Origin of the sequence: Streptomyces sp. NPDC001222, assembly GCF_042896945.1 — a bacterium.
GTDB lineage: Bacteria > Actinomycetota > Actinomycetes > Streptomycetales > Streptomycetaceae > Streptomyces > Streptomyces gibsoniae.
In genome coordinates this window covers 1-57,671 of sequence record NZ_JBIAXT010000031.1, presented here as the reverse complement: position 1 = coordinate 57,671, position 57,671 = coordinate 1, and the positions used below count along the sequence as shown (strand labels likewise).

Below are 57,671 nucleotides of genomic sequence, written 5' to 3'. Positions count from 1 at the left end.
AAGCTGCTGCGCATGGAGGAGGAGCTCGGCCGGCGGCTCATCGGCCAGGCCGAGGCCGTACAGGCCGTCTCCGACGCCGTACGCCGCAGCCGGGCCGGTATCGCCGACCCGGACCGCCCGACCGGCTCGTTCCTCTTCCTCGGCCCGACGGGTGTCGGCAAGACCGAGCTGGCCAAGGCGCTCGCCGACTTCCTCTTCGACGACGAGCGGGCGATGGTCCGCATCGACATGTCGGAGTACGGCGAGAAGCACAGCGTCGCCCGGCTGGTCGGCGCCCCGCCCGGATACGTCGGCTACGAGGAGGGCGGCCAGCTGACCGAGGCGGTGCGCCGCCGCCCGTACAGCGTGGTGCTTCTCGACGAGGTGGAGAAGGCGCACCCGGAGGTCTTCGACATCCTGCTCCAGGTGCTGGACGACGGCCGGCTGACGGACGGTCAGGGCCGTACGGTCGACTTCCGCAATGTGATCCTCGTGCTGACCTCGAACCTGGGCAGCCAGTTCCTGGTCGACCCGCTCCTGACCGAGGCGGAGAAGAAGGAGCAGGTCCTGGAGGTGGTCCGCACCTCCTTCAAGCCCGAGTTCCTGAACCGGCTCGACGACCTGGTGGTCTTCTCGGCGCTGTCGAAGGACGAGCTGAGCCGGATCGCCCGGCTTCAGATCGACCGCCTGGCCAAGCGGCTGGCCGAACGGCGGCTCACCCTGGAGGTCACGCCGCAGGCCCTGGCCTGGCTCGCCGACGAGGGCAACGATCCGGCGTACGGCGCCCGGCCGCTGCGCCGCCTCGTCCAGACCGCCATCGGTGACCGGCTCGCCAAGGAGATCCTGGCAGGCGAGGTCAAGGACGGCGACACGGTCCGGGTGGACACGTTCGGGGACGGGCTGCTGGTGGGCCCGGCGTCCGGCAAGTCTCTCTGACCGCCGCCGATCCGGCCGGGCCCGGTCAGCCCGCGTGGGTGCAGAGGTGTACGAGGGCGGTACGCCCGTCCTCGTGCACCACGGTCGGCTCGACGTCGTCGACGCCGGCCCGCGGCATCCGCCGGCTGCCCTCGTACGACTGGTCCGGCCGGCTGTACGAGGTGCAGTGCGCCTCGCACGTACGGTCGGGCGGCGCGACGCCCGCGAAGCCGACGGCCCGGTCCGCCCGGCGGCGGAGACCGGCCAGATCATGTCAGCCCCCGGCGGACACGACCCGTTCAGGGTTGCCAGCCCCCTCCCCGGATGAGGGAGGATGGCGGAATCCGTACGAAGGGAAGAACACGGTGAGCATCGACCCGTCCTCGATTCCGAACTTCGGGGGCCAGCCCGAGCCGCAGCCGCCGGCGGGCCCCGTGGTTCCGGATCAGGACCTCGTGAAGCAGCTCCTGGACCAGATGGAGCTCAAGCACCTCGTTGACGAAGAGGGAGACCTCGTCGCACCGTGGGAGCAGTTCCGTACGTACTTCATGTTCCGCGGCGAGGGCGACCAGGCCGTCTTCTCCGTGCGGACGTTCTACGACCGTCCCCACCAGATCGACGAGAAGCCGCAGCTGCTGGAGTCCATCGACGACTGGAACCGGCGCACCCTGTGGCCCAAGGTCTACACCCACACGCACGACGACGGCACCGTCCGCCTCATCGGTGAGGCGCAGATGCTGATCGGCACCGGCGTGAGTCTGGACCACTTCGTCTCGTCGACCGTGAGCTGGGTGCGCGCAGCCATCGAGTTCGACCGGTGGCTCGTCGAGCAGCTCGGCCTCGCGGAGGAAGTCGACGACGCGGAGAAGCCCGAGGACGACGGGGAGTAGATCCCCCTAGAGGGGCGATCGGGCGAGTACGACCAGATACGCCCCGTAGACAAAAGAGAGCCCGGCCAGGGCGCTCGCCACGATGATGGCGTGCCACGGTCGGGCTCTCGCCGTCCGTACCAGCGCCCGCGCCACCACCGTCAGCAGCGGGAACGCCGGGAGCAGAAAGCGCGGCTTGGACTCGAAGAACCCGGAGCCGCCGAGCGCGATCACCAGCAGTACGCCGCTGTAGACGACGAGCGGCAGCGGGGCGCGGTCCGCGATCAGCAGCCCGAAGAGCACGCTGCTCACCCCGACGATCACCAGGGCCATCGGGAACAGCAGTCGGGTGCCGTGCAGCGCCATGTGCTCGGTGAAGCGCAGCGCACCGTGCCCGAAGTCGAACCGCGAGCCCCACAGCCGCTGCACGGCGAAGTAGCCGCCGAGCGGATCGCCCCTGCGGTGGCCGACCCACAGCACATAGCTGCTCCAGCCGAGGGGCGCGAGCGCCGCGCCCGTCCACAGCCTGTGGGAAACTCCGCGACCGCGCGCCCGCCACACCTCGTGCGCCGCCGACACGAGCACCGCGACGGCCACCGAGCAGCCGTTGGGCCGGGACAGGCCGCCGAGGACCGCCAGTGTCCCCGCCCAGACCCAGCGCCGGGTCAGGACCGCGTACAGCGACCAGGCGGCGCACGCCGTCAGCACGGGCTCCGTGTAGCCCATCGTCAGCACCACGGAGTGCGGCAGCAGCCCCCAGAGCACGACGAGGACGGTGGCCACGGCGGGGCCGTGCAGCCGTACGCCGATCCGGTAGATCCCGTACGCGGCGACCACGGCGGCCGTCCAGGACACCAGCAGTCCCGCCTGGACGCCGCCGAGCGGGGTGAGGGTGGTGACCGTGCGGACCAGACCCGGGTAGAGCGGGAAGAACGCCAGGTCGTAGTGGACGCCGGTGCTGTTGCGCAGGATGTGTCCATAGCCGTGCGCGGCGATCCCCAGATACCAGACGGAGTCCCAGGAGTGACCGAGCAGCAGCAGGGGGTGCTTGCCCGTGGACCGGGCGACGAGGGCGAGCACGAGGCCGCCGCACAGCCGGGAGACGAAGAACAGCCCGAGGGCCGCGGCGGCCGTCGTCGGCAGCCGCCGGCCGTCCCCGGCCGGCCGGACACGGTCGCTGTTCCTCGGGCCCGGTGGGGCGGGGGCCGGGATGGTCCTGGTGTCGGTCACACCGGAACCATCCTCCGATCACGCCCGGTTTACGAAGCTTGCGCGGCCGTGCGGGGGCGAATTCCCGCGTACGGGGCGCCCGCCCCCGGCCGATGGGCCGGAGCGCGCCACATCGGCCCGGCGGTGTCAGTCCGCCAGGGCCTTCAGCCGCTGAACGCCTGGTGCCGCCGTCACCCGGCCGACCCCTCATCCGTGCACTCACGCAACAGAGCCACCATAGGCAACTTCAGCACCACCGCCGAGACCCCAGCCTGGCGGCTGGGAGGCGCCAGGGCTCCCGCCGAGTGCGGCGACCATGTCGGCGGCGACGGCCATGTGGACCGTCTCCTCCATCAGGACGCTGCGCGCCGTGATCGCGGCCGTCACCTCGTCGGCGGGCATCTCGGTCCTGCCGGCCTATCTGTGCGCCGCGGCACTGGCCTCGGGGGCGTGGGTCCCCCCTGGAACCGGAGATCCCCCATCAACACCCTCTACCTGGCCATACGCTCCGGTACCCTCTCCGAACCCCGGCTGGCGCGGCTCCACGAGCACCTGGTTCGCGACGCCCGGGGGTGGACGTGAGGGGGCAGTGGGAGAGCGGGAACAGATGAAAGGAGCGGCCGATCCCGACGGTGGTCAGCGCGTGAATGCCTTGCTGAGCCGTTCCGTCGCGTCCGCCAGCACCTCGGCGCGTTTGCAGAACGCGAACCGGACGTAGGGTGCCCCCGCCTCTTTGTGGTCGTAGAAGACCGCGTTCGGAATGGCGACGACCCCCGCACGCTCGGGCAGGGCACGGCAGAAGGCGAAGCCGTCGCTCTCGCCGAGGGGGCGGATGTCGGTGGTGACGAAGTAGGTCCCCGCCGGCCGGAACACCGCGAAGCCCGCCTCCGTGAGTCCGGCGGTGAGCAGGTCCCGCTTGGCGCGCAGATCCGCCCGGAACTCCTCGAAGTACGTCTCGGGCAGCGCGAGCGCCTCGGCGACGGCGTACTGGAACGGCCCGGAGGACACATAGGTCAGGAACTGCTTGGCCGACCGCACCGCGGTGACCAGGCCGGGTGCCGCCGTCACCCAGCCGACCTTCCATCCCGTGAAGGAGTACGTCTTCCCCGCCGACGAGATGGTGACGGTCCGCTCGCGCATGCCCGGGAAGGTCGCGAGCGGTACGTGCTCGGCGTCGTCGAACACCAGGTGCTCGTACACCTCGTCCGTGACGACGAGCAGATCCCGCTCGACGGCCAGCTCGGCGATCGCGGACAGCTCCTCGCGGGTCAGCACGGTGCCGGTCGGGTTGTGCGGGGTGTTGATCAGCAGCAGCCGGGTGCGGTCGGTGACCGCGTCGCGCAGCTCGTCCAGGTCGAGGCGGAAGCTCGCGTCCCCGTCGTGGTGCGGCCGCAGCGTGACCGGTACGCGCCGGCCGCCCGCCATGGCGATGCAGGCGGCGTACGAGTCGTAGTACGGCTCCAGCGCGATCACCTCGTCGCCGGGCTCCAGCAGCGCCAGCAGGGTCGCGGCGATCGCCTCGGTAGCGCCCGCGGTGACCAGCACCTCGGTGTCCGGGTCGTAGCCGAGGCCGTAGCGCCGGCGCTGGTGCTCGGCGACGGCCGTGCGCAGCTCGGGGACGCCGGGGCCCGGCGGGTACTGGTTGCCGCGCCCGTCGCGCAGCGCCCGCACGGCGGCCTCGCGGACCTGCTCCGGGCCGTCGGTGTCGGGGAAGCCCTGGCCGAGGTTGATGGCTCCGGTGCTCAGGGCGAGGGCCGACATCTCGGCGAAGATCGTCGTCCCGAACTCGGCGAGCCGACGGTTGAGGAAGGGGCGCGCGCTGGAGGTCATGGCCGCCATCCTGCGCCGAAGCCACGGAGTTCCTCAACTCACCTTGCTGACACGCGCAGGGGCGGCGTACGCCGACGGGGTGCCGGAGTACGCCGCCCTCGGGCGGGACGAGATGCGGGAGGCGGCCCCGCGTGGTCACGGCGGTTACTTCGGGTCGTCGTTGAACTTCGAGGTGGACCAGAAGTAGCCGAGCACCGCGAGGCCCAGGCACCAGGCGACGGCGAGCCATCCGTTGTCGCCGATCCCGGTGCCGAGCAGCAGGCCGCGCAGGGTCTCGATGGCAGGCGTGAACGGCTGGTACTCGGCGATCGGCCGGAACCAGCCCGGCATCGCGTGGAGGGGGACGAAGGCGCTGGAGAGGAGCGGCAGCAGGATCAGGGGCATCGCGTTGTTGCTGGCGGCCTCCGCGTTCGGGCTGACCAGGCCCATGCCGACCGCGATCCAGGTGAGCGCCGTGGCGAAGAGCACGAGCAGCCCGAACGCCGCGAGCCACTCCAGGACGGTGGCATCGGTGGAGCGGAAGCCGATCGCCACGGCGACGGCGCCGACGAGGACCACGCTGACGACCGACTGGAGCACGCTGCCGATGACGTGTCCGATGATCACGGAGCCGCGGTGGATCGCCATCGTGCGGAAGCGGGCGATGATGCCCTCGGTCATGTCGTTGGAGACGGAGACCGCGGTGCCGACCACCGTGCTGCCGACGGTCATCAGCAGGAGACCCGGAACGATGTAGGCGATGTACTTGGCGCGGTCCGGGGCGCCGCCGCCGATGCCCGCGCTCATGGTGTCGCCGAAGATGTAGACGAAGAGCAGCAACAGCATGATCGGCGTGAGCAGCAGGTTCAGGGTGAGGGACGGATAGCGCCGGGCGTGCAGGAGGTTGCGGCGCAGCATCGTGGCGGAGTCGCGCAGGGCGAGTGAGAGCCGGGTCGGGCGGGTGGGGGCCAGGGGTGCGCTCATCGGGCAGCCTCCTCGGGCTGGTGGGGGACGGCGACGCCGCCGGTCAGGGCGAAGAAGACGTCGTCGAGGTCCGGGGTGTGCACGGTCAGCTCGTCGGCCTCGATGCCGACCGAGTCAAGCCAGTCGAGGATGGAGCGCAGCTCGCGCTGGCTGCCGTCGCTCGGGAGCCGCAGGGTGAGGGGCTCGTCGACGGGGGTCCCCCCGCGCGAGTGAAGCCGAGCGTGAGGGAGTGTGGCCTCGCGCAGGGCGGCCGCGGCGCTCCGGTACGCGGCCGGGTGGGTGAAGCGGAGCCGGACGTGTCCGCCGGGGATGAGCCGCTTCAGCTCCTCGGCGGTCCCTTCGGCGGCGATCCTGCCGTCGTTCAGGACGGCGATGCGGTCGGCGAGTTCGTCGGCCTCCTCCAGGTACTGGGTGGTGAGGAAGACGGTGACGCCACCTGTGACGAGCTCGCGGATGATCTGCCACATGTTGTGCCGGGAGCGCGGGTCGAGGCCGGTGGTCGGCTCGTCGAGGAAGATGATCCGCGGGTCGCCGACCAGGGTCATGGCGATGTCGAGGCGGCGCTTCATGCCGCCGGAGTAGGTGGAGGCGGGCTTCTTCGCGGCCTCGGTGAGGTCGAGGCGCTCCAGCAGCTCGGCGGTGACCCGGCGTCCCTCGCGCCTGGAGAGGTGGTGCAGGTCCGCCATGAGGAGCATGTTCTCCTCGCCGGTGATCAGGCCGTCGACGGCGGAGAACTGTCCGGTGACGCCGATCGCGGCGCGTACGGCCTGCGGGGCGGCGGCGAGGTCGTGGCCGCCGACGTGGATCCGGCCGGAGGCGGGGTCGGGGGCGACGAGGGTGGAGAGGATCTTGACGGCGGTGGTCTTGCCGGCGCCGTTGGGGCCGAGCAGGGAGAAGATCGTCCCTTCCGGGACGGCCAGGTCGACGCCGTCGAGGACGGTCTTGTCGCCGTAGGACTTGCGCAGCCCGTTCGCCGCTATGGCCAGGTCGGTCATGAGAGGTGCTCTCCTTTACAGGCTGCGGGCGGTGATGTCGCCGTGGGCGGTGGTCGCGTGGATGCACAGGGCGGCGGTGCCGTCGGTGTTCCTGAGCGCGTCGTGGATCCGGCCGTGGGCGGTGCCGGCGTCCAGGGAGGCGGAGACTCCGCGGGCGGCGCCGACCGAGATGTCGCCGGCCTGGGTGCGCAGCGTGACCGTGCCGCGTACGGCCTCGGCGATGCGGAGGTTGCCCTTTTCGGTGCTGATCTCCGCGGGGCCGCCCAGGCGGCCGACGGAGATGTCGCCGGCCAGGGTGCTGAGCCGGGCGCCTTCGACCTCGTCAAGCTCGACCGTGGCCTGCTGGCCCTCGAAGACGACGTCGCCGAACCGTCCGGCGCCCCGGAGTTCGGCGCCGGCCGCCTTCGCCTCGATGCGGGAGCCGGCGGGCAGCTGCACGGTCACCTCGACGGATCCGGAGTTGCCGAGGATCCGGTTCTTCGCCGGGGCGGCCTCGATCCGCAGGACACCGTCGTCGTACGCGACCTCGATCTGCTCCGCCGCCTTCACGTCGCGGCTCTTGGAGGCGTCCGCGGGAAGGACCTCGACCATGCTGTCGGTCCGCTCGCCGGCGACGATCCGGATGCGTCCCGCGGGGATGTCGAGGACGGCCGAGACCGGGGCGGGAGTGTCGAACTTCTGCATCGTGCGCTCCTTGAGTCCGTAGTTTCTGAAGATGGAAACGCTACGTTGCATTCAGCTATCTGGCAACAAAGTTGTTGCGCGAAAAGATTATTAGCACAGCTCGGAGCCGGTAAATCGTTGCAACGACTAGAGATTTAACGCAACAATCCTCAACTCAATGTGTTGCAATGAGTGAGGGTGAACGCTATACGTGGCTCGCGCCAGGGGCCCGCTGCGAAAGCGAGCGGGGCGGATCCGTGTCCCGCGCGCGAGAGCTGGGCCCCGAACGACCCTTCCTCGCAGGTCAGGGGCCCTTTTCGCGGTGGGACCCTCAGAAGTTCCTCAACTCTGCTTTGGTCGGTCGGAGGTGGGGGCATCCCTCGTGCACCCGGGTACACGGAGGGGCCCGCCGGGGCCGCCCGGGGACGAGGAAGAGAAGGGGGACGAGGTCATGATCTTGGGAATCGCTGTGGTGGTCGTCTGCATCGGTCTCGTGGTGAGCCTCGTGGCGAACGCCCGCAGGCGGGGCCCGAAGGCGGCGCCGCGGCCGGTGGCCCGAGGGGCGCGGTCGCGTGGGTTCTCGCGGAGCGGCAACAGCAGCGACACCAGCTGGTGGGCCGGCGGGAGCGATGCCTCGTCGGGTGGTGGCCACCACTCGGGGGGCCACTCCGGAGGGCATCACTCCTGCGGCGGGGGGCACTCCTGCGGCGGTCACTCGTCCTGCGGGTCGTCGTGCGGTGGGGGCGGATGCGGTGGCGGGAGCTGACCAGGGGGATGGGGCCGACGGGGGTCGGCTGAGGGGGCGCGGCTCCCGGGGGCCTGTGGGGGAGTGACGGGGAGTACGGACCGGCGCGTCTTCGGGGCGTGCGTGCCCGCCGGGAGATTGCCCCGGCGGGCACGCGACAACGTGTCTGCCGGCAGCGGGGTGAGTGACGTGCGGGAGGGTCACTCCATCGGGGGAGCGCGTGGGTGTGTGGCCTCCGTAGCGCGTGCGGCTGCGCGCCCGGGCAGGGGCTGTAGTGGCGCATGTGTCAGCCGCGTCAATGCTCCTGGCGTACGCCGTAGTTGAACAGATGCGCTGTGGAGCCCTCGGGGGGATGGAAACCGGGCGGTCTTGGGTAAAAACGCTGTGGCGACGCCACAGTTCATGATTCCCTCTCAACCACCGAAGCAGCCCGCGGACGTCCTTCGGACACCTGTCCCGCAAGCGTCCTCCCCACCGGGCCGACCGGGCGTACCACCCGACTGGCCGGGCCGGCCTCGTCCGCCGGCGCCATGACCGGGGTGCGCCGGACCCCACTTCTCACTTTGCGTGCTAGCGGAGCCGATCCATGCTCACGACCCTGAACACCTCCTACACCGACACGCGTGCGGCCGATCTCGCTTGGACCCTGGGCCGCGAGCCGCTGCCCGCGCTCGCCACGCTCGACCTCGAACTGTCCGGAACACGGCTTCAGTTGAGACTTCTCGGCGCGTCCCACCAGGTACTTCTCGAGGATGAGCCGGGCATCTGCTCGGAGACGGTGGCGTGTATCGCGGGCTCCAGCTCCCCGCTGCCGCTGGGCGTGGCCAAACGGGTCGACGACTGGGAGTACGAGTTCGCGGCCCGGATCGAGGTCCTCTCCCCCCGTTCCTTCGCGGGCCGCGCGCAGGAGTTGCTGGCCCTGGTCTCCGACCATCCCCATGGTCTGGCCGGTGTCTTCCCCGGCAGCCCGCACGCGTTCACGGCGATGCTGGCCCAGCATCACGAGGGCCAGATCCACTGGCGTACCTGGCACGCCTACCCGCAGGACGGCCAGTTGGTGGCGACCCGGACCCGGGTCGGGGTGCGGACGCCGACGGCGCGGACCGACGACGACCGCTCCCCACTGAGCCCCTCCTGGGCGTGAGGAGGCGGCAGTTCCACACGTGTGGGTGACAAAGCCCGCCACGACCCTGACGTAGCGTTCCCACGTGATCGAACCGCACGCGCCCGCACCACCCGGCGTACCGCGCTCCTGGAGCGAGGGCGGCACGGCCCAGGCGCGGCTGCCCGTACGACCCGGCACCGGACGGTTCCTCGTCCTCGTCGGCGTGTTCGTGTGCGCGGCCTGCGGACTCGTGTACGAACTCGAACTCGTCGCGCTCGCCTCGTACTTGATCGGCGACTCCGTCACCCAGGCCTCCGTCGTGCTCTCCGTGATGGTCTTCGCGATGGGCGTCGGCTCGCTCGCCGCGAAGCGGCTCCGCTTCCGTGCCGCCGCCGGTTTCGGCGCGGTGGAGGCGGTGCTCGCGCTGGTCGGCGGTTCGAGCGCCATGGCCCTGTACGCGGTCTTCGCCTGGACCGGTGACTGGGGCGGCGTCTGGTCCGGCGGCCCGCGCTGTCTGCTGGTCGGCTTCTCGCTGGCGATCGGCCTGCTGATCGGTGCCGAGGTGCCCCTGCTGATGGAGCTGATCCAGCGCATCCGCCGCCAGGACGCGGGCGGCGCGGTCGCGGACCTCTTCGCCGCGGACTACGTGGGCGCGCTGGTCGGCGGCCTCGCCTTCCCCTTCCTGCTGCTCCCGCAGCTCGGGCAGCTCACCGGCGCCCTGCTCACCGGGGCGGTCAACGCGGTCGCGGGCGGCGCCCTGGTCCTCGGGCTGTTCCGGCGGGACCTGAGCCGCCGGGGGCGCTGGCTGCTGCTGGCCGCCAACGTCGTCGTGCTGGCGCTGCTCGGTACGGCGGCCGCCCTGGTGAGCGACTTCGAACGGGCCGCCCGCCACGCGGTCTACGGGGACCACGTCCGGGTCGCGGTGCGCAGCGGCGTCCAGGAGACGGTGCTCACCGGCGGCACCCGGGGCCGCCCCCTGAACCTCTTCCTCGACGGCCGGCTGCGGGTGGACGGCAGCGACGAGCGCCTCTACCACCAGGCACTCGTGCACCCCGCGATGGACGGCGGACCGCACGCGCACGTGCTGGTCCTCGGCGGCGGCGACGGTCTCGCGGTGCGCGAGGTGCTGCGCCGGCCGGGCGTGCTCCGGGTCGACGTGGTCGAACCGGACCCCGCGGTGGTCCTGCTGGCACGCCGCGACCGCGCCCTGTCCGCACTGAACGGCCACGCCTTCGCGGACCCCCGGGTGCGGGTGCGCACGGCGGACCCGTTCTGCTGGCTCAGAGGCACCCGGGGAACGTACGACGTGGTGATCGCGGACCTTCCGGACCCCGGTGTCGCGGCGAGCACGAAGCTGTACTCCCAGGAGTTCTACGGGCTGGCCCGCCGCGTTCTCGCGCCGGACGGCCGGCTGGTGGTGCACGCGGGCCCGGTGAGCTCCCGCCCACGCGTCTTCTGGACGGTCGAGGCGACGGTCCGGGCGGCGGGTCTGCGGACGGTCCCGTACCGCGTCGCCGCCGGGGCGTCCGCGGGCGGCACGGGCGGTACCGGACGCCCCACGGGACTGTCCCAGGCCCCGCGCGACTGGGGTTTCGTGCTCGCGGCCCCCACCCGCCCGGTGCTCACCCTGGACCCGCGCGAGCCGCTGCTGCCCGCGCTGAACCGGGCCTCCCTGCGGGCGTACGCCCGGGACGCGGCGCGCACGCGGCTGCCGTACCTGCCGCCCTCGACCCTGCTGCGCCCTCGGTACACGCGCTGAGCCCCGTCCTTCCTTGTGGTGTGAATCCCGAGATGTACGGGTGCGGTTCGGGTCCTGCTGGGTAGGCTCGGGGGACATGGAGCATGAGGTGTTCGTTCCGGTTCCTGCCGATCGGCTCCGCCGCGCGTTGGCGGACCCCGCGCGGGTGGCTCGCGCGATCCCAGGCCTGCAACAGGACGCCGGCACGGATCCCGTGGCCGGCCGGCTGAAGGTACGGATCGGCGGCCATACGATCACCTACCGCGGCACGCTGCGGATCGAGGGGCAGGACGACGGCTCGTACCTGGTGGAGGGCGAGGCCACGGAGGCCCGCGGCAGCGGCGCGATGAAGCTGTCCCTGTCCCTGCGGCTGCGCCCGGCCGAGGGCGGCACCACGGTCGTGCTCACGGGAGGGGCCGCGGGGGACGGCCGGATCGCGGAACTGCCCGCGGACGCGGTCACGTCGGCGGGGACCCGGCTGCTGGGCAGGAGCGCGGAGAACCTGGCCGAGGCGGCCTCCTCGGGGCCCGGCGCGGAGGAGTTCGAGGAGCCGGGCGAGGACGTGTCCCCGAAGACGGCGGACTCCACGGACACCACGGATCCGACGCCTCCCGCGTCCCCCGCGTCTCCTTCCTCCCCCTCCCCTCTCTCCCCTCCCTCCGCGTCCTCCCCCTCGGTCCACGACGCCGACATCCCCCCGTCGTCCCTCGACCCCTTCGCGGACGACGACGCCGGCTTCGAGGATGACGACGAGGCCGGTTTCGAGGGCGACGACGAGCCTCCGGCCGAGGCGGCGCACGCCCGGCGCACGATGATCGGCCGCAGCGCCGAGGAGGTCGACCACGCGCCCCCACGGGGCCGCTACGCGCCCGTTCCGGCCCCGGAGACCACGACGGCCACCGCCACCCTCCGCTGGGCGGCCCCGGCGGCGGCCCTGCTCGTGGCCTCGGCCGTCGTGGCGGGCCGCCTGCTGCGCCGCCGCCGCTGACCGGCGACGGCATGTCCCCTTGATCAGGGAAGTAGGGTCGGCCTCGTGAGTAACGACGAGATCACGTTGGCCGCGGGAGACGCGGAAGTCGTACTGGCGCCGGCGAACGGCGGGCGGGTGCGGAGCCTGCGCGTCGGCGGCGCGGAACTGCTGCGGCAGGGCGAGCGGTACGGGTGCTTCCCGATGGTCCCCTGGTGCGGACGCATCCGGGACGGCATGTTCCGCGACGGCGGCACGGTCCACCAGATGCCCCTCAACGCCCCGCCGCACGCCATCCACGGCACCGCACGCAACGGCGCCTGGCGGGTCGCCCGCGCCGAGCGGTCCGAGGCCGTCCTCACCTACGACCTGGTCACCCCCTGGCCCTACCCCGGCCGGGTCACCCAACTCGCCTCGCTCACCGACGACGCGCTCACGCTGACCATGTCGGTGGAGACGTACGACTCCTCGTTCCCGGCCCAGGTCGGCTGGCACCCGTGGTTCAACCGCAGCCTCGGCGGCGAGGACGCGCGGCTCGACTTCTCGCCCGCCTGGCAGGAGGAGCGCGGCGAGGACCACCTGCCCACCGGAAACCGCATCGACCCGAAGCCCGGCCCCTGGGACGACTGCTTCGGCATGCCCGGCGGCGTCGACGTCACCGTCACCTGGCCGGGGCAGCTGGAACTGCGGGTCACCAGCCGCGAGGAGTGGGTCGTCGTGTACGACGAGCAGCCGGAGGCGGTGTGCGTGGAACCGCAGACCGGCCCGCCGAACGGCCTCAACACCCTTCCGCGCCTGGTCACCCCCATCGAGCCGCTGGAGGCCACGACGACCTGGACGTGGCGCCGCCCTTAAGCTGGCGGCATGACTGACGTACGCGGTGAGCTGTTGCAGGAGATCAAGGACAAGGCCGTGGTGCACGGCAAGGTGACCCTGTCGTCGGGCAAGGAAGCCGACTACTACGTCGACCTGCGCCGCATCACCCTCGACGGGGTGGCCGCCCCGCTCGTCGGTCAGGTCATGCTCGACCTGACCGATGACCTGGACTTCGAGGCGGTCGGCGGCCTGACCCTGGGCGCCGACCCGGTGGCCACCGCGATGCTGCACGCCTCCGCCGCGCGCGGGAGGACGCTCGACGCGTTCGTCGTCCGCAAGGCGGGCAAGGCCCACGGCCTGCAGCGGCGTATCGAGGGCACCGAGGTCGCGGGCCGGCGGGTGCTGGCCGTCGAGGACACCTCCACCACCGGCGGCTCGGTGCTCACCGCCGTCGAGGCGCTGCGGGAGGCCGGTGCCGAGGTCGTCGCGGTCGCCACGATCGTGGACCGGGCGACGGGCGCGGCCGAGGCGATCGCCGAGAAGGCCGGCGTGCCGTACCTGTTCGCGTACTCGAAGGACGATCTGGGTCTGGACTGAGGCAGGGGTTTTCCACAGGCTGGACAGGGTGTCCGATGCATCCGGCTCCGTCTGCAAAGATGGGGCCGACGATGACGTCACCCCCTAGGTCAGGGTCCTCAGCACGTAGAACCCCACCCGCACAACAAGGAGCGGACAGATGCCCATCGCAACCCCCGAGGTCTACAACGAGATGCTCGACCGGGCGAAGGCAGGCAAGTTCGCCTACCCGGCCATCAACGTGACGTCCTCCCAGACCCTGCACGCGGCCCTGCGCGGTTTCGCGGAGGCGGAGAGCGACGGCATCGTCCAGATCTCGACGGGGGGCGCCGAGTTTCTGGGCGGCCAGTACAGCAAGGACATGGTCACCGGTGCCGTGGCCCTGGCCGAGTTCGCGCACATCGTCGCCGAGAAGTACCCGGTCAACATCGCGCTGCACACCGACCACTGCCCGAAGGACAAGCTCGACGGGTATGTACGCCCGCTGCTGGCGATCTCCGAGGAGCGGGTCAAGGCCGGCCGTAACCCGCTGTTCCAGTCGCACATGTGGGACGGCTCGGCGGAGACCCTCGCCGACAACCTGAAGATCGCCCAGGAACTGCTGGAGCGCGCCCGCGCCGCGAAGATCATCCTCGAGGTGGAGATCACCCCGACCGGCGGCGAGGAGGACGGCGTCTCCCACGAGATCAACGACTCCCTCTACACGACGGTCGACGACGCGATCCGCACGGCCGAGGCGCTGGGCCTCGGTGACAAGGGCCGCTACCTGCTGGCCGCGTCCTTCGGCAACGTGCACGGTGTGTACAAGCCGGGCAACGTCGTGCTGCGCCCCGAGCTGCTGAAGGAGCTCAACGAGGGCGTCGCCAACAAGTACGGCCGCCCGGCCGGCAGCCAGCCGTTCGACTTCGTCTTCCACGGCGGCTCCGGCTCCTCCGAGCAGGAGATCCTGACGGCGCTGGAGAACGGCGTGGTCAAGATGAACATCGACACCGACACGCAGTACGCCTTCACGCGTCCGGTCGCCGACCACATGTTCAAGAACTACGACGGCGTCCTGAAGGTCGACGGCGAGGTCGGCTCCAAGAAGACCTACGACCCGCGCACCTGGGGCAAGGTGGCCGAGGCGGGCATGGCCAAGCGGGTCGTGGAGGCCTGCGGCAACCTGCGCTCGACCGGCAACAAGATCAAGTAACCGGCGCTCTCCGCAGGTTCACGCGGATTCCCGACGGGCCCGCTCACCGGGCCCGTCGGCCGTCTGGTCCTGGCGCCGCCGACGCGGGATGATCGCTGCATGGCTGTCACCGCACGGGAGGCCCCCGCCATTCGGGTGGGATCCTCGCAGGGCACGTGGATCCTCGTGACGACGGTGCTCGGGTCCAGCATGGCGCTGCTGGACTCCACCGTCGTCAATGTCGCCCTCCCCCGTATCGGCCATGACTTCGGCGCGAGTCTGTCCACCCTGCAGTGGACCGTCAACGCGTACATGGTCACGCTGGCCGGTCTGATCCTTCTCGGCGGTGCCCTCGGCGACCACTTCGGCCGCCGCAAGATCTTCGTCATCGGGGTGGTGTGGTTCGCGACCGCCTCCCTGCTGTGCGGTCTCGCCCCCAACCCGGGCGTCCTCATCGGCGCCCGCGCGCTCCAGGGCATCGGCGGCGCCCTGCTGACCCCCGGCTCGCTCGCGCTGATCCAGGCCTCCTTCCACCCGGACGACCGGGCGCGGGCGGTCGGCCTGTGGTCCGGCTGCGGCGGAATCGGCGCCGCCATCGGCCCGTTCGTCGGCGGCTGGCTGGTGGACGGCCCGGGCTGGCGCTGGGTCTTTCTGCTCAACGTCCCGCTGGCGCTGCTCTGTGCGCCCATCGCCCTGCGGCACGTCCCCGAGTCCGCCGGCGGAGACGGCCACGGCCGCTTCGACGCCCTCGGCGCCGCGCTCGGCGCCCTGGCCCTCGCCCTGACGACGTACGCCCTCATCGAGGCCCGCTCCGGCTCCCCGGCCGTGCCCGTCCTGGGGGCCCTGGGCGTGGCCGCAGGTATCGCCTTCGTCTACGTCGAGAAGCACCGGGCCGACCCGATGATGCCGCCCGACATCTTCGCCTCCCGCCAGTTCACGGCGGTCAACCTGGTGACCCTCTGCGTCTACGCGGCCTTCGGCGGCTTCTTCTTCCTCACCGCCCTCCAGCTCCAGGTGGTGGCGGGCTACTCCCCGCTCAGGGCGGGCACGGCACTGCTGCCCACCACCGCGCTCATGCTGCTGTTCTCGGCCCGGTCCGGGGCGCTGGCCGAGCGCATCGGACCGCGTATCCCGCTGATGGTCGGCCCGTTGCTGTGCGCGGTGGGCATGCTGCTGATGACGCGCGTCGGCAAGGACGCCTCGTACGTGGTCGACGTGCTGCCCGCCCTGCTGGTGATGGGCGCGGGCATGGTCACCCTGGTCGCCCCGCTGACCGCGACCGTGCTCGCCTCGGTCGACACCGCACGGGCGGGCCTGGCCAGCGGCATCAACAACGCGGCCGCCCGCGCGGCCGGACTGTTCGCGGTGGCCGCGCTGCCGCTGCTGACCGGGATGGGCCCGGAGGCGTATCGCTCGGCGGACGCCTTCGACGCCGCCTTCCGCCGCGCGATGCCGCTGTGCGCCGCCGTCCTGGTGGTCGGCGCGGTGCTCGCCTTCGCGACCGTGCGCCGCCCGCGGGCGGGCTGCCCGCACCCCGAATGCCGCGCCCACGGCTGTGTGACGGCCCCGCCCCTGGAACCCCCGCGCGAGAGCGGCGCCTCCGGCGCCGGCGCGGCCACATGACGGTGCGCCCGTCGCGGCCCCTGGGGTGCGGGCAGCCGGTGCCGGTCAGGGGTGATGGCGCACACTGGGTCCCATGACCCTTCATGAGAACCTCCTCGGGGGCCCGCCCCCGACCCATCTGCCCGACGACCCGGAGCCGCGCGAACTCCTCGCGAACGGCGTGGCGCCCGCCGAGGTCGCGGCCCGCTACCCGGCCTCCTCGATCGCCTGGGCACAGCTGGCCGACGACGCGTTCCAGCGGGACTCGGTCGTCGAGTCGTACGCCTACGCCCGAACGGGCTACCACCGCGGCCTGGACGCCCTGCGCCGCAACGGCTGGAAGGGCCATGGACCCGTCCCCTGGGAGCACGAGCCGAACCGCGGCTTCCTGCGCGCCCTGCACGCCCTCGCGCGCGCCGCGCACGCCATCGGCGAGCAGGAGGAGTACGAGCGCTGCTCGCAGTTCCTGAAGGACTCCTCGCCGACCGCCGCCCAGACGCTCGGCTGACGGTTCGGGCGCCCGGCCGGCGGCGAGGACGACCCGGCTGGTGCCGTGCCCGGGGGCACCTCCCAGCCGCCAGGCTGGGGGAGCCGCGAGCCGGTGAACCTTTCCGGTCACAGCACCGGCGACGAAGACCACCTGGTCGGCGCGCGGACGACGCGGCCGGTGGCGAAAGGGTGGTCGAGGCCCGCCTGTGACCAGGCGGGCCTTGCGGGGCCCGAGTGCCTCACGCAGGATGCGGGTGGGGACCGGGGCCCCCGTGCCGGCATCGGCAGGGGCGGACCGCTACCCGGAGCACACACACAGGAGACAGCGATGTCCCACCAGGCTCATCGGTCCGAAGAGACTCAGGAGCCCGAGACTCCGCATCTCGACTTCCAGGGCACGACGCCGTACGAGGACTACGTCAAGGCGGACGTGCTCACCCACCTTCAGCAGCCCCTCTCCGACGACCCCGGCGAGATGGTCTTCCTGGTCACCACCCAGGTGATGGAACTGTGGTTCACGGTGATCGTCCACGAGTGGGAGACCGCGGCGCGCGCCCTGCGCGAGGACCGGGTACCGGCGGCGATCGACGCGCTGAAGAGGTCCGTACGGGAGCTGCAGGCCCTGAACGAGTCATGGCGGCCGCTCGCGCATCTGACGCCCGCGCAGTTCAACTCCTACCGCTCCGCCCTCGGCGAGGGCTCCGGCTTCCAGTCGGCGATGTACCGCCGTATGGAGTTCCTGCTCGGCGAGAAGTCCGCCTCCATGCTGGTCCCGCACCGGGGCGCGCCGCGCGTGCACGCCGAACTGGAGAAGGCGCTCCACGAGCCGAGCCTGTACGACGAGGTGCTGCGGCTTCTCGCGCGGCGCGGCCACCCGGTCCCGGCCTCGGTGCTGGACCGCGAGGTGTCCCTGCGCTACGAGCCCTCCGAGCAGGTGGAGGCGGTGTGGACCGCCCTGTACTCGGGGGACCCGACGGACGAACTCGCCCGCATGGGCGAGGTGCTGACCGATGTGGCGGAACTGGTGTGGCGCTGGCGCAACGACCATCTGGTGGCGACCCGGCGCGCGATGGGCGCCAAGGCCGGCACCGGTGGTTCCGCCGGGGTGGCCTGGCTGGAGAAGCGGGCGCAGAAGAACGTGTTCCCCGAGCTGTGGACGGCGAGGTCCCATGTCTGATCTGACCGAGAAGGCCAGGGACCTGGACGCGGCGGACGACCTGGCCGCACTGCGGGCCGAGTTCGTCCTCGACGAGGTCGTCTATCTGGACGGGAACTCGCTGGGCGCGCTCCCGGCGGCCGTGCCCGGCCGGATGGAGGACGTCGTCCGCAGGCAGTGGGGCCGGCTGCGGATCCGCTCCTGGGACGAGAGCGGCTGGTGGACCGCGCCCGAGCGGATCGGCGACCGGATCGCCCCGCTGGTCGGAGCGGCGCCCGGGCAGATCGTGGTGGGCGACTCGACCAGCGTCAACGTCTTCAAGGCGCTGGTGGCGGCCGTGCGCATGGCCGCGCGGGACGGGGACGGCCGGGACGAGATCCTGATCGACGCGACGACGTTCCCGACGGACGGTTACATCGCCGGGTCCGCGGCGAGGATGACCGGCTGCACCCTGCGCCCGGTGGCCCCGGCCGAGGTGCCGGGCGCCCTCACCGAGCGCACCGCCGCGGTGCTGCTGAACCACGTCGACTACCGCACGGGCAGGCTGCACGACCTGCCCGGTCTGACGGCCGCGGTGCACGCGGCGGGCGCGGTGTCGGTCTGGGACCTGTGCCACAGCGCGGGCGCCCTGCCCGTCGGCCTGGACGCGCACGGCGTCGACCTGGCGGTCGGCTGCACCTACAAATATCTGAACGGCGGCCCCGGCGCACCCGCCTATCTGTATGTGCGGCGGGAGCTGCAGGACCGCTTCGACTCCCCGCTGCCGGGCTGGAACTCGCATGTGGAGCCGTTCGGCATGCGCAGCGCGTACGAACCGGCGGCGGGCGCCCCGCGCGGCCGCGTCGGTACCCCGGACATCCTGTCCATGCTGGCCCTGGAGGCGGCGCTCGAGGTGTGGGACGGGGTGTCGATCGACGCGGTGCGCGCCAAGTCCCTCGCGCTCACCGACTTCTTCCTGGAGTGCGTGGCGGCGTACGTCCCCGAGGGCCGGGTGGAGTCGCTGACTCCGGCAACCCGTGCGGAGCGCGGCAGCCAGGTCGCGCTGCGATGCGAGGAGGCCGGTGACGTCATGAAGCGGCTGATCGAGAGCGGTGTGGTCGGCGACTTCCGCCCGCCGGACGTGCTGCGCTTCGGGTTCACCCCGCTGTACGTGGGCTTCGCGGACGTGGAGCGGGCGGCCCGGGTGCTGGCGGAGGTGGTGTCCTGAGCGCCGGGTGATCACAGCGGCCTGTCCGGGCGTGCGGCGGCCCCGGACAGGCGCTCCCTGCGTCCTCACGGAGCGTGACAACTCCGTGCGTACGCACGTCACCTGCCTGATACCGTCCCCGCCAACGGCCGATTTCCTCGCGGCCACCGCGTACGCATCCCGTTTCGCCGCAGAGAGGTTGGAGCATGCCGGACGACGCCGCCCCCCGCGATCCCGCAGAGCCGGACGAAGCGTCCGCTGCGGAGGAGGCGTCCGCCTTCTCGCACCCGCCGGTGGAACCGGATGCCACCGCCGCCTACGGCGGCCATCCCGACCAGGTGATCGACTTCTACGCCCCCCGGGAGGTGGACCCTGCGGGCTCGGTCCCCCTGGTGGTCGTCCTGCACGGCGGCGCGTGGCGGGCGCCGTACGACCGCCGGCACATCACCCCCTTCGCGGACTTCCTGGCCCGCCGGGGCTTCGCCGTGGCCAACGTCGAGTACCGCAGGGGCACGCTCATCCCGTCCCAGGCCGAGGGCTTCGACGGCCTGGGCGGCGGTACGGGACCGGTGGCGGGCCGCTGGCCGGACACCTTCGACGACATCGCGACGGCGTTCGACGCGCTTCCGGCGCTCGCACGCGAGGCGCTGCCGCAGGCCGACCAGCGCCGCACGGTGATCACCGGGCACTCCGCGGGCGGCCATCTCGCGCTGTGGGCGGCGGCCCGCCATGTGCTGCCGGCGGGCGCCCCCTGGCGCACGGACGGCCCGGCTTCGCTGCGGGGTGTCGTGGCGCTCGCGCCGATCGCGGACTTCCACGTCGCCGAGAAGCTCGATGTGTGCAGTGGGGCGGCGGCCCAACTCCTCGGCGGGGCAGCCCTGTTCGCCGAGCGCCGGCCGTACGCTGACCCGGCGCTCCTGCTGCCCACCGGTATCGCCACGACCCTTGTCCAGGGCCGCCGGGACATCGTGGTCCCCCTCGCGGTCGCCGAGTCGTACGCGGAGGCGGCGGCGCGGGCGGGCGAGGTCGTGGGCCTGACGCTGCTGGAGGACGTCGGCCACTTCCCGCTGATCGACCCGGCGGCGGACGCGTGCGCGGTGGTGGCGGAGGAGATCGCGCAACTGGCGTGGTAGCTCCCGGACGGCGTCCGGGTCATACCCGTCATACCTGAGAGCCAGTTCGCGGATGGGCTCTCCGGCGTGACGCCGACGACGTATCACGCTCCGTAACTTCCTTCTCGTGACAGCCCGATGAGCGGGCCGTCGGGAGGGGAAGGACGCGATGGGTCTGCGGGGGAGAGGGGCGTCCGCGGTCGCGTACGCCGACGGGGCGGCTCGCGACGACAGCGGCCGGGACCAGGCCGGGAACGGCCATGCGGGCGGGACCGCTCGTCCGGAGAGCCGCGGCCGACCGCGGCTCGCGCGGCTGCGCCGGGCCCTGCTCGCCGTGCTGATCGCCGGGGCCGTCGTGGTGCCTCTGTCGGCCGCCGCGCACCCCCGGATCCCGGCCCCGCCACCCGCCCGGCTCGGCCCCCTCTCGACGGTCACGCTCGACGGGACGTACGACGCCAACCGCGCCGACGCCGCCGAGGCGTCCCGGATGGCCGCGGCGCACGGCGACCGCGGGCGCGCCGCGGTGGACCGCGCCCTGGCCTCCCCCGCCCGTGACCTCCTGGCCTTCGACGGCCGGGGCGGCGGCCGGGTGATCGAGGTCCTCGGCGACCTGACGGCGGCGAAGCACATCGCGGTCCTGGTCCCGGGCTCCGACACGACTCTGGACACCTACGCCCGGTTCCGCGCGGGCGCGCTCGCCCTGCACCGTGCCACGGCTCCGCACACCGCGGTCATCGCCTGGCTCGGCTACGACCCGCCCCGCATGCTCAGCACGGCCGCGCTCACCACGGGCCGCGCCGGGCAGGGAGCGCGCGGGCTGGACCGGTTCGTGGCCGAACTCCGGGCGGCGCTGGGCTCGTCGCCGGACATCTCCCTCCTGTGCCACTCCTACGGCACCGTGGTCTGCGCCCGGGCGGCCGCCACCGCAAACGTCCAGGACATCGCCCTGGTGGGCAGTCCCGGCACGGGGGCGGACTCGGCCGCCGCCCTGCACACCCGTGCCCGCATCTGGGCGGCCCGCGGCGGCGGCGACTGGATCGCGGACGTGCCCCATGTGCGCACCGGCCTGCTCGGTACGGCCGTCGGCTTCGGCACCGACCCGGTGTCCCCGGCCTACGGCGCTCGTGTCTTCGCCGCGGGCGGCGGCGGCCACAGCGACTACTTCGTGCCCGGGTCGGTCTCCCTGGCCAACCTGGCCCGGATCGTGCTCGGCAGGACGTCGGAGGTGACCCATGCGTGAGCGGACGCGACTGAAGCCGACGGCGTCGGGCCGCGTGCGTGCCCTCGCGCACCAGGTGGCCGCCGTCACCCCCGCCGAGCGGGACCGCGCGGTCGACGCCCTGCGCGCCGTCGCGATCCTCGGTGTCGTACTCGGCCACTGGCTGGTGACGGCCCTGGTCGCGGACGGCGGTGCGCTGCACACCGCGAGCCCGCTGCACTTCATGCCCTGGCTGGCCCCGGTCTCCTGGGTCTTCCAGACGCTCGCCGTGTTCTTCCTGGTGGGCGGTCATGTGGCGACGAAGGGCCTGGCGTCGGCACGCGCGCGGGGTGACTCGTACGGGCAGTGGCTGCGCGCCCGGCTGGCCCGGCTGTTCAGGCCCGCCCTGGCCCTGCTGGCCCTGTGGACGGTGGCGGCCTGCGGCCTGCTCGCGGGCGGTGCCGACGCCGGGACCGTGCACACCCTGGTGAAGCTGGCCCTGTCCCCGCTGTGGTTCCTGCTGGTCTTCGCGGCCCTGACCGCGGCGACCCCGTTGGTCGGGCGCCTCAACCCGCTGTGGCCGCTGGCCGTCGTTCTCCATGTGGACCTCCTTCGGTTCGGACTCAGCGGCCCCGGCTGGCTGGGCTGGGTGAACCTGCCGGCGGGCTGGCTCGTGCCGTACACGCTGGGCGCGGCCTGGACACGCGGCGAGTTGGACGGCCGCCGCGCGGGCTGGGTGCTGCTGGCGGGCGGTGCGGCGGCGACGGCGGGGCTGGTGGCGTGGGGCGGGTACCCGGCGTCGATGGTCGGCGTGCCCGGCGCCGCGGTCTCCAACCTCGACCCGCCGACCCTGGCCGCGGTCACCTTCGGCATGGCCCAGTGCGGGCTGGCCCTGCTGCTGCGGACACGGCTGCGCCGGGCGATGCGCCGGCCCCTCGCCTGGGCGGCGGTGGCCCTGGTGAACCTCTCCGCGCTGACGATATTCCTGTGGCACCAGACGGCCCTGATGGCGACCAGCGCGACCGGTCTGCTCGCCGGCCGCCTGCCGGGGCTGCACACCGTCCCGGACGACCTGGCCTGGGCGGCGGCCCGCCTGGCCTGGCTCCCGGTCTTCGCTCTCGTCCTCATGGTGTGCTGGACGGCCTTCCGCGCCTGCGAACAGCGCGGCGCCCGGCGCCCTCCCCGGGTGGTCCGCTCCCACCGACCCGGCACGGCCCGCACCCCGGGGCCCAGGCCGACAGGCCCTAGGGTGGGCGGGTGATGCAAGGGGGGAACCGCGTCCGGCGAGGGCTGCGGGTGCTGCGCGACGACCTGTGGACCGTGCGGGCGGATCCGCTGCCCCCGTCCGTCTGGCTGCGCTGGGTGCCGCACGGAGTCGTGTGGCTGGCCGCGCTCGGGGTTCTGATCGGCGCCATGGCCCAACTCCAACGTCACGGCGATGTGTCCTCCGGAGACGCCTTCCTCATCGGGCTCGGCCAGAGCGGGGCCATGGTGCTGGCCCTGTGGCGGCCGATCCCGGCGTGGTGGCTGTCGACCACGGCGACGCTTCTCGGGGCGGTCGTGGTGCACGGCCCGTTGCTCGCCGGCCGGGCGGACGACTTCACCTGGCCGTGGACCGCGGCCGGGATCATCGCCCATCTGTTCGTGCTGCTGCTGCTCGCCCTGAGGGTCCGCACCCGTGTCACCGCGGAGGCGCTGGTCCTGACCGTGCTGGTCACCTACGTCCTCCAGGGCCTGTGGGGCGCGGGGAACTATCAGTCCACCGGCGTGGTCACGGTGGTGCTGTCGGCGGTCGTGGTGGTGCTCGGCACCGCCCTGCGCGGCCGCCGTGAGGCCCGCGCGGAGCTGGTGCAGCAGACGACGCTCACCGCGGAGGAGCGGTCCCGCCGCACGCTGCTGGAGGAGCGCAGCCGTATCGCCCGGGAACTGCACGACGTGGTCGCCCACCACATGTCGGTCATCTCCATCCAGGCGCAGGTGGCCGTGCATCTGACGGAGAACCCCTCCGACGAGCTGAAGGAGAACCTCGCGGGCATCCGGCAGAACGCCCTGGAGGCGCTCGCCGAACTGCGCCGGGTGCTCGGCGTGCTGCGCTCGGCGGACCCCGAGGCCCCCTACGGCCTCGGGGAGTCGGGCACCCGGGCCGCCCCGCAGGCCCCGCAGCCCACCCTCGACCGCCTCGACGCCCTGGTGGAGAACACGCGCGCCGCCGGGCTCGCGGTCACCATGGACGTCAGCGACACCCGGCGCACGGTGCAGCCGTATCCGCCCGGGGTGGAGCTGTCGGCGTACCGGATCGTCCAGGAGGCGCTGAGCAACGCCCTGCGGCACGCTCCGGGTTCGACGGTCCGCGTGGAGGTGACCCATGTCCCCGACGGGCTGCACCTGAACGTCGTCAACTCCCGCCCGAAGCGCCCCGCCCCGCCGTCCCCGGGCGCCGGGCACGGCCTGCTCGGGATGCGGGAGCGGGCGGCGATGCTGGGCGGCTACGTCACCGCGGCCAGGACGTCGCGCGGTGGCTTCTCGGTCTCCGCCTTCCTGCCCCGCGACGGCAGCGCCCCGCTCACCGACCCCGTGTCGCCCGCCCCGCGCGACGCCTCCGCCGACCCCGTGCCGCCCGCCCCGCGCGACGGCAGCGCCCCGCTCACCGACCCCGTGCCGCCCGCCCCGCGCGACGGCAGCGCCCCGCTCACCGAGCCCGTGTCGCCCGCCCCGCGCGACGCCTCCGCCGACCCCGCCGAAGCACCCGTCGTCCCCCTCGCACCACCGGCCGCGCCCACCGTCCGGCACGACGTCTCCGCTGCCGGTTCACCGCCCCCGACAGGAGAAGAGACCCCATGACGAGCGGCAGTATCCGGGTACTGATCGCCGACGACCAGACGGTGGTGCGGCAGGGCTTCACCGTGCTGCTCGACGCCCAGCCCGACATCGAGGTGGTCGGGCAGGCCGTGCACGGCAGGGACGCGATCACCAAGGCGGCCGAACTCGCCCCGGACGTCGTGCTGATGGACATCCGGATGCCGGAGATGAGCGGTATCGAGGCGACCCGCAGCATCACCGAGGACAGCCCCCATCCCAAGGTCCTGGTGCTCACCACCTTCGACCTCGACGAGTACGTGTACGACGCGCTGCGCGCCGGCGCCTCCGGCTTTCTGCTGAAGGACGCCTCCGCCGACCAACTCGCCGATGCGGTCCGGGTGGTGGCCGCAGGTGACGCGCTTCTCGCGCCCGGGATCACCCGGCGGCTGATCGCGGAGTTCTCCCGCCTCGGCCGCGCGCCGCGGACCCCGCTGAAGGACCGCGTCGGTGACCTCACCGAGCGGGAGACCGAGGTCCTCACCCTCATCGCCCAGGGCCTGTCGAACGCGGAGATCGCCGGGCACCTCGTGGTGGCCGAGCAGACCGTGAAGACCCATGTGGGCCGCATTCTGGTGAAACTGGGGCTGCGGGACCGGACCCAGGCGGCCGTGTTCGCCTACGAGTCGGGGCTGGTCCGCCCCTCGGGATACTGACTCCGGCCGTAGGGACACCGACTCCGCCCCCAGGACGGAAACGGGCCCGGCCCGTAGTACTTGAGACGGATCCCCGAGGACCCCCCTCACTGCTGACGACTCCGCCCGCGTACGGGCCTACCTTCTTCATGTGACCGAGACGACGCAGACGCAGACGGCGCCGGACGACGCGTTCCGCCCGTACATACCGCGCAGCCCGGAGTACCGGGCGGCCATGGAGGCCCTGAGCGGGCTGCGGCAGGATCTGTTCCACGACGCGTTCGCCTACCGTCCGCTGCCCCCGAAGAAGGTCGGCGGGCCGCTGGGCGGGCGGCTGTCCGGTCGTGTCCGCACGTACCGGGCCTGGAGTCGGCACATCGTGGTGGCGGCTGCCGGAGCGGCGGCGATGCTGGTCGCCATGGCGAACGGCAACGGGGGCGCGACCGGGCCGCTGTGCGGTCTGTTCGCCCTGGTGCCCGTGCTGCTGACGCTGGTCCGCCCGGTCGGGGCGCTCTGGCTGTCCTTCGCGGCGACCACGGCCTCGGCCGTCCTGAGCTCCTACTGGAGCGCCTGGCCCTGGTCGCCCGGCAGCTTCGTCTCCCATCTGACGGTGCTGACGGTGGTGGCCGCCCGCACCCGGCCGCGCACTGCGGGCTGGATGTGGCTGCTCACCGCTGCCTACGGGTTCGCCGCCCAGGCCGTGTCCGGCTGGAACCACTACGGCGGCGACACCTCGACCATGCTGGTGCTCTCCGCCCTCGCCCTGCTGGCCGTCACCGTCTGGCACATCCGCCGGGACGCGAAGCAGGAGGTGACCGCCCAGCAGACCGAGACCGCGCACGAGCGCTCCCGGCGCACCCTGCTGGAGGAGCGCACCACGATCGCCCGCGAGCTGCACGACGTGGTCGCCCACCATATGTCGGTGGTCGCCATCCAGGCGGAGGCCGCGCCCTACCGGGTGGAGAACCCGCCGCCGGAGCTGGAGAAGGCCTTCGTCACCATCCGGGAGAACGCGGTCGCGGCCCTCACCGAGCTGCGCCGGGTGCTGGGCGTCGTACGGGCCGAGGACTACGAGGCCCCGGACGCCCCGCAGCCCACCCTGGCCGACCTGGACGCCCTGCTGGCGAACGTGCGGGAGGCCGGGCTGACCGTGGACAAGGTGGTCACGGGCGCGGTGCGGGAGCTGCCGCAGGGCGTCGAGCTGTCGGCGTACCGCATCGTCCAGGAGGCCCTCAGCAACACCCTGCGGCATGCGCCTGGCGCGACGTCCAGGGTGGAGCTGGGCCATGTCCTCGGCGGGCTGGGCCTGCGCATCGTCAACGGCCCGGCGGCACATGTCCCGCTGACGAAGTCGACGCACGGCGCGGGGCACGGCATCACGGGCATGCGCGAGCGGGTCTCGATGCTGGGCGGGGAGATGACGGCGGGGAAGACGGACGACGGAGGGTACGAGGTGACGGTGTTCCTGCCGGTGGCCATGGCGGAGGACGCCGCGTGAGCAGTGGCACCGTCCGCGTACTGATCGCCGACGACCAGATGATGGTCCGCGAGGGATTCTCGGTGCTGCTCGGGGCGATGCCGGACATCGAGGTCGTGGGGGAGGCGGTCAACGGCCGGGAGGCCGTCGAACGGGTCCGTGAACTGGCCCCGGACGTCGTGCTGATGGACATCCGGATGCCGGAGCTGAACGGCATCGAGGCCACCCGGCGGATCGTCGCCGCGGACGGCACGGCGAAGGTGCTCGTGCTGACGACGTTCGACCTGGACGAGTACGTGTACCAGGCGCTGCGGGCGGGGGCCTCCGGCTTTCTGCTCAAGGACGCGTCGGCCCGCCAGCTCGCCGACGGGGTCCGTGTGGTGGCCTCCGGCGAGGCCCTGCTCGCGCCCTCGGTGACCAAGCGGCTGATCGCGGAGTTCGCGAAGCTGTCCGAGAAGCCGCGTCTGGTCCCCGCGCAGGGGGCGTACGGGGATCTGACCGACCGGGAGACGGAGGTGCTGGTGCTGATCGCGCAGGGCCTGTCGAACGCGGAGATCGCCGAGCGCCTGGTGGTCGCCGAGTCGACGATCAAGACCCATGTGAGCCGCGTCCTCGTGAAGCTGGGCCTGCGGGACCGCACCCAGGCGGCGGTGTTCGCGTACGAGGCGCGGCTGGTGACACCGGGCTGATCCCGCCGGCGCGGCACCCCTGGTCACGGAGGGGCCCGCCGGGCTAGCGTCCGTGCATGGCAGCCCCATCCGACCTCGCGTTCGACCCGTGGGACCCGGCGTTCCTCGCCGACCCGTACCCCGCCTACGCCGAGCTGCGTGCGCTCGGCCGGGTGCTCCACTACGAGCCCACCGACCAGTGGCTGGTCCCGCACCACGCGGATGTCTCGGCACTGCTGCGCGACCGGCGCCTGGGCCGGACGTACCAGCACCGTTTCACCCACGAGGACTTCGGCCGCACGGCGCCGCCGCCCGAGCACGAGCCGTTCCACACGCTCAACGACCACGGCATGCTCGACCTGGAGCCGCCGGACCACACCCGCATCCGGCGGCTGGTGTCGAAGGCGTTCACCCCGCGGACGGTGGAGCGCCTTGCACCGTACGTCCGGCAGCTGGCCGGCGACCTGGTGTCCCGGCTGGTGGAGGCGGGCGGCGGCGACCTGCTGAAGGACGTCGCCGAGCCGCTGCCGGTCGCGGTGATCGCCGAGATGCTGGGCGTCCCGGAGGCGGACCGCGCGCTGCTGCGGCCCTGGTCGGCGGACATCTGCGGGATGTACGAGCTGAATCCGCCGCAGGAGACCGCGCACCGGGCGGTACGGGCGTCGGTCGAGTTCTCCGACTATCTCCGCGAGCTGATCGCGACGCGCCGGAAGGAACCCGGCGAGGACCTGATCTCGGGTCTGATCGCGGCCTACGACGAGGGGGACCGGCTCACCGAGCAGGAGATGATCTCGACCTGTGTGCTGCTGCTGAACGCGGGGCACGAGGCGACGGTGAACGCGACGGTGAACGGCTGGTGGGCGCTGTTCCGGCACCCGGCCCAGCTGGCGGCCCTGCGCGCCGACCACTCGCTCGTCCCGTCGGCGGTGGAGGAGCTGATGCGGTACGACACCCCGCTCCAGCTCTTCGAGCGCTGGGTGCTGGACGAGATCGAGATCGACGGCACGACCGTCCCCCGGGGCGCGGAGATCGCGATGCTGTTCGGCTCGGCGAACCACGACCCGGCGGTGTTCGACGCCCCCGAGAAGCTGGACCTGACCCGCCGCGACAACCCGCACATCTCCTTCAGCGCGGGCATCCACTACTGCATCGGCGCACCGCTCGCCCGGATCGAACTGGCGGCGTCGATGACGGCCCTGCTGGAAAAGGCCCCGACGCTACGCCTGGTGGCGGACCCGCAACGAAAGCCGAACTTCGTGATCCGGGGCCTGGAGGGGCTGAGCGTGGAGATCGGCTGACCATCCGTTCGGCTGATCACGTGGCGATCCGGGTCGATGGGCGCCGTGGCTCGGAAAGCTGGTGCGTGCCTGCGAAGGGAGGCACCGTGACGGTCAGGGCAGAGCGCGCGTCGTCTCAGATGCCGGTGGACTTGTTCGAGCGCATCGCCGAATTCGCCGCCCGTGAGGACGAGACCGTCAGGTTCGAACTCATCGATGGACGGATCGGACTCAAGAAGGTGACGAATGGCAACCGCGGCGAGATCGTCATATGGCTGATCCGCCAGTGCATGCGGTCCCGGCCCGAGCTCAACCTCAACCCGACTCAGGGTTTGCAGGTGGAGGCCTGTCGCAAGGGCCAGGCGTTGCCCGGCGCGGTACTGACACCGGTGGGGCCACTTCACGGGTCAGGGCGACTGGGCGGCTCCCGAAGGCGTACTGATGGCGGTCGAGGTCACGTCGTACGACTCGGACACGCACAATCGTGACCGCGTGGAGAAGCCCCGCGCCTACGCCGAGGCGGGCATCCCCGTCTACTTGCTGATCGATCGGGACTACCTCTCGGTTGTCGTGCACAGCCACCCCGACCCGGAGGACGGGTACCGGGTCACTCATACGGTGAAGTTCGGCGAGAGTGTCACCCTTCCCGCCCCTGTCAGCATCGAACTCGACACCGAGGAGCTGAAGCACTGGGCCGACTGAGGCCCCCTCAGCCGCTCAAGTCCCGCCTCCGCAACCCCACCAGCCCCCCGGCCACCAGCACCGTCGCGAGCCCCGTCAGGACGAGCACCGGCGGCCAGTGCATCTCCCCGCCCGGCAGCTTCGGGAGATGACCGAAGGGGGAGAGGTCCAGGACCGTCTGCGGAAGGTTCAGTGCCGGGCCCACCCAGCCGATCAGCAGGGCCGCGCCCGCCACGCCCCACGCCCCCACCGCGCCCCGCGGCAGCACCCCGTAGAGCAGGACCGCGAGCCCCCCGATCACCCACACCGCCGGGAGCTGCACCAGACAGGCGCCCAGGATCGGGCCGGTCTCCTCGCCGTAGCCCGCCGCGAAGCCCAGGCCCGCCAGCAGCATGAGCAGTGCCGCGCCACCGAAGGCGATCACCAGATGGCCGGCGGCCCACCGCAGCCGCCCCACCGCGTTCGCCAGCACCGCCTCCGCGCGCCCCGAGGTCTCCTCGCCGTTCAGCCGCAGGACCGAGGCGACGATGTACAGGGCCGCGACCAGGCCCATGATGCCCACCATCGCGGCGAGGAACGTGTCCGTCAGCCCGGACCGGCCGCCCATCCGCTCGAAGATCTGGCGTGCCTTGTCGTTGTCGCCGACCAGCTTGGTCGCGCCGTCCGTCATTCCGCCGTAGACCACCCCGGCGAGGAAGAAGCCGATGCTCCAGCCCAGCACACCGCCGCGCTGCAGCCGCCAGGCCAGGGCGGCGGCCGAGCCGAGGCGGCCCCTCGCCGGTCCGGGGCGTACGGTCAGGAAGCCCATGCCGATGTCCCGGCGTCCGGCGAGGGCGTACGCCACCCCGCACTGGAGGAGGACCGCCGCGGCGAACAGCAGCAGCACCCACCAGCGTTCGCCGGCGTAGGGGCGCAGGTTCTCCAGCCAGCCGAGCGGGGAGAGCCAGGTGAGCACGGACGAGCCGCCGTTCGATCCGGCGTCGCCCGCGGCGCGCAGCACGAACGCCGCGCCCAGCACCGCCCCCGTCAGCCCGCGCGCGAGCCGTGCGCTCTCCGTCAGCTGCGCGACGATCGCCGCCGTCGTGGCGAACACCAGTCCGGCTCCGGCGACGCCCAGCCCCAGCGCCAGGGCTCCCGCGGCGCCCTGCCCCGCCAGACCGACGGTGATCACCAGGGCCAGGACGGCGTTCGCGACAGCCGCCGCGAGCAGCGCCGCCGTCAGCGGGGCGCGCCGCCCCACCATCGCCGACGAGATCAGCTCCTGGCGGCCGCTCTCCTCCTCGTCACGGGTGTGCCGTACGACGACGAGCAGGCTCATCACCGCGGCGAGCAGTCCGGCGTAGACGCCGATGCGCCAGGCGGTGAGCGCGCCGAGCGACTGGCCGAAGACCGGTCCGACCATCGCGCGCAGCGAGCTGTTGGCGGTCGTCTGATCCGCCAGATCGGCGCGTTCGGCCGCCGTGCCGTACAGGCCCTTCAGGGTGCCCGGCATCGACAGCACCATCAGGGCGTTGACCGCGATCCAGAGGGGGATCATCACCCGGTCGCGGCGCAGGGAGAACCTCAACAGGGTTCCGGTGCCGGCCAGTTGCCGTGATCCTCCGGTCCGCGCCGCGAAAGCCGTCGTCGCGGCGGTCATCGCTCCCCCAGGCTCTGCGCGGCGCTCGGCCGGGCGGACGCCCCCACCGTCTCTTCGCCGGCGGCCGGTTCGTCCTGGTAGTGGCGCAGGAACAGTTCCTCCAGCGTCGGCGGTGTCGACGTCAGCGACCGCACCCCCGACTCGCTCAGCGACCGCAGCACCGCGTCCAGCTTGTCCGTGTCGACCTGGAGTCTGACCCGGTGGCCCTGGACGTCCAGGTCGTGGACGCCGGGCAGCCGGGCCAGTCCGTTCGGCGGACCGGCGAGTTCGGCGGTGACGCTGGTCCGGGTCAGATGGCGCAGGTCGGCGAGCGAGCCGCTCTCGACCGTGCGGCCCTTGCGGATGATGCTCACCCGGTCGCAGAGCTGCTCGACCTCGCTGAGGATGTGCGAGGACAGCAGGATGGTCCGGCCGCGGTCCCGCTCCTCCTCGACGCAGCGCTGGAAGACCTCTTCCATCAGCGGATCGAGGCCCGACGTCGGCTCGTCCAGGATCAGCAGATCGACGTCCGAGGCGAAGGCGGCGACCAGGGCGACCTTCTGCCGGTTGCCCTTGGAGTACGTCCGCCCCTTCTTGGTCGGGTCCAGTTCGAACCGCTCGATCAGCTCCGCCCGGCGCGCCTGGTCCAAGCCCCCGCGCAGCCGGCCGAACAGGTCGATGACCTCGCCGCCGGAGAGGTTGCGCCACAGGGTGACGTCCCCGGGGACGTAGGCGATCCGTCGGTGCAGTTCGACGGTGTCCGCCCAGGGGTCGCGGCCGAGGACCCGTGCGGCGCCCGAGTCGGCGCGCAGCAGACCCAGCAGGACCCGGATGGTGGTGGACTTCCCGGCGCCGTTCGGGCCGAGGAAGCCGTGGACCTCACCGGACCGGACGGCCAGGTCGAGGCCGTCCAGCGCGTGGGTCCTGCCGAACGACTTGTGCAGTCCGGACACCTCGATGGCGAGGTCGGAGCTCTTGGTCATGCTTCGGAACGTACGCTACTTTCAGAAATTTGTGAAGTTAAGGAAGTGTATAAAGCATCGGTAGACTCGTTGGTGGTGCTGACCAGGGGAGATGATCCAGGGATGACGGAGCCGAAGACGGTGGAGCGGGACCCGGAGTCGGTCTCCCGGTTCGTGGAGCACTTCGCCGCGCAGCTCGTCGAGGCGGGCGTGCCGCGTATGCCGGCCCGGATCTTCGGCGCGCTGCTCGCCTCCGACACCGGCACCCTCACCTCCGCGGAGCTTGGCGAACAGCTGCAGATCAGCCCGGCCGCGGTGTCCGGGGCGGTGCGCTATCTGGCGCAGGTGCATCTGGTGTCACGGGAGCGGGAGCCGGGTTCGCGCCGGGAACGCTACCGGGTGCACAGCAACCAGTGGTACGAGGCCCTCACCAACCGCGAGGCCCTCATCAAACGCTGGGAGGAGGCCCTGCGCGAGGGGGTCACCAGCCTGGGCGCCGACACCCCGGCGGGCATGCGACTCGCGGAGACCCTCGCCTTCTTCGAGTTCGTCGAGGGAGAGGTCGAGGCGATGATGGAACGCTGGCGCATACACCGGGACCGGACCTTCGGGCGGGACTGAGCGAAACCGATCACGGCGCCGTGAGTGCCTCGCCGCTCCGAGTGGCGTCTGGTCTGCAATCAGGCGGAGGGCGCACCACGCCCCCGAGGCACCGGCTACGAGGTATCTGGTCCCCAATCAGGCGGAGGGCGCACCATGCCCCTGAGGCACCGGGCGGAGGGCGCACCATGCCCCCGAGGCACCGGCTACGAAGAAGCCGGCACCGTGAGCACCCAGGCTCCCTCCCACACCGTCCACGTCCTGCTCCGCACCGGCCCGCTCACCACCGCGTCCGAGCGGTAGCGGAAGTCCGCCCCCGACACCGTCACCGTCCGTCCCCGCGCCGCGAGCGGTGACGCCTCCGCGCCCACCGACACCGGGCGGACCTCCACCACGGCCGCCCCGGAGGAGTCCGGCGTCACCGACACTCCGGCCACCGGCTGGTCCAGGTCCACCAGCGTCACCCCGTCGACCTCGACCCGCAGCCGGGACGGCCCGTCCGGGGGCGGGGAGGCGAGCCGGGGCGGGCGGGCCAGGGTCCGTACCAGTGACTGGCGCACCCGCAGCCACGGCCGCGCGGACGCGGCCTCCTCGCCGAGGTGTGCCCCGTCGCGCTGGGGCGGCACCGACGGCACGGAGGGTATGCGCAGCTCCCCGAGCACCACCCCGTCGCTGTCGTCGGCCAGCAGATCCAGCCGCCGTTCCGCCCCGTCCAGGACGGCCCGGGCCGCCGCCACCGCTCCTGTCGGCACCCCGAGGGTCCGCGCCAGCGACAGCGCGGCCCCGACCGGGACCAGCGAAAGGGCCGTGGTGCCCAGTTCCCGCCGCCGGTGCAGCAGGGTCACCGCGCGCAGCAGCGCCCGGTCGTCGCCCACCACCACCGGCCGCCGCGAGCCCCGGCGATCCAGGGCCCGGGCGAATTCCTCCGGGCCGTCCGGGAGGCACACCTTCGTCGCCGCACGCGCGCTGAGCACGTCCTTCGCGATCCGTACGGACTCACCGTCGCTGTGACGGGCGACCGGGTCGATGACCACGAGGAGCTGGTCGGAAGTCGCCACCTCGGTCCTGCCTCGCTTCCTCGGGTAGCATCTTTGTGCAAGAGCCCCTTGCGCTATTGCGCCAGGGGCTTCGTCTATTCCGGGGCATCCGGTCCGACGGTTTGCGGCCAACGACGGCCGCGGTGCACGCGGCGGTGGACCCTCCGCGTACGCCCCTGACCTTGGACATGCCCCGCCCGGAAGGGGTGTACGCGCGTGCCCGCACTTGTGCTGCTCGGTGCTCAGTGGGGTGACGAGGGCAAGGGGAAGGCCACCGACCTGCTCGGTGGCTCGGTTGACTATGTAGTGCGCTACCAGGGCGGCAACAACGCCGGCCACACGGTCGTCGTGGGCGACCAGAAGTATGCACTCCACCTCCTCCCCTCCGGAATCCTGTCGCCCGGATGTACGCCCGTCATCGGCAACGGCGTCGTCGTCGACCCGTCGGTCCTGCTCTCCGAGCTGAGCGGTCTGAACGAGCGTGGCGTCGACACGTCCAAGCTCATGATCAGCGGAAACGCGCACATCATCACGCCGTACAACGTCACGGTCGACAAGGTGACGGAGCGCTTCCTCGGAAAGCGCAAGATCGGCACCACCGGCCGGGGCATCGGCCCGACCTACGCCGACAAGATCAACCGCATCGGCATCCGGGTCCAGGACCTCTACGACGAGTCGATCCTCACCCAGAAGGTGGAGGCGGCCCTCGAGGTCAAGAACCAGCTCCTCACCAAGCTGTACAACCGGCGCGCGATCGCCGTGGACCAGGTGGTCGAGGAGCTGCTCGGCTACGCCGACCAGATCAAGCCCTACGTCGCCGACACGGTCCTGATCCTCAACCAGGCGCTGGACGACGGCAAGGTGGTCCTGTTCGAGGGCGGCCAGGGCACCCTGCTGGACATCGACCACGGCACGTACCCCTTCGTCACCTCGTCGAACCCGACCGCGGGCGGCGCCTGCACGGGTGCCGGCGTCGGCCCGACGAAGATCAGCCGGGTTATCGGCATCCTGAAGGCGTACACGACCCGTGTCGGCTCGGGCCCCTTCCCGACCGAGCTGTTCGACGAGGACGGCGAGGCGCTGCGCCGCATCGGCGGCGAGCGCGGTGTCACCACCGGCCGTGACCGCCGCTGCGGCTGGTTCGACGCGGTGATCGCCCGCTACGCGACCCGGGTCAACGGCCTGACGGACTTCTTCCTCACCAAGCTCGACGTGCTGACCGGCTGGGAGCGCATCCCGGTCTGCGTGGCGTACGAGATCGACGGCAAGCGGGTCGAGGAACTGCCCTACTCCCAGACGGACTTCCACCACGCGAAGCCGGTCTACGAGTACCTCCCGGGCTGGCAGGAGGACATCACGAAGGCCAAGACCTTCGCCGACCTGCCCAAGAACGCCCAGGGGTACGTCAAGGCCCTGGAGGAGATGTCGGGCGCCCCGATCTCCGCGATCGGCGTGGGCCCGGGCCGGGACGAGACGATCGAGATCAACTCGTTCCTGTAGGCGCGGAGTCGTATCTCCGTCACGCCCCCGGTGAGGCTTCGGCCGCACCGGGGGCGTGGTCTTTCCATGGGGCATCCTTGACCTGCACATGGGGTCTTGGGGGTTTCGCGCGCAACCGGCGTGCCGCAACCATCTACGCGTGTAGTCCAGTAAATCCCCGCACAACACGCACAGTTGACCCCCTGACCCCAGTCCCAGGAGCCCCGAATGCCCGTCAGTCCCATGAACCGCCGGGAGTTCATGCAGAAGTCGGCCGTCACCGGTGCGGCCGTGGCCGCCACGGGTGCCGTCGGCACCGGTACGGCCCAGGCCGCCGAGGTCGGCCACAGGCCCGGAAAGGCGCCCCGCACCTGGTCGTTCTCCATCCTGGGCACCACCGACCTGCACAGCCACGTCTTCGACTGGGACTACTACAAGGACGCCGCCTACAGCGACAAGGCCGGCAACTCCGTCGGCGTCGGCCGGGTCGCCACCCTCATCAAGCAGCAGCGGGAGGCCAAGGGCGAGGACCGCGTCCTGCTCGTCGACGCCGGCGACATCATCCAGGGCACGTCACTGGCGTACTACTACGCGCGCGTCGACCCCATCACCGGCACCGACGGCAAGCACGGCCCCCGGCACCCCATGGCCGTCGCCATGAACCACATGCGCTACGACGCCGCCGCGCTCGGCAACCACGAGTTCAACTACGGCATCGACGTCCTGCGCAGGTTCGAGAGCCAGTGCCACTTCCCACTGCTCGGTGCCAACGCGCTGGACGCCAAGACCCTGCGCCCCGCCTTCCAGCCGTACACGGTGAAGCGGATCTGCGTCCCCGGCGCCCCCGACATCAAGGTCGGCATCCTCGGTCTCACCAACCCTGGCATCGCCCTGTGGGACAAGGACAACGTCAGCGGGAAGATGGTCTTCCCCGGGCTCGTCGAGCAGGCGAAGAAGTACGTGCCCCGGCTGCGCGCCCTCGGCTGCGACGTCGTCTTCCTGACCGACCACTCCGGCCTGGACGGCTCGTCCTCGTACGGCAGCGAGCTGCCCTACGTGGAGAACGCCTCCAACCTCGTCGCCGAGCAGGTCCCCGGCATCGACGCGATCCTCGTCGGCCACACCCATGTCGAGGTTCCCTCCTACACCGTCAAGAACGAGCAGACCGGCGAGGACGTCCTGCTGTCCGAGCCCTACTGCTGGGGCATGCGGCTGACCGTCTTCGACTTCGAGGTCGAACTGCACCACGGACAGTGGCGGGTCACCGACAAGAAGGCCCAGACCCTCAACCCCAACGGCGTCGAGGAGGACCCGGAGATCACCCGGCTCCTCAAGGCCGACCACGACCTCGTGGTGAAGTACGTCAACACCCCGGTCGGCACCTGCACCCAGGACCTCTCGGCGGCGGAGTCCTGCTGGAAGGACGTCCCGATCATGGACTTCATCCACCAGGTCCAGATGGCCACCGTCGCCACCGGGCTGTCCACCGCCGACGCCGCGCTCCCGCTCATCTCGGTCGCCGCGCCGTTCAGCCGGACCGCCGACATCCCCGCGGGCAACGTGACGATCAAGGACATCGCGGGGCTCTACATCTACGACAACACGCTCTACGGCAAGAAGCTCACGGGCGCCCAGCTCAAGGACTACCTGGAGTACGGGGCGAAGTACTACCACCAGGTCCCGGCCGGCACGAAGGTCGACACCGCGACCCTCACCAACGCCAACAGCTTCTGGGACTACATGTACGACACCGCCGCCGGGGTCGACTACGACATCGACATCGCCCAGCCCGAGGGGTCGAGGATCAAGAACCTCAGCTACAAGGGCGCCCCGGTCGCCGACGACCAGGTCTTCGTCGTCGCCGTCAACAACTACCGCGCCAACGGCGGCAGCGGCTACCCGCACATCGCCGCGGCCGACATCGCCTACAGCTCCACCAACGAGATCCGCCAGCTGATGATCGACTACGTGACGGCGAAGGGCTCCCTGAACCCGGCCGACTTCGCGGTCACCAACTGGAAGCTGACCCAGAACGGGACCCCCGTCTTCTAGGTCCTCTCGTGACCGCCGGGCGTGCACGCGTCCCGGCGGTCACCGTCCGCGGTTCCCGGGAGGGCGGTCGGGGCCCGTCCTCAGCTGAAGACGATCATCGAGCCCTGGGCGAGGCTGCGGGTCGCCGCCGCGTGCAGCCCCAGCCACACATGCCGTTCCCGGGCGAAGGGACTCGGGTCGTACGGGGCGGGCCGCGCCGGTTCCTCCAGCGCCGTGGGGGCGAGCGGCGCGTCCGGGGGCACGGGCGGGTTCGCCGGGTCGATGCCGATCGACGGAGCCACGAACTCCAGCTCCCGCAGCAGTGCCTGGGAGGACCCCAGCGGGCCGCCGCCCGTGAGAAGTTCCTCGTTCGCCAGGGGGTGCGGGAAGTCCACCGGGACATAGGCGCCCGCATGGTCGTAGTGCCACACCAGATGCGACTGCTGGGCCGTCGGCTCGAACATCTCCAGGAGCTGTTCGTAGTCGCCGCCGAGTTCGTCGACCGGCGTCACGGCGAGCCCGCACACCTGGAGCAGATAGGCGCGGCGCAGAAAGTGCAGCGCGTCGTAGTCGAAGCCCGCGACCGGCGCCACCTCACCGGTCAGCCCCGGCATGTACTGGTACACCGGCACCGGCGGCAGCCCTGCCTCGCCCAGCGCCTTGTCGTAGAGGGCGAGTTCCTCGGCGAACGGGTTGTCGGGCGTATGGCACAGCACGTCGACGAGCGGCACCAGCCACAGGTCACAGGCCAACAGTAAGCTCCTCGGGTCATCGGTGTGGTGCAGGAAGCGTAGTGCGCGCGGGGGCCGGGCGCCCGACGTCGTGCAGGTCCCATACCCACACCCCGCCGACCCACTTCCCGGGCCGCCCCACCAACTGGTCCACGGCCTGGCGCAACCGGTCCTGGTACTGCTGCGGGGCCAGCACCAGCACCCCCGCGTGCCAGTAGGCGAAGTCGGTCCGTGCCTGCGCCCGCCAGTTCTTGCCGATCACGGGCGCCACCCCGGTGAAGCTGATGTCGCGCAGCATGCTGGAGGTGTAGCGGGGGGCGGCGCCGTAGATGCCGACGCGCTCGTCGCCGTAGGGGCCGTTGAAGTACCCGCCGGGCAGCCTGAACTTCAGGCCCGTCGCGGTCTGCCAGTGCAGGGCCTCCGCGTTGCCCGAGTCGGGCAGCGGGATCGGCACCAGCGTCTCGTCCTTGCCGACGTACGCCTGCCAGGTCCCGTCCGCGATGAAGGCCGGCACCGGGGCCCGCTCCACCGACCGCAGCGGGGCCGGAAGGATCGGGATGAGGGCCGCGGCGACCGCCGTCAGGCCGATGAACTGGCGGCCTATGTGCGGTGTGTGCACCAGCCGCTCCACCGCCACGGCCAGCAGCATGCCGAGCGCGGGCGCGCACACCATCGCGACCCGGCCCTCGATGACCGACTCGAACAGGGGCTTGTCCGCGAGCAGTGCCCACGGCCCCGGGACCGTCATGTTCGTGAGGGGGATCTGGAACCGCGAGCCCAGGGAGAGCAGCGCGGCGGCCCCCGCCGTGAACGCCAGCGCCTTGACCAGCGCCCGCTCCCACAGCCGTACGACGATCGCGAACGTCAGCAGCGCCAGCGGCCAGCCGTAGAAGGCGTTCTGCTCGGTGGGGTTCGGGGAGAGCGCGTCCGCCGTCGTCCTGTCACCCGCGACCAGTGAACGCTCGGCGAAGGACAGCAGGGCCCGGGGGCTGTTGCCCATGTGGTCGGCGTGCAGCACCCGTGTGTAGCTCTGCGGGCCGAAGAACTGCCAGTACAGCGGCAGCGCGACCAGCGGCAGACACACCGCTGCGGCGATCGCCAGACCCTTCGCCAGCGGGCGCACGGCCGCCTTCGCCACCTGCGGGTGCAACGCCGCGTAGGCGCCCGCGAACAGCACCATGCCGACGGACGCCAGCAGCAGCGGCTCCTCGCCCAGGAAGATCTGGTACGCCGTCATCAGCCCGAGGACCACCCCGTCCCGCACCACCCACGTGCCCGTGCACAGCCGCAGCGCCCGCTCGATGATCAGCGGGATCATGAACAGCACGACGAAGTTCGGATGCGCGTTGGCGTGGCTGACCATCGGCGGAGCGAAGGCGGCGAGCGCCGCGCCGGTGAAGGCCGCGCCCCGGTGCCGTGCGACCCGCCGGACGATCAGCCGGTACCAGGCGGTGGCGGTGGCGGCGAGCCCGAGCGTCATCACCAGGGCGAGGGAGATCGCGGGGCCGAGGGCGAGGGTGACGGGCGCGAAGGGGACGGTCAGCCCCAGCATCACCGTGTTGGCCATGAGGTTCACCCCGTCGGGGAACCCCTGGAGGGTGGTGAAGAAGGGGTTGCGGAGATGGGCCAGGTTGTCGGCCGTCACCGCGAAGAACCACTCCCACTGGTTCTGGTCCTGCAGCGAGTCCGGGAGATAGTGGTGGTTCGGATCCGCCCAGCGGCCCGCGTACAGGGCCCCCGCCATCAGCAGGAACGCGGCGGCGGCGAGGAGGCCGGCGGGGCGGACCGAGCGCAGTTTGAGCGAGGTCAGCTCGGCGAGGACCCGGAGGTAGTCCAGCGGGCGGACCTTGGAGCCGGGCTGGTGCGCCCAGCGCACCGGCACTTCGGTGACGGGCCAGCCCGAGCGCCGGAAGTGCTGGAGTATCTCCACGTCGATGCCCCAGCCGGTGAGCCGGGACGCGGCGAACGCCTCACGGGCCCGGTCGCCGTCGAAGAGCTTGAAGCCGCACTGGGTGTCGCGGACGCCGGGCACGGCGACCCGCCGTATCAGCAGGTTCCCGGCCCGTCCGAGCAGCTCGCGGGCGAGGCTCTGATGCCGCTCGATGGTGGCGCCCGGCGCGGAGCGGGAACCGACCGCCGCCGAGTGCCCCTCGGCCAGCGCCTTGTCGAGCAGTTCCAGCTGCTCGATCGGGGCGGCCAGATCGGCGTCCGTGACCAGCACCCGGCGGCCCGACGAGGCGAGCACCCCGAGACGCAGGGCATGGCCCTTGCCGCGGTTGCGGGGGCTGGTGACGAGCCGGACGCGGCGGTCGCGGACCGAGGCGGCGGTGACGACGTCCCCGGTGCCGTCGGTGGACCCGTCGTCGACGACGAGGACCTCCCACGCGCCGAAGCGGTTCTCGTTGTCGCGCAGATACCCGGCGATCGCGTCGAGGGTGGTGCCGAGCCGCCCCTCCTCGTTGTAGGCGGGGACGACGACGGACAGGTCGATGGAGATGGCCGGCATGTTCTCTATGACGTCCGCGGCCCCGGGTCGGCTCATCCTTCGGCCAGCCGCTCGACCAGAGCGAGGGAGTGCGCGTTGTACGCGGTGATCACGGCGTTCGCCGCAGCGGGGTCGCGGCGGGCGAGCGCGTCGACGACCTCGGTGTACCCGGACCACAGGTGGCCGCGGAGCCGGGTGACCCGGCGCAGATGCTGGGCCGCGCACGCCCAGGACTGCACCCGCAGCCGGTGCAGGAAGTCGGCGAGGTAGGGGTTGCTGTACAGGGCGGCCAGCTCCCGCCAGAAGCGCAGGTCGTAGCCGATGAGGACGTTCAGCTCCCCGGCGACGGCGGCGCGCTGGGCCTCCTCGCCGCGGCGGCGCACCGCGGCCAGGGCCGCGGTGAGTCCGGGACCCTCCAGCGAGGCCCTGCCGTCGTTGTCGACCAGGCGCCGGAAGAGGCCGTCGGTGACGAGGCCGCGGGCCTCGATCATGCCGCGGTAGTCGTCGAGGGAGTAGGCGTGCACCTCGAAGCCGCGGTGCTGCACGGCGTCCAGCAGGCCCTGGGCGGACAGATCCACCAGGGCCTCGCGGACCGGGGTCGCGGAGACGCCGTACTGCTCGGCGATCTCCTTGACCGTGAACTCCTGCCCCGGCTGCAACCGCCCGCCCAGCACCTCGTCGCGGAGCGCGTCCGCGATCTGCTGTCGCAGGGTGCTGCGGGTCACGGCGCCGTTTCCGGTGCTGCCGGGCATGGTCCGGTCTCTCCCTCGTCACGTACGGGTGGCGTGCTCGTACAGGTCTACGAGCTCGCCACCTTACGCGTTCGGAGTCCCGGGAATCCCTTCTACTCCGTGTACTCGTCCGCCACCGACAGTGCCGCGTCCAGGGCCGCCAGCCCCTCCTTGAGCTCGGCCTCCGTCACGTTGCACGGCGGGACCACATGCGTACGGTTCATGTTCACGAACGGCCACACACCGTTCGCCTTCGCGGCGGCGGCGAACGCGGCCATCGGCGCTGCCGCCTCCCCGGCCGCGTTGTAGGGCACGAGCGGCTCCCGGGTCTCCTTGTTCCGCACCAGGTCCAGGGCCCAGAACATGCCGACCCCGCGCACCTCGCCGACGCTCGGGTGGCGCTCGGCCAGCCGGCGCAGGGCAGGCTCCACGACGGACGCGCCCAGCTCCGCCGCGTTCTCGACGACGCCCTCCTCGGCCATCACGTTGATCGTCGCGACGGCCGCCGCGCACGCCAGCGGATGCCCCGAGTACGTCAGCCCGCCCGGGTAGGCCCGCTTCCCGAAGGTCTGCGCGATCCGCCCGGAGACGGCGACACCGCCGAGCGGCACATACCCGGAGTTCACGCCCTTGGCGAAGGTCATCAAATCCGGGACGACGTCGAACAGGTCCGCCGCGAACCACCGGCCGGTGCGCCCGAATCCGGCCATCACCTCGTCGAGGACGAAGACGATTCCGTACTTGTCGCACAGCTCACGGACACCCGCGAGATAGCCGGGCGGCGGGACCATGATCCCGGCGGTGCCGGGGACGGTCTCCAGGATGATCGCGGCGATCGTCCCCGGCCCCTCGAAGGCGATGGTCGTCTCCAGGTGCTCCAGCGCCCGCTCGCACTCCTGCTGCTCGGTCTCCGCGTAGAAGCGGGAGCGGTACAGGAACGGCGCCCAGAAGTGCACCACGCCCGCGGCACCGCTGTCCGAGGCCCAGCGACGCGGGTCACCGGTGAGGTTGATCGCCTGCTGGGTGCCGCCGTGGTACGAGCGGTAGGCGGACAGCACCTTGGGGCGGCCGGTGTGGATGCGCGCCATGCGCAGGGCGTGCTCGACCGCGTCGGCGCCGCCGTTGGTGAAGAAGATCTTGTCGAGGTCGCCGGGGGTGCGCTCGGCGATCAGCCGGGCGGCCTCCGAGCGCGCCGCCACGGCGAAGGCGGGCGCGAACGTGGTCATCGAGGCCGCCTGCTCCTGGATCGCGGCGACGACCTTCGGGTGCTGGTAGCCGATGTTGGTGAAGACGAGTCCGCTCGTGAAGTCGAGATAGCGGTTGCCGTCGAAGTCCCAGAAGTACGACCCCTCCGCACCGGCGACGGCGAGCGGGTCGATGAGCTCCTGCGCTGACCAGGAGTGGAAGACATGCGCACGGTCCGCGGCCTTGACGGCGGCGCCGGCCTGGGGGTCGGTCTGAGGCGTCATGCGCCCGAGCCTAGGAGTCCGGTTCCCCGACGCGACACCGGCGTCCTGTCTGCGGACGGGCCCGGAACGCGACAGTCTGTCGACAGGCGGGCCCGGCGGCGGCGTTCCGCGGCCCGTCGTGCCTGCCGGCGGGGCGGCCCCGGGGGCGCGCTGACCCGTGGGGCGCTCGTCCCGTGACGCCCCGTTGCGTCCCGTGACCGAACCGGGGCACCGCCGTGGCCGGCTCCTCGCGGGGCGGTGATGTTCTGCGGTTATTCTCTGGCTGTCTGTCGCACACGCAGGGGGTAGGTGAGGCGGCGATGGAGATGCCGGGGGGCGGGGATCCGCTGGGGATCCCCCCGGGCGTGCGGCTCAAGGGGAGCGCCGGTGCGTACCGGCTGCTCGCCCGGCTCGGGGCCGGCGGCATGGGGAACGTGTATCTGGCCCGGTCCGACCGGGGCCGTACCGTCGCCGTGAAACTCGTCCGGCGGGAGCTGGCCGAGCAGGAGGAGTTCCGGGCGCGCTTCCGGCAGGAGGTGCAGGCCGCGCGCCGGGTCGGCGGGTACTGGACCGCGCCCGTCCTCGACGCGGACACCGAGGCGGATATCCCCTGGGTCGCCACCGGCTATGTCGCGGGTCCCACCCTGCAGAGCATCGTCTCCCGTGACCACGGCGCCCTGCCGGAGCGGTCCGTGCGGGTCCTGGCCGCCGGGCTCGCCCACGCACTGCAGGACATCCACGCGGCCGGGCTGATCCACCGCGACCTCAAGCCCTCCAACGTGCTGGTGACCATCGACGGCCCCCGGGTCATCGACTTCGGCATCGCCCGCGCCCTGGAGACCCTCGGCGGCGCGGGGCTCACCCGCACCGGCGCGCTGGTCGGCTCGCCCGGGTTCATGGCGCCCGAGCAGGTGCGCGGCGACCGCGTCACGCCCGCGTGCGACGTCTTCTGCCTGGGGTCCGTCCTCGCGTACGCCGCCACGGGCGCCCTTCCCTTCGGCAGCGAGGGCAGCGGGGTGCACGCCCTGATGTTCCGTATCGCCCAGGAGGAACCGGATCTGGCGGGCGTGCCCGAGAGCCTCGGTGATCTCGTCCGCGACTGTCTGCGCAAGGACCCGGCGGCCCGGCCGACCCCGGCGGAGATCCTGGAGCGGGCCGGCGCCGAGGACACCGTCTCCGGCGGCCGCAGCCGGGACCCCTGGCTGCCCGGCGTCCTGGTCGCCCAACTGGGCCGCCAGGCAGTGCGGTTGCTGGATACGGAGGACCCGGAGGAGACCGCGACGCAGACCGCGACGAGGGTGGCCTCGGCGGGTGGCGCGGGAAGCGCGGCGGGGCCGGCGGACCTTGCGGACTCGGGGACCTCGGCGGAAACGGGGGCCTCGGGGGACGGTACGGGCCCTTCGGGCGCCGACGGAGGCGGGCGTGCCACGGGTTCCGCCGCAGTCACCGCCGGCCCCGCGGGGCCGGTCACGGTTCCCGTCCGGTCCGCCGCCGGCCCGGGCGCCGGGATCGCCCGGGTGCCCGGCGCGATCGACCCCCGCGTCCCGGTGGACCTGGCCGAACAGGCCCCGGCGGCTCCCGAGCTGCCCGAGCACGCGCCCGCCTCCGACGTGCCGTACGGCGCCGCCCCGCCCGTCTCCCCCGGCGGCCCGCCCGCCCAGGCCGCCCCCGCCGGACCGCCCCCGCCGCCCGCCACGTACGGCTACCCCCAGCAGCACCCCCAGCCCGGGTACGGCCACGGCGGCTTCGGCCCCACCCTCGGACCGACCCGGCAGCACGGCCCGTACCCCTTCGGCGACCCGGACCCGGCGGAGCCGCGGCGCAGAAGCGGCCGCTCCACCGTCGCGCTGCTGGTCGCCGCCGTGGTGGTCGCGCTCGGCGCCGGCGGCTCGGTGTACGCGCTGATGCGCGGCGACGGAACCGCCACCGGCGGCGGCCACGGCCATGCGCACCGCTCCGCCGCGCCCCCCACCTCCGCCCCGGACACCCCCTCGGGCTCCGCCCCGGCCACCGCGAGCCCCTCCGGAGGGTCGCCCGCGGCCGGCGCCGTGCCGAACGCCTTCCTCGGCACATGGACCGCCGCCATCGACAGCGCGAGCGGCCACAGCACCCGCCAACTGGTCATCGAGCAGGGCGCGGTGGGCGACCCGGTGCTCTCGCTGACCGCGGACGGCCCGCTGGGCGGCGGCACGTACCACTGCGTCTTCCGGGCCGCGCTGTCCGGATCGCCGGGCGCGGACGGCCCGTTGGACATCGGCCCCTCCACGGTCGCGGCGGGCCGTCCCGCGTCCGCCTGCACCCCGGGCGGCGCCACGGAGCTGACGATCCTGCCGGACGGCCGTCTGCGCCGTGTGAACACAAGCGGTGGCGAATCCCTCACGTACACCAAGCAGGGCTGAACTCCCGTCATCCGACGGCAAGTTGAACATCATACGAAGTTAGCCACCCGTACCCTGTGTGCGGCCGCCGACGGCCGTACGGTGACCCCACATTCGGCTCCGGGGAGTTGTGGGGGACCCACGGTGCAATGGTTCAGTCCAGAGAACGTCGTGGCCGTGGGGACCGCGGTCCTCGGCATCGTCGCGTCCGTCGCCATGGTCTGGTACGAACGCCGGGTGCCGCGGCGCAAACGCATCGGCTACCGCGTCCAGATGGACAACCCGATCGGCGACCGCTCCGGCCGCGCCAACAGACGTCTCGGCCTCTTCGACGAGACCCCGGACATGGTGGACGCGACTCTCGTCCTGCTGCGCATCGAGAACGACGGCTCGCAGGGCATCGGCGGCGGCGACTACAGCGGCCCCGAGAGCCACGGTCTGACCGCGGTGTTCACCGATCGCATCATCCGCGGTGTGTCGGTCACCCAGCCGACCAACACCGACCACCTCATGGACCACTTCACCGCGGAGAGCGGCTTCGGCTACGAGGGCAACCGGCTGCGCATCCCGCGTGTCCCGCTCAACCGGGGCGAGCACTTCAAGCTGCTCGTGCTGCTGTCCGGCGGCGACGTGGGCCGCGAGATACGGCTCATAGGCGGCATCCACGACGGTGAGGTGCACCCCAACCGCAGCGCCACCCCGGACGACCAGCCGCCCCTGTTCAGCCGGGCCGCCCGGCTGATCAGCATCACCCTCACGCTCAGCGTCCTCACGCTCGCCGGCATCGTCATCGCCCGCGACGACCACCCGCTCCCCATCGGCTGCGCCCGCGGCGCGCTGACGGTCACCGGCTCGACGGCCTTCGCCCCCGTGGTGCGGGATCTGGCGAAGCAGTACGAGGACAGGTGCGAGGGCTCCGACATCAAGGTGGACGCCCGCGGCAGCGAGGCGGGGGTCGGGGACCTCGTCTCCCTGGGCGCCCGGTCGAAGCGCACCCCCGCCATGATCGCGTTCTCCGACGGTCCCACCCCGAGGGCGGGCGCGGTCTCCGATCTCGACGGGACTCGGGTCGCCGTGTCCGCTTTCACCCTGGTCGTCAACGAGGGCGTCGACCTGCCGCACGGGCTCTCCCTGGCGGACGTACGCCGTATCTACCGCGGGCAGGTCACCCGCTGGAAGCAGATCGACCCGCACCTGCCCGATCTGCCCGTGGTGCTCGTCAGCCGCAACGCCGACTCCGGCACCCGGCAGATCTTCCAGCGGCGGGTGCTCGGCACCTGGGAGCGGGCCCCCAGCACCTCACTGGACTGCGTCCACCAGGACGACCGGTCCGCGCCCGTCATGCGCTGCGAACTCGACTCCACGCAGAAGGTGCTGGACACGGTGGCCAGGATCCCCGGCGCCATCGGCTACAGCGAACTCAACCTCACCCGGCACAAGGGCCTGCGCCGGGTGCCCCTGGACGGCGCCGCGGCCTCCATAGAGGACATCGAGTACCGCCGGAGCGACTACCCCTACCGCGGCGTCGAGTACGCCTACACCTACCGGCGCTCGCCCGCCGGCTCCCTCACCGCGCAGTTCCTCGCCTACGTCAGCCAGAGCACCGGCGAGAGCGAGATCCGGACGCACGGCCATCTGCCGTGCTCCGCGCCGGCGGTGCTGCCGCTCTGCGCGGACGACGACGGCTGAACGCCCACGACGGCCGCCGACCGCCTCACCTGGGGTCCGGCGGCCGTTGCCTCGGCATGTTGGGCCGGGCCCCCGCGGGCGGGGTGAACCGGCCCGGCGGCACCCCTTCGGCCCGGGACGCGGCCGCCCCGACCGACTGGAGCACCAGCGGCGCGGACCCCCGGCGGAACTCCACCATCCAGTCCGTGGTCTCCGCCCGCATCAGATCCGTCACGTCCTCGCTGAACCGCCGCAGCACCGCGAGGCACCGCTCCGCCGCCTCGCCCGCGGTCCCCTCCGTCGGCCCGAGCACCTCCCGCACGCTCTCGGTCGCCCAGTCGAACTGGAGCGTCTGCAACCGCCGTTGCAGAGCCTGGGCGGTCGCCACGTCCCGCATCCACCCGGAGGTCACCCCGAAGAACCGGTCCCCGGCGACGCACGCCATCCCCAGCAGCAGCGACAGATACGCCCACGGCACGGCGCGGTCCGTGATCCCGGTCAGATCGAGCAGCGGCAGCGCGGCCCCGCAGACCACCCCCGCCGCCGCGCCCCCGCGCAGCGCCCGCGCGACCCGGCGCTTCCACAGCCGGTTCGCGAGATACCAGGCCGCCGTCTCCAGCGCCCGGCGCTCCACCCACCGGTACAACTCGTCCAGCCGCTCGGCGGGCTCCCCCCAGTCGCCGTGCGGGAACGGCCGTCCCGCGAGGTCGCCCGGCCGAAGTCCCGCCGCGCCGTCGTCCCGCCCGTCCTGGAGCGGACCCTCGGGCTGCATCTCCGGCTGACTCACCCGGCACTCCCTACGTACGGCTCTGACGGTCCGCGATGGTCACTTCGCGGTGTGCGCCCGCCCACGCGTGGCACACGCTCCGTGATGAGCTCGTGACGCATGGTGCCGAAGCGCTGGATCCTTCCTACCGTTCCCCGGACGGCGAGGACCCGGGTTTCCCGGCTTTTCCGCCCGGAAGTGGGCCGTTACCGGGGGAGGCCGCTCCGCAATGCCACTCGAAAGAGTGCCGCCGCTTGCCCGGGCCCGGGTCCGGACGGACTACCGGAGCGGTCGCCCCGGTGACCACGTAGGCTCGTGCCAGGCGGCACATCCCGCCCAGACAGCGGTACGCGACCTGCCGTCCGTACCCGAACGAGACCAGGAGCTGATCGTGATTCCCGGTGGTGGCCAGCCCAACATGCAGCAGCTGCTCCAGCAGGCCCAGAAGATGCAGCAGGATCTCGCGCGGGCTCAGGAGGAACTGGCCCGTACGGAGGTCGACGGGCAGTCGGGCGGCGGCCTGGTGAAGGCCACCGTCACCGGCGCCGGCGAGCTGCGCGCCCTGGTGATCGACCCGAAGGCGGTGGACCCCGAGGACACCGAGACGCTCGCCGACCTGGTCGTCGCGGCCGTCCAGGCGGCCAACGAGAACGCGCAGGCGCTCCAGCAGCAGAAGCTCGGCCCGCTGGCCCAGGGGCTCGGCGGCGGCGGGATCCCCGGCCTGCCGTTCTGAGTCCACCGGCCCGTCCCTTCTGCGGAAGGCGAGGGCCAACTACCGTACGTACCAAGAAACCGAGCCCGGCTACGGTACGTACCGAAGCTCTTCAGGAAGGCAGTCCGTTGTACGAAGGCGTGGTCCAGGACCTGATCGACGAGCTGGGACGGCTGCCCGGCGTCGGTCCCAAGAGCGCCCAGCGGATCGCCTTCCACATCCTGCAGGCAGAGCCGGCGGACGTCCGCCGGCTCGCCCAGGCGCTGCTCGAGGTGAAGGCGAAGGTCCGCTTCTGCGCGACCTGTGGCAACGTGGCGCAGGAGGAGCTGTGCGGCATCTGCCGTGACGCGCGCCGCGACCCGTCGGTCATCTGTGTGGTGGAGGAGCCGAAGGACGTCGTCGCGATCGAGCGCACCCGCGAGTTCCGCGGCCGCTACCACGTCCTGGGCGGCGCGATCAGCCCCATCGAGGGCGTCGGCCCGGACGATCTGCGCATCAGGGAGCTGCTCGCCAGGCTGGCCGACGGTACGGTCACCGAGCTGATCCTGGCCACGGACCCCAACCTGGAGGGCGAGGCCACGGCCACGTATCTCGCCCGCATGATCAAGCCCATGGGCCTCAAGGTCACCCGCCTGGCCAGCGGCCTCCCGGTGGGTGGCGACCTGGAATACGCGGACGAGGTCACCCTCGGCCGCGCCTTCGAGGGGAGACGACTCCTAGATGTCTGACGCCACGTTGCACTCCACGACGCAGGACCCGGACGACTTCGCCGTCCAGATCGCGGATCAGGTCGAGAGCTTCCTGGTCGCCGTCACGGAGGTCGCGAAGGGCGACGAGCCGGACTCGGCCGTCCCCTTCCTTCTGCTGGAGGTCTCCCAGCTGCTGCTCGCGGGCGGCCGTCTGGGCGCGCACGAGGACATCGTGCCCGAGGAGCGCTACGAGCCGGACGCGGGCCCGGACACGGACGTGGACGAGCTGCGCGAGCGCTTCGCCGTCATGCTGGACCCGATCGACGTCTACTCGGAGGTCTTCGACCCGTACGAGCCGCGCACGGCCCCGGTCCCGGCCCGTATCTCCGACGATCTGGCGGACATCATCACGGATCTGCGCCACGGCATGGCCCACTACCGTGCGGGCCGCACCACGGAGGCGCTGTGGTGGTGGCAGTTCTCGTACTTCTCCAACTGGGGTGCGACCGCCTCCGCGACCCTGCGGGCGCTGCAGTCGGTGGTCGCGCATGTGCGGCTGAACCAGCCCCTGGCGGAGCTCGACGGCCTCGACACCGACCAGGACCTCGGCGACGAGATCCTCGCGGAGGAGGCGGGCCGGGTCATGGACCGGGAGATCGCGCGACCGCTCGGACTGCGACAGGTCAGGTAACCGCGGACGGCCGCTGTGACACGCGGCACGTTTCCGAGTAGGCGGTGCGCGGCGGGGGCAGGTGCCGTGCGGAGCGGCCCGGATTCCCTGCGGAGGACGGCGGTGAAAACCGTCGGACGTCCGTCCTGGACCCGGAGAAAACCGGGATGGTCCCGATGCGAGCGGGACATCTCACCATGCGGTATCCCGGAAGGGAAATTCGGTCGCTCGATAGACTGAGCCGACCGCACCGGCACTGCGCGGGTGCGGAAAGAGACGGATTGAGCGAGGAGCGCACGTGGGCCTTGTCGTGCAGAAGTACGGAGGCTCCTCCGTAGCCGATGCCGAGGGCATCAAGCGCGTCGCCAAGCGGATCGTGGAAGCGAAGAAGAACGGCAACCAGGTGGTTGTCGTCGTTTCCGCGATGGGCGACACGACGGACGAGCTGATCGATCTCGCCGAGCAGGTTTCCCCGATGCCTGCCGGGCGTGAGTTCGACATGCTGCTGACCGCCGGAGAGCGGATCTCCATGGCCCTGCTGGCCATGGCGATCAAGAACCTGGGCCACGAGGCCCAGAGCTTCACCGGCAGCCAGGCAGGCGTCATCACCGACTCCGTCCACAACAAAGCCCGGATCATCGACGTCACGCCCGGCCGCATCCGCACCGCGCTGGACGAGGGCAACATCGCCATCGTCGCCGGTTTCCAGGGTGTGAGCCAGGACAAGAAGGACATCACGACCCTGGGCCGGGGTGGCTCCGACACCACCGCCGTGGCGCTGGCCGCCGCCCTCGACGCCGAGGTGTGCGAGATCTACACCGACGTCGACGGCGTGTTCACCGCCGACCCGCGGGTGGTGAAGAAGGCCCGGAAGATCGACTGGATCTCCTTCGAGGACATGCTGGAGCTGGCCGCGTCCGGGTCCAAGGTGCTGCTCCACCGCTGTGTGGAGTACGCACGCCGCTACAACATCCCGATCCATGTCCGCTCCTCCTTCAGCGGACTGCAGGGCACGTGGGTCAGCAGCGACCCGATCGAGCAAGGGGAAAAGCAGGTGGAGCAGGCCATCATCTCCGGTGTCGCGCACGACACCTCCGAGGCCAAGATTACGGTCGTCGGCGTGCCGGACAAGCCGGGCGAGGCCGCCTCGATCTTCCGCGCCATCGCCGACGCCGAGATCAACATCGACATGGTCGTGCAGAACGTGTCGGCCGCGGCGACCGGCCTCACGGACATCTCCTTCACGCTCCCGAAGACCGAGGGACGCAAGGCGATCGACGCCCTGGAGAAGGGCAAGACCGCGATCGGCTACGACTCGCTGCGCTACGACGACCAGATCGGCAAGATCTCCCTCGTCGGCGCGGGCATGAAGACGAACCCGGGCGTCACGGCCTCCTTCTTCGAGGCGCTGAGCGACGCGGGCGTGAACATCGAGCTGATCTCGACCTCCGAGATCCGTATCTCGGTGGTGACGCGCGCGGACGACGTCCCGGAGGCGGTGCGCGCGGTACACAGCGCCTTCGGCCTGGACTCGGAGAGCGACGAGGCCGTCGTCTACGGAGGCACCGGGCGATGACCGGCCTCCCCCGCGGGGGCGAGGACCGTACGGGGTCCGTGTGCGTGGGCCGTGCAGGCTCCGCGCGCGCGGACCGTGCGGGATCCGGTCGTGCGTACCGTACGGGCTCCGGGCCTGCCTCGGATCCCGTACGGCGGGCCGGTCTGCCGGGCCCGGGTGGAGAGCTCCGGTGACGGCCCGGACCGGACGGCCGACGCTCGCGGTCGTGGGAGCGACCGGGGCCGTCGGCTCCGTCATGCTCCAGATCCTGTCCCAGCACGCGGACATCTGGGGCGAGATCCGTCTGATCGCCTCGCCCCGCTCGGCCGGCCGCAAGCTGACCGTGCGCGGCGAGGAGGTCGAGGTCGCCGCGCTCGACGAGGAGGCGCTCTCCGGCGTCGACGTGGCGATGTTCGACGTACCGGACGAGGTCGCGCGGCAGTGGGCCCCGGTCGCCGCCGCGCACGGCGCGGTCGTGGTGGACAACTCGGGCGCGTTCCGGATGGACCCGGACGTCCCGCTGGTCGTGCCGGAGGTCAACCCGCACGCCGCCCGGGTGCGCCCGCGCGGCATCATCGCCAACCCCCACTGCACGACGCTCTCGATGATCGTGCCGCTCGGCGCGCTGCACGCCGAGTTCGGGCTCAGCGAGCTGGTCGTCTCCTCGTACCAGGCCGTCAGCGGTGCGGGACGCGCGGGCATCGACACCCTCCGGCAGCAGCTGTCGCTGGTGGCGGGCACGGAACTCGGGACGAGTCCCGGTGACGTACGGCGCGCTGTGGGCGACAACACGGGACCCTTCCCGGAGCCGGTGGCCCTGAACGTCGTCCCCTGGACCGGGACGCCCGACGAGGACGGCTGGTCCTCGGAGGAGATGAAGATCCGTCACGAGTCCCGCAAGGTCCTGGGGCTGCCCCGGCTGAGGGTGGCGGTCACCTGCGTCCGCGTGCCCGTGGTCACCGCGCACTCCCTCACCGTCCACGCCCGGTTCGAGGACGAGGTCACGGTCGACCGCGCGCGGGACATCCTCGCCACCGCGCCCGGCGTCGTCCTCTTCGACGACCCGGCCGCCGGCGAGTTCCCCACGCCCGCCGACGTGGTCGGCACGGACCCCACCTGGGTGGGCCGGGTGCGCCGCTCCCTCGACGACCCGACCGCGCTGGAACTGTTCGTGTGCGGGGACAACCTGCGCAAGGGCTCGGCACTGAACACGGCGCAGATCGCGGAACTGGTCGCGTCCGAGTGGGAGGCTCCGTAGGGCTGCGGATTCTCCGGCCTCCGTCCCGCCTGGCAGAAAATCCGCTGGTCGTCGGCCGGATCGTTTGTAGGATCCCTGTCGGTTTCAACGGCCCGTCATGTGGTCCGGACCACTTGAATCGAAGCCTTCGGGTGTTCGAAGATTTCTCTCCCCGCCCCGCAACCGCTTGCGGAGCGGGGAGCGTCTTTGCGGTCGCCCTCCGGGGGGCGGGCACCATCACACATGGGGCATAGGGGAAGAGCTGGTACGCATGAGGGCACTAGACGCACGGTCCGCTGCGCTGGGGGGCGCACGGGGGCATGTGCAGACGGACGTGCTGCCTGACACGAAGGTGTTGCCCGCCGCGTACAACCCTCACGGGGGGAGACGTGTCCAACTGGCGTGGCAGAGGTACTCGAATTCACCGCGGTACGGGCAAGGGGCACAGCCCTGCGTCCGCCCCGCCGCCCTCGCATGTCCGGCGTGCCCGGCGGCATGCCGGTGATCGCCCCCATGCCCGCAGCGCGGCCCGCCCGCATACCCAGCCAGCGTGAGAACGCCGAGGAGACGACGGCCGCCGGCACCACGGTGGACCATCTCACCGAGACCTACCGCGCCCACTACCGCTCCCTCCTCGGGCTCGCGGCGCTCCTCCTCGACGACACCGCCTCCTGCGAGGACGTCGTCCAGGAGGCGTTCATCCGCGTCCACTCGGCGCGCAAACGCGTCCGCGACCCGGAGAAGACACTCGCCTATCTGCGCCAGACGGTGGTCAACCTCTCGCGTTCGGCGCTGCGCCGCCGCATCCTCGGCCTCAAGCTGCTCTCCAAGCCGATGCCGGACATGGCGAGCGCGGAGGAGGGCGCCTACGACCAGCTGGAGCGCGACTCGCTGATCCGGGCCATGAAGGGCCTGCAGCGCCGGCAGCGCGAGGTGCTGGTGCTGCGCTACTTCGCGGACATGACCGAGGCCCAGGTCGCCGAGACGCTGGGGATATCGCTCGGGTCGGTGAAGGCGTACGGATCGCGCGGCATCGCCGCGCTGCGCACCGCCATGGGAGCGCCGGCATGAGCGAGTACAGCGCCGGCATGAGCGAGTACGAGGAGCGGCACCCTGCCGTCCCGGGACACGACTCCCACGAACGACACGAGCCCGATGTGTGGCACGAGCCGACGGACCGGTCCACGCCGCACGAGGACGACCACGAGCAGCATGCTGGGAACGGAACTGTGAACCACCGCCCCGACGACCAGGGCCGCCAGGAAGCCCCGCCGGAGCACACCACTCCCGACGCGCCCGCCACCGACCGCTACGCACGGGGGCCCGGCGGCTTCGAGGGCCGCACGGACGGTCCCGGCGCCGGCCCGGAGACCGGGTTCGGCCCGGACGAACTGGCGCTGCGGCGGATGCTTCACCGCGCGGTGGACGACATCGAGCCGCGCGACGGCACCCTGGACCATCTGCGGCGCGCGGTGCCCGCCCGGCGGGCGCGCAAGCGGCAGGCCCTGGTCGGCATGGCGGCCGCCGCCCTGTTCATCGGCACGGCGATCCCGGCCCTCGTGCACGTCTCCAACGCCACCGGCTCCGACGCCGATCCCTCCATCGCCGGCCAGGCCTCACAGGCCCAGCAGGGCACCGGGCAGGGGAAGGGCCCGGACGGCGGCTCCAGCGGCTCGGTCGGCTCCGGCGGCACCACCAAGGGCACGGACCAGGGTGGCCAGAAGGGCAAGGGCGACAAGAGCAAGGACGCGCCCGGCGGAGCCACCGGCGGGGTCAATCCGACGGCCTCCGCGGCGAACGCCCCCGAGTGCACGGGGGCGCAGCTCGGCGGTGCGACCGCCACCGCGGGCGCACCGGACTCCACCGGCACGGTCTACGGCGCGTTCCGCGTCACCAACGTCTCCACCACCCCCTGTACGGTCTCGGCCGGCGGCAGCGTCTCCACGACCCCGCAGGGCGCGGCGGACGCCTCCAAGATCAGCGTGGCGAACCATGTCACGGGCGACGCGGCCACCGGGCTGCCCGACCCGTCCCAGCAGGCCACCTCGCTGGTGCTCAAGCCCGGCGCGGCCTACGAGGTCAAGTTCGCCTGGGTCCCGTCGGAGACCTGCCCCACCACGGGCGGCGGCACCGGAGGCCCCTCACCGGACCCGAGCCCCTCGGACAGCACCGGTACGAGCGGCGGTACGACCCCGGAGGGCGGCGGCACCGGAGTGGCACCGCAGTTGATGACGGAGGACGGCGGCGTGGCCGACGGCAGCGTGGTCGTCTCCCACACCCCGGAGACCGGTTCCGGCACCGCCATGACGACGGTCCCCAACGCCTGCGCCGGCACGGTCTACCGCACGGGGATACTTCCGGCGTCCTGAGCCGGCCCGGGTCGCCCGGGGCCGACTGGTCCGGCGGGGATCCGGGTCGCCCGGGGCCGACTGGTCCGGCGGGGATCCGGCCCGCCGGGGGAGCTGATCGGCTCGGCTGGTCCGGTCGCCCGGGGCTGATCGGCTCGGCTGGTCCGGTCGCCCGGGGCTGATCGGCTCGGCTGGTCCGGTCGCCCGGAGTCGGCTGGTCCCGGCCGACTCGGGCCTCAGGTCGCGGCGGTCCGGGGCTCGCTCTCGGCGGCGGCCTGCTCGTCCTCGGCCGTTTCCGGCTCCGCCGGGGGCGTCGGGCCTCCGGCCTCCGGCCCCTCCGTGACGAGGCCCAGTTCCGCGTCCCGGGCGTACTCCACCTCGCGGCGCAGCAGACGGAACCACATGAAGACAGTGAAGCCCGCGAAGACGAACCACTCGCCCGTGTAGCCCAGGTTCTGGAACGCCTTCAGATCCAGTCCGCTGTTCTGGGGCGCCGTCGCCGGTACCGCCCGCATCCCGCTGTCGGCCTTGTCGAGGGTGATCCAGGCGTCGTAGACGCTGTACGGCACAAGGTTGACCAGCGACGCGGCGCTGATCGCGGCGGTCTCGTCCGGGGGGAGCCCCCCGCCCCCTCCCACCCCGTTCGACCCCGGGCTCTCCGACGCCTGCAGCGCACCCGTCACGGTGACCTCGCCGGTCGGCGCGGCCGGCGCCTTCGCGGAGCTCGCGTCACCCGGCAGCCAGCCCCGCACGACCGGCAGGGCGCGGCCCCCGTCGGTGCGCAGCAAGGTCAGCACATAGAAGCCCTGCTTGCCGTCCAGCACGCGGTCCGGCACCAGCAACTGCTTGCCGTACCGCCCGGTGGCCGTGGTCCGCTTCCCGGACGTGCTCTGGTCGACGGGCAGCAGCTCCTGCAACGGCCGGGCGGCTTCCTTGCGGTCCGCCGAGACCCGCTCGCTCGCCCTCTGCTGCTCGTGCACCCGGGCCTCGAACCGGCTCAGCTGCCATGACCCCATGAAGATGCAGAAGGGGATGGCCAGCAGCACGAAGACGTTGATCCCCCACCAGCGGGGCGTCAGCAGAAACCGGTACACGCCCCCCACGGTACGGTGCCGCGTTCGGGCGCCCGCCCGTGGGGCCCGGCGTACGAGGCTCGCGCGCCCTCCTCGTACGCCGGACCGGGCACGTACGCCCGCCTGTCAGCCCTCCAGATGGCGCTGCGCGAAGTCCAGCTCCAGCCGCACCTGCTTGATCCGCTCGTCGACCACCAGGGAGCCGTGTCCCGCGTCGTACCGGTACACCTCGTGCACGGCCTTGCGTGCGGTGAGCCGGTCCACGTAGTTCTCGACCTGGCGGATCGGGCAGCGCGGGTCGTTCACCCCCGCCGAGATGTACACCGGTGCCTTCACCGCGTCGACGTACGTCAGCGGCGACGACGCCTCGAACCGCTCGGGCACCTCCTCGGGCGTGCCGCCGAGCAGGGTCCGGTCCATCGCCTTCAGCGACTCCATCTCGTCGTGGTACGCCGTCACATAGTCCGCGACCGGTACCGCCGCGATCCCGATCGTCCACGCCTCCGGCTGGGTGCCGAGCCCGAGCAGGGTCAGATACCCGCCCCAGGAGCCGCCGGTCAGAACCAGCCGCGTCGGGTCCGCGAGTCCGGACGACACCGCCCAGTCCCGCACCGCCGCGATGTCCTCCAGCTCGATCAGCCCGACCCGGTGCTTGAGGGCGTCCGTCCACTCGCGTCCGTACCCCGTCGAACCCCGGTAGTTGACCCGCACCACCGCGTACCCGTGGTCCACCCAGGCCGCCGGGCCCGCCGCGAACGCGTCGCTGTCGTGCCAGGTGGGACCGCCGTGGATGTCGAACACCGTCGGCAGCGGCCCGGTCGCCCCGGCCGGCTTCTGCACCAGCGCGTGGATACGGCCGCCCGGGCCCTCCACCCAGACGTCCTCCACCGGAACCGACCCCGGCGACTTCATCCCGGGCGGATCCAGCACGACCTCGCCCGACGTCGACCGCACCACCGGCGGCTCGGCCGCCGACGACCACAGGAACTCCACGGTCCCGTCGGGGCGGGCCGTCGCGCCGGAGACCGTGCCCGGTGGCGTGGGCACCCGCACCAGCTCGTGCGTCGCCAGGTCGTACCGCAGCAGTTCGCTGCGCGCTTCGAAGCTGTGCATGATCAGCAGCGCGGAACCGTCCGGATACCACTCGGCGGCCACGTCACCCGGAAGCTCCAGCGCCAGGTCGGTCTCCTCGCCCGAGACGACGTCCCACACCAGCGGCTCCCACCGGCCGCGCCGCTGGTGCCCGACCAGCAGGCGGGTGTCCCCGTCGATCGGCGCGAAGCCCAGCACCTCCAGGCCCAGCTCGACCCTGCCGCCCTTGGTGTCGTCCAGCTCTCCCACCGTCGAGCCGTCGGGCCGCAGCACGCGCAGGGCCGAGTGCATCGCGTCGCCGTGCTCGGTGTGCTCGACCGCGATCAGCGCACCGTCGTGCGAGAGGGCGCCCACGCCGGCCGACTCGCGGTGCCGGTAGATCTCGACCGGGTCCTGGCCGGTCCGTGCCAGATGGATCGTCGAACCGTCCTCGTCGGTCGAGCGGCCCACGACCGCCGTGCGCCCGTCCCGCGCGATCACGAGTCCGGCCGGGTACGACGGTGCCAGACCGGGAGCCGCCGGCTCGTCGGGCCCGGAGTCCGCACCGGAGGCGCCGGGGGTGAACCGCTGGCGTCTCCAGATGCCGAACTCGTCCCCGTCGGTGTCGTCGAACCACCAGATCCACTCGCCGTCCGGTGAGAGCGTCCCGTCCGTCGTGCCGTTCGGCCGGTCCGTGACCTGGCGCTGCTCGCCCGTGGTGCGGTCCCACGCGTACAGCTCGTACGTCCCCGTCGCGTTCGAGACGAACAACGCGCGGTGCGGCGCGTCCTCCGCCCAGTCCGGCAGTGACACCCGCGGCGCCCGGAAGCGCTTCTCCCAGTCCGGCATGTCCTCGCCGCGCTCGGGCGAGGTGGACCCGTTGCTCTCAGTCATGGCCCCATAGTGCCTGGCTCGGGCCACATCGTGCGGGTGAGGTCCCCAGCCTGTGGAAAACTCTTCGGGGAAACGCCCTGACCAGGCACGACCGCACGACTGCGTGGCCGCACCACCGAAGCCTCCCGGCCGCCGCCCCGAGCCCGCACACCGCCCGGCGCCCCCGCCCAAGCCCTGCTGCACCCAAGCCGCGCTCGACCAAAGCCGCGCCCAAGCCCCGGCTGAGCTTCCGCCCCGCCCGGGCCCCGGCCCTGCCCGGGCCGCCGCCCCGAGCCCGTACACCGCCCGGCGCCCCCGCCCAAGCCCTGCTGCACCCAAGCCGCGCTCCACCAAAGCCGCGCCCAAGCCCCGGCTGAGCTTCCGCCCCACCTGAGCCCGGCTGAGCTTCCGCCCCGCCTTCAGCCCCAGCCCCGCCAGGACCCCCGCCTCCCCTAAGCCCCCAGCCCCGCCAGGACCCCCGCCTCCCCTAAGCCCCCGGCCCCGCCTGACCCCCCGCCCCGCCCGGGCCCCGGCCCCGCCTAAGCCCCGGCCCCGCCTGACCCCCGGCCCCGCCCGGGCCCCGGCCCCGCCTAAGCCCCGGCCCCGCCCGGGCCCCGCCTCGCCTAAGCCC

The 57,671-nt window shown here is 72.3% G+C and carries 47 protein-coding genes and 2 pseudogenes (1 of these 49 running past the window's edge); 33 read left to right on the top strand and 16 right to left on the bottom strand.

All coding sequences use genetic code 11. The features are described 5' to 3' along the window. Together clpB and ACFY2Z_RS32050 are read left to right on the top strand one after the other, a co-directional pair. Positions 1-915, top strand: the 3' end of a protein-coding gene (clpB, locus tag ACFY2Z_RS32055) for an ATP-dependent chaperone ClpB (RefSeq protein WP_390747569.1). It extends 1,683 nt beyond the left edge of the window; the window shows 915 of its 2,598 coding nt (coding positions 1,684-2,598); the start codon falls outside the window, past its left edge; it ends in the stop codon at positions 913-915. Between the two features lie 344 nt (positions 916-1,259). Further along, positions 1,260-1,784 carry a YbjN domain-containing protein gene (locus ACFY2Z_RS32050; RefSeq protein WP_390747568.1) on the top strand — a complete coding sequence of 175 codons (525 nt, stop codon included), beginning with the start codon at positions 1,260-1,262 and terminating at the stop codon, positions 1,782-1,784. Positions 1,785-1,790: 6 nt separating this feature from the next. On the opposite strand, the gene ACFY2Z_RS32045 is transcribed toward ACFY2Z_RS32050, so the two are convergent. The 6 genes from ACFY2Z_RS32045 to ACFY2Z_RS32020 form a co-directional block, all read right to left on the bottom strand. Further along, positions 1,791-2,993: a hypothetical protein gene (locus tag ACFY2Z_RS32045; RefSeq protein ID WP_390747567.1), complete on the bottom strand. Its 1,203-nt coding sequence runs from the start codon at positions 2,991-2,993 to the stop codon at positions 1,791-1,793. 198 nt (positions 2,994-3,191) lie between these two features. Next, a complete protein-coding gene (locus tag ACFY2Z_RS32040; RefSeq protein ID WP_390747566.1) occupies positions 3,192-3,374 on the bottom strand; it encodes a ferritin-like domain-containing protein in 183 nt (60 codons plus the stop codon). Between the two features lie 234 nt (positions 3,375-3,608). Further along, the gene (locus ACFY2Z_RS32035; protein ID WP_390747565.1) at positions 3,609-4,811 is read right to left on the bottom strand and encodes a pyridoxal phosphate-dependent aminotransferase; all 1,203 of its coding nucleotides are present in this window, start codon (positions 4,809-4,811) and stop codon (positions 3,609-3,611) included. Between the two features lie 135 nt (positions 4,812-4,946). Then, positions 4,947-5,765 (bottom strand): ABC transporter permease, encoded by an 819-nt coding sequence (locus tag ACFY2Z_RS32030; RefSeq protein WP_390747564.1) that lies wholly within the window; start codon positions 5,763-5,765, stop codon positions 4,947-4,949. Further along, the gene (locus ACFY2Z_RS32025; protein WP_390747563.1) at positions 5,762-6,760 is read right to left on the bottom strand and encodes an ATP-binding cassette domain-containing protein; all 999 of its coding nucleotides are present in this window, start codon (positions 6,758-6,760) and stop codon (positions 5,762-5,764) included. Before ACFY2Z_RS32025 ends, ACFY2Z_RS32030 begins: the two co-directional genes overlap by 4 nt. A 15-nt stretch (positions 6,761-6,775) precedes the next feature. Continuing rightward, entirely contained in the window at positions 6,776-7,444 is a 669-nt protein-coding gene (locus ACFY2Z_RS32020) for a DUF4097 family beta strand repeat-containing protein (protein ID WP_390747562.1), read from the bottom strand. A gap of 1,310 nt (positions 7,445-8,754) precedes the next feature. Here ACFY2Z_RS32020 and ACFY2Z_RS32015 point away from each other — a divergent pair. The 19 genes and pseudogenes from ACFY2Z_RS32015 (at position 8,755) to ACFY2Z_RS31925 (ending at position 28,899) form a co-directional block, all read left to right on the top strand. Further along, positions 8,755-9,312, top strand: coding sequence for a DUF2617 family protein (locus ACFY2Z_RS32015; RefSeq protein ID WP_390747561.1), 558 nt, complete (start codon positions 8,755-8,757; stop codon positions 9,310-9,312). Positions 9,313-9,376: 64 nt separating this feature from the next. Beyond that, the gene (locus tag ACFY2Z_RS32010) at positions 9,377-11,032 is read left to right on the top strand and encodes a polyamine aminopropyltransferase (protein WP_390747560.1); all 1,656 of its coding nucleotides are present in this window, start codon (positions 9,377-9,379) and stop codon (positions 11,030-11,032) included. A 76-nt stretch (positions 11,033-11,108) separates the two neighbouring features. Next, positions 11,109-11,999, top strand: a complete 891-nt coding sequence (locus ACFY2Z_RS32005; RefSeq protein ID WP_390747559.1) for an SRPBCC family protein — start codon at positions 11,109-11,111, stop codon at positions 11,997-11,999. 45 nt (positions 12,000-12,044) lie between these two features. Next, entirely contained in the window at positions 12,045-12,833 is a 789-nt protein-coding gene (locus ACFY2Z_RS32000; protein WP_390747558.1) for an aldose 1-epimerase, read from the top strand. 9 nt (positions 12,834-12,842) lie between these two features. Then, entirely contained in the window at positions 12,843-13,391 is a 549-nt protein-coding gene (gene pyrE, locus ACFY2Z_RS31995; protein WP_390747557.1) for an orotate phosphoribosyltransferase, read from the top strand. A 139-nt stretch (positions 13,392-13,530) separates the two neighbouring features. After that, complete coding sequence (gene fbaA / locus ACFY2Z_RS31990; protein WP_390747556.1) at positions 13,531-14,562, top strand: class II fructose-bisphosphate aldolase; 1,032 nt, start codon at positions 13,531-13,533, stop codon at positions 14,560-14,562. A gap of 99 nt (positions 14,563-14,661) precedes the next feature. Beyond that, on the top strand, positions 14,662-16,164 hold the full coding sequence (locus ACFY2Z_RS31985; RefSeq protein WP_390747555.1) for an MFS transporter: 1,503 nt from the start codon (positions 14,662-14,664) through the stop codon (positions 16,162-16,164). Positions 16,165-16,237: 73 nt separating this feature from the next. Continuing rightward, entirely contained in the window at positions 16,238-16,651 is a 414-nt protein-coding gene (locus ACFY2Z_RS31980; protein ID WP_390747554.1) for a DUF3151 domain-containing protein, read from the top strand. Positions 16,652-16,960: 309 nt separating this feature from the next. Then, a complete protein-coding gene (locus ACFY2Z_RS31975; protein ID WP_390747553.1) occupies positions 16,961-17,809 on the top strand; it encodes a tryptophan 2,3-dioxygenase family protein in 849 nt (282 codons plus the stop codon). Continuing rightward, positions 17,802-18,995 carry a kynureninase gene (kynU, locus tag ACFY2Z_RS31970; protein WP_390747552.1) on the top strand — a complete coding sequence of 398 codons (1,194 nt, stop codon included), beginning with the start codon at positions 17,802-17,804 and terminating at the stop codon, positions 18,993-18,995. Before ACFY2Z_RS31975 ends, kynU begins: the two co-directional genes overlap by 8 nt. Positions 18,996-19,180: 185 nt before the next feature. After that, the gene (locus ACFY2Z_RS31965) at positions 19,181-20,107 is read left to right on the top strand and encodes an alpha/beta hydrolase (protein WP_390747551.1); all 927 of its coding nucleotides are present in this window, start codon (positions 19,181-19,183) and stop codon (positions 20,105-20,107) included. A 148-nt stretch (positions 20,108-20,255) separates the two neighbouring features. Continuing rightward, complete coding sequence (locus tag ACFY2Z_RS31960; protein WP_390747550.1) at positions 20,256-21,326, top strand: alpha/beta hydrolase; 1,071 nt, start codon at positions 20,256-20,258, stop codon at positions 21,324-21,326. Beyond that, positions 21,319-22,545, top strand: a complete 1,227-nt coding sequence (locus ACFY2Z_RS31955) for an acyltransferase (RefSeq protein WP_390747549.1) — start codon at positions 21,319-21,321, stop codon at positions 22,543-22,545. The genes ACFY2Z_RS31960 and ACFY2Z_RS31955 overlap by 8 nt, the downstream gene beginning before the upstream one ends. Then, positions 22,545-23,873, top strand: a pseudogene (locus ACFY2Z_RS31950) (sensor histidine kinase); the annotation flags it as partial. The gene ACFY2Z_RS31955 and the pseudogene ACFY2Z_RS31950, both read left to right, overlap by 1 nt. A gap of 248 nt (positions 23,874-24,121) precedes the next feature. Next, positions 24,122-24,796, top strand: a complete 675-nt coding sequence (locus ACFY2Z_RS31945; RefSeq protein ID WP_390747548.1) for a response regulator — start codon at positions 24,122-24,124, stop codon at positions 24,794-24,796. 130 nt (positions 24,797-24,926) lie between these two features. Then, positions 24,927-26,273, top strand: coding sequence for a sensor histidine kinase (locus tag ACFY2Z_RS31940; RefSeq protein ID WP_390747547.1), 1,347 nt, complete (start codon positions 24,927-24,929; stop codon positions 26,271-26,273). Next, complete coding sequence (locus tag ACFY2Z_RS31935) at positions 26,270-26,941, top strand: response regulator (RefSeq protein ID WP_390747546.1); 672 nt, start codon at positions 26,270-26,272, stop codon at positions 26,939-26,941. Before ACFY2Z_RS31940 ends, ACFY2Z_RS31935 begins: the two co-directional genes overlap by 4 nt. Positions 26,942-26,997: 56 nt before the next feature. After that, positions 26,998-28,218, top strand: coding sequence for a cytochrome P450 (locus ACFY2Z_RS31930; RefSeq protein ID WP_390747545.1), 1,221 nt, complete (start codon positions 26,998-27,000; stop codon positions 28,216-28,218). A gap of 119 nt (positions 28,219-28,337) precedes the next feature. Further along, a pseudogene (locus tag ACFY2Z_RS31925) lies at positions 28,338-28,899 on the top strand (Uma2 family endonuclease). Positions 28,900-28,906: 7 nt separating this feature from the next. On the opposite strand, the gene ACFY2Z_RS31920 reads toward ACFY2Z_RS31925, so the two are convergent. Together ACFY2Z_RS31920 and ACFY2Z_RS31915 are read right to left on the bottom strand one after the other, a co-directional pair. Continuing rightward, positions 28,907-30,517: an ABC transporter permease gene (locus ACFY2Z_RS31920; protein ID WP_390747544.1), complete on the bottom strand. Its 1,611-nt coding sequence runs from the start codon at positions 30,515-30,517 to the stop codon at positions 28,907-28,909. Continuing rightward, the gene (locus tag ACFY2Z_RS31915) at positions 30,514-31,479 is read right to left on the bottom strand and encodes an ATP-binding cassette domain-containing protein (RefSeq protein ID WP_390747543.1); all 966 of its coding nucleotides are present in this window, start codon (positions 31,477-31,479) and stop codon (positions 30,514-30,516) included. Before ACFY2Z_RS31915 ends, ACFY2Z_RS31920 begins: the two co-directional genes overlap by 4 nt. A 102-nt stretch (positions 31,480-31,581) precedes the next feature. Here ACFY2Z_RS31915 and ACFY2Z_RS31910 point away from each other — a divergent pair, with 102 nt between their 5' ends. Continuing rightward, positions 31,582-32,079: a GbsR/MarR family transcriptional regulator gene (locus ACFY2Z_RS31910; RefSeq protein WP_390747542.1), complete on the top strand. Its 498-nt coding sequence runs from the start codon at positions 31,582-31,584 to the stop codon at positions 32,077-32,079. A 185-nt stretch (positions 32,080-32,264) separates the two neighbouring features. Here the strand turns inward: ACFY2Z_RS31910 and ACFY2Z_RS31905 are convergent, their stop codons facing one another. After that, a complete protein-coding gene (locus ACFY2Z_RS31905) occupies positions 32,265-33,116 on the bottom strand; it encodes a diacylglycerol kinase family protein (RefSeq protein WP_390747541.1) in 852 nt (283 codons plus the stop codon). Between the two features lie 195 nt (positions 33,117-33,311). On the opposite strand from ACFY2Z_RS31905, the gene ACFY2Z_RS31900 reads away from it, so the two are divergent. Further along, positions 33,312-34,595: an adenylosuccinate synthase gene (locus tag ACFY2Z_RS31900; RefSeq protein WP_390747540.1), complete on the top strand. Its 1,284-nt coding sequence runs from the start codon at positions 33,312-33,314 to the stop codon at positions 34,593-34,595. Positions 34,596-34,802: 207 nt separating this feature from the next. Then, a complete protein-coding gene (locus ACFY2Z_RS31895) occupies positions 34,803-36,626 on the top strand; it encodes a bifunctional metallophosphatase/5'-nucleotidase (protein WP_390747539.1) in 1,824 nt (607 codons plus the stop codon). An 80-nt stretch (positions 36,627-36,706) separates the two neighbouring features. Here the strand turns inward: ACFY2Z_RS31895 and ACFY2Z_RS31890 are convergent, their stop codons facing one another. From ACFY2Z_RS31890 to ACFY2Z_RS31875, 4 genes are all read right to left on the bottom strand, one after another. Continuing rightward, positions 36,707-37,357 (bottom strand): hypothetical protein, encoded by a 651-nt coding sequence (locus ACFY2Z_RS31890; protein WP_390747538.1) that lies wholly within the window; start codon positions 37,355-37,357, stop codon positions 36,707-36,709. Positions 37,358-37,373: 16 nt separating this feature from the next. Next, entirely contained in the window at positions 37,374-39,842 is a 2,469-nt protein-coding gene (locus ACFY2Z_RS31885) for a glycosyltransferase (RefSeq protein ID WP_390747537.1), read from the bottom strand. A 32-nt stretch (positions 39,843-39,874) separates the two neighbouring features. Continuing rightward, positions 39,875-40,573, bottom strand: coding sequence for a GntR family transcriptional regulator (locus ACFY2Z_RS31880; protein WP_390747536.1), 699 nt, complete (start codon positions 40,571-40,573; stop codon positions 39,875-39,877). Between the two features lie 92 nt (positions 40,574-40,665). After that, complete coding sequence (locus tag ACFY2Z_RS31875) at positions 40,666-42,021, bottom strand: aspartate aminotransferase family protein (RefSeq protein WP_390747535.1); 1,356 nt, start codon at positions 42,019-42,021, stop codon at positions 40,666-40,668. 299 nt (positions 42,022-42,320) lie between these two features. Here ACFY2Z_RS31875 and ACFY2Z_RS31870 point away from each other — a divergent pair, with 299 nt between their 5' ends. After that, the gene (locus tag ACFY2Z_RS31870; RefSeq protein ID WP_390747534.1) at positions 42,321-44,399 is read left to right on the top strand and encodes a protein kinase; all 2,079 of its coding nucleotides are present in this window, start codon (positions 42,321-42,323) and stop codon (positions 44,397-44,399) included. Positions 44,400-44,522: 123 nt separating this feature from the next. Continuing rightward, positions 44,523-46,067: a PstS family phosphate ABC transporter substrate-binding protein gene (locus tag ACFY2Z_RS31865; protein WP_390747533.1), complete on the top strand. Its 1,545-nt coding sequence runs from the start codon at positions 44,523-44,525 to the stop codon at positions 46,065-46,067. 25 nt (positions 46,068-46,092) lie between these two features. On the opposite strand, the gene ACFY2Z_RS31860 is transcribed toward ACFY2Z_RS31865, so the two are convergent. After that, positions 46,093-46,833 carry an SLATT domain-containing protein gene (locus ACFY2Z_RS31860; protein ID WP_390747532.1) on the bottom strand — a complete coding sequence of 247 codons (741 nt, stop codon included), beginning with the start codon at positions 46,831-46,833 and terminating at the stop codon, positions 46,093-46,095. A gap of 370 nt (positions 46,834-47,203) precedes the next feature. Between ACFY2Z_RS31860 and ACFY2Z_RS31855 the strand changes: the two genes are divergently transcribed. From ACFY2Z_RS31855 to ACFY2Z_RS31825, 7 genes are all read left to right on the top strand, one after another. Beyond that, complete coding sequence (locus tag ACFY2Z_RS31855; protein ID WP_311696463.1) at positions 47,204-47,545, top strand: YbaB/EbfC family nucleoid-associated protein; 342 nt, start codon at positions 47,204-47,206, stop codon at positions 47,543-47,545. Positions 47,546-47,652: 107 nt separating this feature from the next. Beyond that, positions 47,653-48,252 (top strand): recombination mediator RecR, encoded by a 600-nt coding sequence (recR, locus tag ACFY2Z_RS31850; protein WP_071367631.1) that lies wholly within the window; start codon positions 47,653-47,655, stop codon positions 48,250-48,252. After that, complete coding sequence (locus ACFY2Z_RS31845) at positions 48,245-48,904, top strand: DUF5063 domain-containing protein (protein ID WP_390747531.1); 660 nt, start codon at positions 48,245-48,247, stop codon at positions 48,902-48,904. Before recR ends, ACFY2Z_RS31845 begins: the two co-directional genes overlap by 8 nt. A 277-nt stretch (positions 48,905-49,181) precedes the next feature. Continuing rightward, entirely contained in the window at positions 49,182-50,459 is a 1,278-nt protein-coding gene (locus ACFY2Z_RS31840) for an aspartate kinase (protein ID WP_390747530.1), read from the top strand. Between the two features lie 169 nt (positions 50,460-50,628). Further along, positions 50,629-51,696, top strand: coding sequence for an aspartate-semialdehyde dehydrogenase (locus ACFY2Z_RS31835; RefSeq protein ID WP_390747529.1), 1,068 nt, complete (start codon positions 50,629-50,631; stop codon positions 51,694-51,696). A gap of 453 nt (positions 51,697-52,149) precedes the next feature. Continuing rightward, on the top strand, positions 52,150-52,746 hold the full coding sequence (locus tag ACFY2Z_RS31830) for a SigE family RNA polymerase sigma factor (protein ID WP_388973441.1): 597 nt from the start codon (positions 52,150-52,152) through the stop codon (positions 52,744-52,746). Then, positions 52,743-54,044, top strand: coding sequence for a hypothetical protein (locus tag ACFY2Z_RS31825; RefSeq protein WP_390747528.1), 1,302 nt, complete (start codon positions 52,743-52,745; stop codon positions 54,042-54,044). The genes ACFY2Z_RS31830 and ACFY2Z_RS31825 overlap by 4 nt, the downstream gene beginning before the upstream one ends. 215 nt (positions 54,045-54,259) lie before the next feature. Here ACFY2Z_RS31825 and ACFY2Z_RS31820 read toward each other — a convergent pair whose 3' ends face one another. Then, on the bottom strand, positions 54,260-55,117 hold the full coding sequence (locus tag ACFY2Z_RS31820; RefSeq protein ID WP_390747527.1) for an SURF1 family protein: 858 nt from the start codon (positions 55,115-55,117) through the stop codon (positions 54,260-54,262). A 105-nt stretch (positions 55,118-55,222) separates the two neighbouring features. Next, positions 55,223-57,061 carry a S9 family peptidase gene (locus ACFY2Z_RS31815; protein WP_390747526.1) on the bottom strand — a complete coding sequence of 613 codons (1,839 nt, stop codon included), beginning with the start codon at positions 57,059-57,061 and terminating at the stop codon, positions 55,223-55,225. Between the last annotated feature and the right edge of the window lie 610 nt (positions 57,062-57,671).

What these genes read in the sequence shown, in the direction of transcription:
- ACFY2Z_RS31910 (WP_390747542.1), top strand. Translation starts at nt 31,582, where the DNA reads ATGACGGAGCCGAAGACGGTGGAGCGGGACCCGGAGTCGGTCTCCCGG.
- ACFY2Z_RS31845 (WP_390747531.1), top strand. Translation starts at nt 48,245, where the DNA reads ATGTCTGACGCCACGTTGCACTCCACGACGCAGGACCCGGACGACTTC.
- ACFY2Z_RS31965 (WP_390747551.1), top strand. Translation starts at nt 19,181, where the DNA reads ATGCCGGACGACGCCGCCCCCCGCGATCCCGCAGAGCCGGACGAAGCG.
- ACFY2Z_RS31955 (WP_390747549.1), top strand. Translation starts at nt 21,319, where the DNA reads ATGCGTGAGCGGACGCGACTGAAGCCGACGGCGTCGGGCCGCGTGCGT.
- ACFY2Z_RS31915 (WP_390747543.1), bottom strand. Translation starts at nt 31,479, where the DNA reads ATGACCAAGAGCTCCGACCTCGCCATCGAGGTGTCCGGACTGCACAAG.
- ACFY2Z_RS31975 (WP_390747553.1), top strand. Translation starts at nt 16,961, where the DNA reads ATGTCCCACCAGGCTCATCGGTCCGAAGAGACTCAGGAGCCCGAGACT.
- ACFY2Z_RS31980 (WP_390747554.1), top strand. Translation starts at nt 16,238, where the DNA reads ATGACCCTTCATGAGAACCTCCTCGGGGGCCCGCCCCCGACCCATCTG.
- pyrE (WP_390747557.1), top strand. Translation starts at nt 12,843, where the DNA reads ATGACTGACGTACGCGGTGAGCTGTTGCAGGAGATCAAGGACAAGGCC.
- ACFY2Z_RS31875 (WP_390747535.1), bottom strand. Translation starts at nt 42,021, where the DNA reads ATGACGCCTCAGACCGACCCCCAGGCCGGCGCCGCCGTCAAGGCCGCG.
- ACFY2Z_RS31920 (WP_390747544.1), bottom strand. Translation starts at nt 30,517, where the DNA reads ATGACCGCCGCGACGACGGCTTTCGCGGCGCGGACCGGAGGATCACGG.
- ACFY2Z_RS31895 (WP_390747539.1), top strand. Translation starts at nt 34,803, where the DNA reads ATGCCCGTCAGTCCCATGAACCGCCGGGAGTTCATGCAGAAGTCGGCC.
- ACFY2Z_RS32005 (WP_390747559.1), top strand. Translation starts at nt 11,109, where the DNA reads ATGGAGCATGAGGTGTTCGTTCCGGTTCCTGCCGATCGGCTCCGCCGC.
- ACFY2Z_RS32020 (WP_390747562.1), bottom strand. Translation starts at nt 7,444, where the DNA reads ATGCAGAAGTTCGACACTCCCGCCCCGGTCTCGGCCGTCCTCGACATC.
- kynU (WP_390747552.1), top strand. Translation starts at nt 17,802, where the DNA reads ATGTCTGATCTGACCGAGAAGGCCAGGGACCTGGACGCGGCGGACGAC.
- ACFY2Z_RS31960 (WP_390747550.1), top strand. Translation starts at nt 20,256, where the DNA reads ATGGGTCTGCGGGGGAGAGGGGCGTCCGCGGTCGCGTACGCCGACGGG.
- ACFY2Z_RS31945 (WP_390747548.1), top strand. Translation starts at nt 24,122, where the DNA reads ATGACGAGCGGCAGTATCCGGGTACTGATCGCCGACGACCAGACGGTG.
- ACFY2Z_RS32025 (WP_390747563.1), bottom strand. Translation starts at nt 6,760, where the DNA reads ATGACCGACCTGGCCATAGCGGCGAACGGGCTGCGCAAGTCCTACGGC.
- ACFY2Z_RS31815 (WP_390747526.1), bottom strand. Translation starts at nt 57,061, where the DNA reads ATGACTGAGAGCAACGGGTCCACCTCGCCCGAGCGCGGCGAGGACATG.
- ACFY2Z_RS32030 (WP_390747564.1), bottom strand. Translation starts at nt 5,765, where the DNA reads ATGAGCGCACCCCTGGCCCCCACCCGCCCGACCCGGCTCTCACTCGCC.
- ACFY2Z_RS31870 (WP_390747534.1), top strand. Translation starts at nt 42,321, where the DNA reads ATGGAGATGCCGGGGGGCGGGGATCCGCTGGGGATCCCCCCGGGCGTG.
- fbaA (WP_390747556.1), top strand. Translation starts at nt 13,531, where the DNA reads ATGCCCATCGCAACCCCCGAGGTCTACAACGAGATGCTCGACCGGGCG.
- ACFY2Z_RS31830 (WP_388973441.1), top strand. Translation starts at nt 52,150, where the DNA reads ATGTCCGGCGTGCCCGGCGGCATGCCGGTGATCGCCCCCATGCCCGCA.
- ACFY2Z_RS31985 (WP_390747555.1), top strand. Translation starts at nt 14,662, where the DNA reads ATGGCTGTCACCGCACGGGAGGCCCCCGCCATTCGGGTGGGATCCTCG.
- ACFY2Z_RS31930 (WP_390747545.1), top strand. Translation starts at nt 26,998, where the DNA reads ATGGCAGCCCCATCCGACCTCGCGTTCGACCCGTGGGACCCGGCGTTC.
- ACFY2Z_RS31885 (WP_390747537.1), bottom strand. Translation starts at nt 39,842, where the DNA reads ATGCCGGCCATCTCCATCGACCTGTCCGTCGTCGTCCCCGCCTACAAC.
- ACFY2Z_RS32040 (WP_390747566.1), bottom strand. Translation starts at nt 3,374, where the DNA reads ATGCCCGCCGACGAGGTGACGGCCGCGATCACGGCGCGCAGCGTCCTG.
- ACFY2Z_RS31880 (WP_390747536.1), bottom strand. Translation starts at nt 40,573, where the DNA reads ATGCCCGGCAGCACCGGAAACGGCGCCGTGACCCGCAGCACCCTGCGA.
- ACFY2Z_RS32035 (WP_390747565.1), bottom strand. Translation starts at nt 4,811, where the DNA reads ATGGCGGCCATGACCTCCAGCGCGCGCCCCTTCCTCAACCGTCGGCTC.
- ACFY2Z_RS32015 (WP_390747561.1), top strand. Translation starts at nt 8,755, where the DNA reads ATGCTCACGACCCTGAACACCTCCTACACCGACACGCGTGCGGCCGAT.
- ACFY2Z_RS31825 (WP_390747528.1), top strand. Translation starts at nt 52,743, where the DNA reads ATGAGCGAGTACAGCGCCGGCATGAGCGAGTACGAGGAGCGGCACCCT.